The organism is Pseudomonas sp. H26/SER47-MNA-CIBAN-0231 (assembly GCF_040310465.1).
Lineage (GTDB): Bacteria > Pseudomonadota > Gammaproteobacteria > Pseudomonadales > Pseudomonadaceae > Aquipseudomonas > Aquipseudomonas atacamensis.
Genome location: NZ_JBEOPW010000002.1, coordinates 230,687 through 288,357, shown reverse-complemented (window position 1 = coordinate 288,357; position 57,671 = coordinate 230,687). Strand labels below are relative to the sequence as shown.

Genomic DNA, 57,671 nt, shown 5'->3' with positions numbered 1-57,671 from the left:
GGCAATGCCGACAGCTGCGCCTGGGTCAGGTTGGCGAGGTTGAAATCCGAAGGAGTCACGCCACCTGCCCCGCTCGCGCAGCAATGTTCGATCAGGCGTTGCAGTTCGCGGCGATAGGCCTCGGCCAACGCCTCGATGGTCTCGGCGCGGTACATGCCGCTGCCGAAGGTCCAGGTCAGTTCCAGCTCACCGCCGAGAACCTGTCCGTCGACGCTCAGCCAATTGCCCAGCGGCGCTTGCCCATCCTGATTGGCGCCGGTGCTGTCAGCGCTTGGCAGGAACAACGCGCCTTGCTCGGCACTGAACGCGCCGTCGAACTGACCGAGGTAATTGAAGGTCACCCGTGGTTGCGCCAGCGTCTGCAACTCGGCTGCACGCGTGAGGTAACGCAGCACGCCATAACCGATGCCTTTGCCCGGCACGGCGCGCAGTTGCTCCTTGATCGCGCACAGCGACGCAGCGGGATTGGCCTGCGGAGTCAGGCGCACTGGGAACAGGCTGCTGAACCAGCCGACCGTGCGGCTCAGGTCGATGTCGTCGAACAGGTCTTCACGACCATGGCCTTCGAGCTGGATCAACACCGAAGGCTGTTCGCTCCAGTCACACAGCACCCGCGCCAAAGCCGTCAGCAACAGGTCGTTGATCTGCGTGCGATAAGCCGCCGGGGCGACTTTCAGCAGCTTGTCGGTCAATGTCTGGCTCAGGCGCGTACTGGCGCGGGCGGCCTGGGCGCGGGTCTGGCTGTCCACGGCGAAATCCCGTGGCAGTGCCGAGTCAGCCGCCAGGGTTTCGCGCCAATAATCGCGTTCGCCGGCAAGCGCTTCACTCTGCGCATAACGATGCAACTGCTCGGCCCAGTTGTGCAGCGAACTGCTCTGGCCCGGCAACACCGGCGCCGTCCCCGCCGCCAATGCCTGGTAAGCCTGCTGCAAGTCCTCAAGCAGAATGCGCCACGACACGCCGTCGACCACCAGATGATGAATCACCAGCAACAAGCGCTGCTCGGCATTCGGCAGAGTGACCAGCACCGCGCGCAGCAAATGCCCGCGTTGCAGATCGAGGCTGCGCTGCGCCGCGTCGGCCACGGCCGGCAAGGCATCAAGACTGTCCAGTTCGCGTAGCCAAAGCAGTTCGGCATCGCGCTGAGCCTGCGGCAACGCCTGCCAGCTATCGCCCGACTGCACAAAGCTCAAGGCCAAGGCCTCGTGCTGTTCGACCAACGTCGCCAGCGCCTTGCGCAAATGCACGGCGTCCAGCGCCAGGGTCGGTTGCAGCATTACCGACTGGTTCCAATGCTGGCGCTGGGCAATCGGCGTCTCGAAGAAACGCACCTGAATCGGCAGCAACGGCAACGGCCCGCGAGCCACTGGTGCCTCGACGGCAGCCGGTTTGGCTTCGATCAGTCTGGCCACGGCAGCCAATTGGCCGATGGTCTGTTTTTCGAACAACTGCTTGGGGCTGAGCTTGATGCCCTGGCGCTTGGCCCGGGCGATGATCTGCAAGCTGAGGATCGAGTCGCCACCCAGTTCGAAGAAGTTATCGCTGCTGCCGACCCGCTCGAGCTTGAGCACTTCGGCCCAGATCGCGGCGAGTTTTTCCTCGATCTCACCGACCGGCGCGATGAACTGCTGGCTGACCACGCCGGGCACTGGCAAGGCACGCTTGTCGAGCTTGCCGTTGGCAGTCAGCGGCAGCTTTTCCAGCAACAGCAACTGCGCCGGCACCATGTAATCCGGCAGCCGCGCCTGCAATTGCTCGCGCAGATCCTGCGCCTGCACCTTCGCGCCCACTGCCGGCACGCACCACGCCAGCAGTTGCAGGCGCGCCGGGTCGTCATCCAGTGACAGCGCGAGCACGGCGGCTTCGCTGACACCGTCGAGGCTGAGCAACACCCGCGCGACTTCCGCAGGCTCCACACGGTAGCCGCGCACTTTGACCTGATCGTCGGCACGACCGATGAACTCCAGCGCCTGTTCGCGATTGCGCCGGACCCGGTCGCCACTGCGGTACACCCGCGCGCCGGGGTTCCCAAACGGATCAGGCAGGAAACGCTCAGCGGTGAGCCCCGGCTGATTCAGGTAGCCAAGGGCAACGCTATCGCCACCGATGTACAACTCACCGGCAACCTGATCGGCCACCGGGTTGAGCACATCGTCGAGCACATAGACATGGGCACCGGCCAGCGCTGTGCCGATTGGAACACTGCGCGCCTGCGCGGCGAGCTCTTCGACCTCATGGGTCAGCACGCCCACGGTGGTTTCGCTCGGGCCATAGTGATTGATCAGGCGACAGCCCGGTTTAAGTTGCTGCACACGCTCGACCAGCGCCGGCGAACAGGCTTCGCCGCCGACGATCAGTGCGTGTTCCGGCAGCACATCGGCAGGCTTGGCCGCCTGCAACAGCGCGGCGAGATGCCCGGGAACGATTTTCAGCACGCCAACGCGATGACGGGCCATGTATTCGGCAAAGCGGTCCGGGTCGAAGCCGAGTTCTTCCGGCAGTACATGCAGCAGTCGGCCCGAGCACAACGCGCCGAACAGCACGGTGAAGCCAAGGTCGGCGGCGATGGTCGAGACCAGCGCCATGCTCGCCTCCGGCGCCGGCGCCAGACGTTCGAGTACGCCGCGCACATAACTACCCAGTGCGCCGTGGCTGACCAGCACGCCCTTGGGTTGCCCGGTGGAACCGGAGGTGTGAATCACGTAGGCCGGCGACTGCGCATGCAGCGTCAGCTCAGGCGCGGACGTCGGCAGCGAGTGCCATTGCCCCGGTGCAAACTCCAGACCCTGACAGCCCTCACCCGCCAGTTCGCTGAGCCGTGCGTCGCCTTCAGCGCCGATCAGCGCCCGCGCCTGCGCCTGCGCAGCACCGAGCATCTGTTGCAGGCGCGCGCTTGGCGCCTTGACGTCGAGCGGCATGTACACCGCGCCAGCCTTGAGAATCGCCAACAGGCAAGTCAGCCAGTCCAGCGAACGTTCCAGCAGCACCGCCACCGGGTCGCCGACATCGACGCCCTGCGCACGCAAATAATGGGCGAGACGATTGGCCTCCTCATCCAGCGCCTGGAAAGTCACCGTTTGCTTGAGATCCCGAGCGGCCAACGCCTGCGGCTGCCGGGCCACTTCACGCGCCCAGTGCTGCAACACCGTCAACGCCGGTTCGCGTTGGCTGGCAAGCGCAGCAGGCCGTGGCGTCGCCACCATGTGCAATGGCGCCTGCGGCGAGTCGAGCAACTGGGTAAACAGATCCAGCAACATCGGCACAAAACCGGCGACCGTTTCCGCCCGATAGAGATCGCTGGCGTAGGTCATCTGGCCGTGGATCAGCGCGCCGTCGTCGGTGATATCCAAGGCCAGATCGAAGTGCGTGCCGTCCTTGGCCAGCGGGTATTCGCTGACGGTCAGGCCGGGCAAGGCCATCGAGCGTTGTTTCTGCATGCCGACGTTCTGGTTGAACTTGGCCTGGAACAGCGGGTTGTGGCCCAGGGTGCGTTCGGCGACCAATTCGTCGACGAGTTGCTCGAACGGCAACTCCTGATGTGCCTGTGCGCCGAACGCCGCTTCACGCACCTGCGCGAGCAAATCGGCGAAACTGCCGCGCTCATCGACCTGGCAACGCAGCACCTGGGTGTTGACGAAGAAACCGATCAGTCCCTCGACTTCGGCGCGGCCACGGTTGGCATTCGGCACGCCGACACGAATGTCGCGCTCGCCGGCCAGACGCGAAAGGAACAGCGAGAACCCGGCCAGCACCAGCATGAACAGGCTGATGCCCTGGCTGCGCGCAAAAACGTTGAGCTGTTGCGACAGGTCGGTGCCGAAATCAAAGCTCAGGGTCTGTCCTGCAAAGCTTTGCGTCAGCGGTCGGGCAAAGTCCGCTGCCACTTCCAGCAGCGGATGTTCGTCGCCCAATTGCTGACGCCAGTAGTCGAGCTGGCGCTCGCCCTCGCCGGCCTCCAGCCAGCGCCGCTGCCAGATCGCATAGTCGGCGTACTGCAACGGCAGCGCCGGCAATTGCGGCTCGCGCTGCAGGCTGAACGCCTGATAGCACTGCACGAATTCCTTGACCATGACGTCCATCGACCAGCCATCGGAGACGATGTGATGCATGCTCACCACCAGCACGAACTCATCGTCGGCCAAAGCAAACAGGCTGGCGCGCAACAGCGGGCCGTGGCGCAGATCGAACGGTTGCGCGGTGACGTCTTGCACGTGTTGCGCGAGCAGTTCTTCGCGCTCTTGCGCGGCGGTACCGGTCAGATCGAAGCGTTGCAGCGCAATACTTTGCTGCTCGAGAATCAGCTGATGCGCTTGATCGCCGTCGGTGTGAAACACCGTGCGCAACACTTCATGGCGCGCCAGCAGATGGTCGAACGAGCGGCTCAGGGCCGACTCATCCAGCCGGCCTTTCAGACGCAAGCCAGCGGCCATATTGTATGCGGCGCTGTGCGGTTCCAGTTGCCACAGGAACAGCAGACGCTGCTGCGCAAACGACAGGGGAATCTGCGCACAGTCGTGGCGGCTGACCGGCAGCGGCAACAGGCTGAAATCCTTGCCCTCCTCGCGCAATTTGGCCAGAAACAGCCGACGCTGTTCCAGCGGCAGGCCGACGAACCTTTTTGCAATACGTTCCGCCATCGTGCCGCTCATACTTCTTCTCCTTGCAAAGCATTCATGAACTGATCCAGGTCGGACCAGTCGTCGTCGCCGCTCACCTCGGCCAGTTGCCCGAGCACCTCGGCCAGATCCGCCAGCAGCGGTTTTTCGAACAGGCTGCGCAGCGGCAGCACCACGCCCATCTGCTCCTTGACCCGGGCAATCACCTGCGCGGCCAGCAACGAATGGCCGCCCAGTTCAAAAAAGTGATCGTCCAGGCCCACACGCGGCACGTGCAGCACCTCGGCCCAGACCTGCGCCAGACACTGCTCGGCCGGCGATTGCGGAGCGCGGTAATCGCCCTGCAACTGCGCCGGATCCGGCGTCGGCAAGGCCTTGCGGTCGAGCTTGCCGCTCGGCGTCAGCGGCAGGTTCGCCAGCAACAGCAGATGCCCCGGCACCATGTAATCCGGCAGGCTGGCTTGCAGCGCAGCGCGGGTCTGCTGACGGAATGCCGCTTGCGTCGCCGCGCTGGCGAGCACCGCAGGTTCTGTCACCACGTAAGCGACCAGTTGCGCACCGCCGGCGAATGGCACCGCCAGCACCACTGCCTCGCGAACGCCCGGAGATTGCTGCAGGCGCGATTCGATCTCGCCCAGTTCGATGCGGAAGCCGCGAATCTTCACCTGATGATCGACCCGGCCGACATATTCCAGCGCGCCATCGCCGCGCAGCCGCGCACGGTCGCCGGTGCGGTACAGGCGCTGGCCATCGGCGAAAGGGTCGGCGATGAACCGCTCGGCGCTGAGGCTCGGCTGACGGTGATAACCGCGCGCCAGCCCCGGCCCACCGATGTACAACTCGCCCACCGCACCTTGCGGCAGCAGGTTCAGATCATCGTCGAGCACGTACAGACGCCGCGCTGCCAGTGCGTGGCCGATCGGCATGCCGCGCCACGACACGTCTTGGGCGGTCAGCGCGGTGCAGTCATGAATCGTCGAGACCACCGTGCCCTCGGTCGGGCCGTAGGTGTTGAGCAGGCGCACATGGCCGAGCCCGGCCTGTTGCCACAAGCGCAAACCGTCCACCGCCATGGCTTCGCCGCCAACGTGAATCTGCCGCAGTGCGCCGAAACTTGCCGGGGGTTTCGCCGCGTATTCCTGCACCAGCCAATACCAATAAGCCGCCGGCAGGTCGGCCAGAGTGATGCCCTGATCGTGGATGACCTGATGCAAAGTCGCGCTGTCCCACAACGGCGCGTCGCGCATGACCACGCTGGCGCCGTGGCACAGCGGTGGGAAAAACTGCTCGACGAAGCCATCAAAACTGCTGGTGGCGAATTGCAGAACCCGGTCGCCTTCGCGCAGATCGCTGTAGTCGATGGCGCGGGCGATGAACTCGCTGAGCGCGCCATGACTGACCGCCACGCCTTTCGGCCGCCCGGTGGAGCCAGAGGTGTAGATCACGTAAGCGAGGTTGTCAGCCTCGACCGTGACCGGCAGGTTGTCGCTCTGCTCGCTGTCGGGCAATTGCTCCAGACACAGGCACTCGATGCCATCCAGTGGCGGCAGCTTGGCGAGGCTTTGCTGATCACTGAGCAACAGTTGCAAACCACTGTCAGCGAGCACATGGCGCAAGCGTTCGGCCGGGGTTTGCGGATCCAGCGGTACATAGGCACCGCCAGCCTTGAGCACCGCCAGCAGCGCCACAGCCAGTTCCAGTGAACGTCCCAGCGCGACGCCGACCAGCACGTCCGGGCCGACACCCTGTGCGCGTAATTGATGGGCCAAGCGATTGCTGCGGCTGTTGAGTTCGTCGTAGCTGAATGCCGGTGCAGGGGCAGTGGCCAACAGCACCGCCGGCGCTTGCGCAGTCCGTGCGACTTGCGCTTCGAACAGGCTTTGCACGCTAGTGAAACGAGGCGCTGGCGCGGTGGCCTGGATCAACCCGTGGCGTTCGCTGTCGGCGAGCATCGCCACCTCGCCGATCAACTGCTGCGGGTCGCGGCACACCGACTGGAGAATGTTGCGCCAATGCCCGGCCAGCGCGGCGATGGTTGAGGCATCAAAAATATCCGTGGCGTAAGTGAAGGCAGCAAACAGTTGCTCGCCCTCCTCGCGGGTGTCGAGCATCAGGTCACTGGTGGCCGCGTGTTGCCGAGCGCTGCCGGCCAGTTGTTCTTCGCTCAGATAACCCACGCGCAAGCCTGAAGCGAGTTGCGCCTGGTGCAAATCGGTGACCAGCGGCTGGTGGTTGAACATCACTTGAAACAGCGGATTGTGGCTCTGGCTGCGCGCCGGTTGCAGGGCTTCGATCAAGGCGTCGAACGGCAGGTCCTGATGGGCCTGGGCGCCGAGGGCGGCCTGGCGCAGGTTCTGCAGCAACTCGGTGAACGGCGTTTGTGCGGTGACCACGCTGCGCAGGATCTGCGTGTTGACGAAGAAGCCGATCAGCCCTTCGGTTTCACTGCGGGTGCGGTTGGCAATCAGCCCGCCGACACGAATATCGGTCTGGCCGCTGTAGCGATGCAACACGGTCTTGAACGCTGCCAGCAACACCACGAACAAGGTCACGCCCTGACGCTGGGCAAGGTTTTTCAGCTCTTCGCGCAGGGCAGCGTCGATCACCGTTTCCAGGCGTGCGCCCTGATGGCTGGACTGCGCCGGATAGGCCCGATCGGTGGGCAACTCCAGCACGGGATGTTCGTCGCCCAGTTGCGTGCGCCAGTAGTCCAGTTGCCGCTCGCGCTCACCGGCCTCCAGCCAGCTGCGCTGCCACAGCGCATAGTCGCGGTAATGCACGGTCAAGGGCGCCAGCGTCGGTTCACGCCCGGCCACCAACGCGTCGTAAGTGCGCATGAATTCGTCGATCAGAATGTTCATCGACCAGCCGTCGGCGATGATGTGATGCAGGGTCAGCAGCAACACATGTTCCTGCGCGGCCAGGCGCAACAGCCGCAGACTCAGCAGCGGGCCGTTCTGCAGGTCGAAGGCCTGGGTCGCCTCGGCCATCATGTGCTGCTGAGCCAGCGGCCAGCGCTTGGCTTGGGGCAACTCGCTCAGGTCAGTCACGGGTAGTTTCAGTTGCTTAGGTTCGGCCACACGCTGGAAGGCCCGCTCGCCGTCCTGGCCGAAGGTGGTGCGCAAACATTCGTGGCGCGCCGCCAAACGGCTGAAGGCTTGCTCCAATGCTTCGACTTGCAGATCGCCATCCAGACGCACCGCCATCGGCAGGTTGTAGGCTGCGCTGCTCGACTCCAGTTGCCAGAGAAACCACATGCGCTGCTGCGCGTAAGACAGGCCATCACGCTCGGCGATGCCGTCGCAGGCGGTAATGGGCAGCTGCGCAAAATCGATGCCCTCGCGGGCCATGCCGGCGAGGAACAGACGGCGTTTGTCCTGGGGCAATTCGATAAAGCGGCGGGCTAGTTTCTGTGCGTCTGCGGCATTCATGCGTGGAGTCCTTGCTGATCGGCGGCGTGACCTGGAGACCCGGTCGTATCAACAAGAACGAATGGCCCGCGCAATGATTTAGCGCGCCAGCGGCAATCACGGCCCGACGGTACAAAGGCCAGACAGACAAATGCCGAAGCCGGTACAGGCCCGGATTCGGCATTTGAGTTGAAGGGGTGCGAACAGGTCAGCGCACGTCCTGCGAATGCCCCTCGGCCATCGCCACGATGACTTTGCGCGGCCCTTCGAACGGTGAGCGCGCGTGCGCCGAAAGCATGTTGTCGAGCATCAGCACATCGCCCTCCTGCCAGGGAAAACTGATCGCACAGTCGTCGAGCACCGCACGAATCTGCGCCAGCACTTCGTCTTCGATCGGCGAGCCGTCGCCGTAGTAGACGTTACGTGGCAGGTCTTCTTCGTCAACGATATCGAGCAGACTTTCGCGCACGTCCGCTGGCAGGTTGGAGATGTGAAACAGGTGCGCCTGATTGAACCAGACGTGGTCGCCGGTCACCGGGTGCACCGCCACCGCCTGACAGGTCTGCCGCGTGCGCAGCTCACCGTCGTCCTTCCATTCGCAGACAATGCCGTGGGCCTTGCAGTAGGCCTCGACGACTTCACGGTCTTCGGTGTTGAACACGTCTTCCCACGCCACATCGAGGCCATTGCCGAAGTTGCGCACGTACATCAGGCCTTTGCTGACGAACCGCTCGCGGATCGCCACGGGGATGCGCCGGTACACTTCGCGGCTGTCGGCAATCGGCGTCTCGCCGCCGGACCTGGCGGCGATCATGCTGTAGAACCAGATCTTCATCGGCCAGTCGCGGGAATAGGCCTGTTCGTTGTGCAGCGGAATGCTCTGGTGCGCCGGGTATTCGGTGGAGGTGTACACGCCTTGGGTGACGTTGGTACGCGGCGTCGAGCCGAACTCGTAGTTCAGCAGCGGATGGCCGAAATTCGCGGCGAACTGGCGGAACTGCTCGGCGCCATCGAGGCGAAAACCGCGAAATAGCACGCCACCGTCGCGCAGCAAATGCTCGTCGACCAAGGCCTTCAATTCATCGAATACCGCCAACAGATCGGTGTCGGCATCGCCCGCCTCGACCAACAGCGGCAAACGTCCGCGCTGCGGCAGCAACGGCCGCACGGAAAACCCCAGAGCAACAGCCATGACTGGCCTCCTGAAAATGATAGATGAGGCGCGTCTCAGAACGCCGGTTGCACGGCCTGCGCAAGGCGTCGGTGATGCACTTCCAGATGGCTCTTGATCGTGCGAATGACCCGCGCTTCATGTTCATGAATGAAGAAATGCCCGCCGGTCATCATATCCACCGAGAAACTGCCCAGGGTCTCCTTGCTCCAGCCGATCAGCTGTTCGGTGGTGGCGCGGTCTTCCTTGCCACCGAGCACGTGCACCGGGCAATTGAGCGGGGGCCGCTCGGCAGGCGTAAAGCGGCCGCACATCATGAAATCGGCGCGCAGCACCGGCAGGGTCAGGCTCATCAATTCCTCATTGGCGAGGATTTCTTCGCTGGTGCCCTGAAAGGTGCGCAACTGTTCGATGAGCTCTGCATCGCTGCGCGGTTCGGCAAAGCCGCGGTCGTAATCGCTACGCATGGACGGTGCGGCGGTGCCGGAGGCGAACAGCGCCAGCGGCTCCGGCACACCCGACTCGCGAAAGGCATGGGCCAGTTCGCAGGCGAGCAACGCACCGAGGCTATGCCCGAACAACGCATAAGGGCCTTGCAGCCCCGGCTTGTGCTCGCGCGCCAGTTGCCGCGCCAGTGCGCGCATGTCGGTTTGCAGGGGCTCATCGAACCGCGCGCCACGCCCCGGCAGTTCCACCGGTTGCAATTGCAGCCACGTTGGCAGTTGACGCCGCCAGCGGCTGTAAACCATGGCGCTGGCGCCCGAATAGGGCAGGCACAGCAATGTCAGCTTGGTCACCGCGCTTTCCTTGAAAAATGTGTCTGCAAGAAAGACGGATCACTGGCCGGACAAATTAGTCGCCCGGCCGCTAAATTCCGCCGCCAGCCGCTCGTTGCCTGTTCAGGAAAAAAACAACAATCGCGAGGGAATCACCGTGGACCTGCAGAGCATTCTGGGCAAGTTGTTCGCCAACGCCGGCGCGGTCGGCATCGAGGGGGTTTTCCAGTTCATTTTCAGCGCGCAACAGGCGTACTGGTATGACATCAAGTCCAGCCGGCGCACGGAAGCCGGGCGCCACCCGCGTCCGGACGTGACCATCGAAGTCGCTGAAAAGGATTTTCTCGGGATCATGGCCGGCGTGGTCAACGTCGAGGAACTGTTCGCCAGCGGGCGCCTGAAGATCGGCGGCAACATGGGCCTGGCGACGATGTTGCCGCAAATTATCGACCACGCCCGCCAGGGTGGCGGCACGGTGGAAAAGGTCGACATGAACAAGCGCTACCCGACGCCACCGCGCTTCAGCGAAAAGCTCACTGCCGCGCTGCCTCGCCAGACCAGCGTCGAACGTCGCACACGCGCCGAGTTGAGCCGGCACGAATTCGAAACCCGGTATCTGCCCAACGGCATTCCGTTGGTGATCAGCAATGCCCTGCACGACTGGCCACTGTTCAGCCTGAGCCGCGAGGAGTCGCTGGTGCATTTCGCCGAACTGCAGGGCATCACCCGTCATGGCGATTACGTGAAGAAGACCTTTTCCACCGAGCGTGATTTCCGCTCGACCTCGATGGCCGAGTTCATCGCCTCACTGGACAGCCCGGCAGTCAAAGGCGCGGACGGCGAGCCGCCGGCGTACATGGGCAACAACATCCTGCCCGCGCAGTTGTTGCAGCAGATCCAGTACCCGCCCTACTTCGACACGTCGCTGTTCATTCCGCCACGTATCTGGATCGGCCCCAAGGGCACGCTGACGCCATTGCACCGCGATGATACCGACAACCTCTTCGCCCAGGTTTGGGGGCAGAAAAAATTCACCCTTGCCGCGCCGCATCACCGCGAGGCACTGGGCACCTGGTCGACCGCGCCCAAGGGTGGCCTGGATGGCTGCGATTTCAACCCCGATGCGCCGGACTATGAACGCTTCCCGGCAGCGCGGGAGGTGGCGTTTTTGCAGGTGACACTGGAGGCTGGGGATCTGCTGTTCCTGCCCGAGGGCTGGTTCCATCAGGTGGAGTCGGTGTCGACGTCGCTATCCGTCAACTTCTGGGTCAACTCAGGACGCGGCTGGTAACCCCATTTCCTGTAGGAGCGTAGGAGCTGACGAGTGCAACGAGGCTGCGATCTTTTGATCTTGATCTTGATCTTCAAAATCCAAAGTCAAAGTCAAAGTCAAAGTCAAAGTCAAAGTCAAAGTCAAAGTCAAAAGATCGCAGCCTCGTTGCACTCGTCAGCTCCTACAACAGGATTTTTATTTCAAGTGACGGAAACTTTGAAACGCGGAAATCAGCACCACCGCCCCCGCCGCAATCGCCAGCCAGAATCCGCTGCGCGCGCCAAACGCATCGACCAGCGCGCCGGAACCGGCGGCGCCGATCGCCACGCCGATGCTCAGTCCGGTCACCAGCCAGGTCAGGCCTTCGGTCAGTTTGGCCGGCGGCACGATGCGTTCGATCAACGCCATTGCCACAATCAGCGTCGGCGAAAAGAACAGCCCGGCGATAAATACCGCGATCGACAAGCCAAGGATGTTGCTCGCCAAAAGCAGCGGCAGCGTGGTCACCGCCGTCGCCACGCCGCCGTAGAGAAACAGGCGCGGCAATGGCAGTTTCGAACGCATCGCACCGAAGGCGATGCCGGCCAGGCATGAGCCGATCGCGTACACCGACAAAACAATACTCGCCGCTGCCGGCTGGCCCTGATGTTGAGCGAAAGCGACGCTGACCACATCGATGACTCCGACGATCACGCCCATCGCCAGCATCAACGCCAGCAGCCATTGCACGTCGGTCGAGCGAATGATCGAGCCCTGATGCTGCGACTCCTGCGCGTGCACCGGTGGTTCGGTGCTGCGCTGGGCGACAAACGCCGTCACGCCGATGGCCAGGGCCAACAGCGCCGCCAGCGGCCCGGCCTCGGGAAACACCGCGACCGACAGGCCCACCGACAGCGGCGGCCCGACGATAAAACACACTTCGTCAAGCACCGACTCCAGCGCATACGCCGTCTGCAATTGCGGCTGGCCACGATAGATCTCGGTCCAGCGCGCCCGCACCATCGCCGACATGCTCGGCATGCACCCGGCCAGCGCGGCGAAGACGAACAACGTCCAGTCCGGCGCCTGCACACGCGTGCACAGCAGCAACATCAATAACCCGCCGCCACCGGTCAGCGCTGCGATCGGCAGCACCCGCCCCTGCCCGTAACGGTCCACCAACCGCGATACCTGCGGCGCGCAAAACGCCGTGGCCAAGGCAAACGTCGCCGCCACCGCACCCGCCAGCGCATAACCGCCGTTCAACTGCGCAAGCATGGTGATCAGGCCGATGCCGGTCATGGAAATCGGCATGCGCGCCAGCATCCCGGCCAGCACAAACGCACGGGCACCGGGGGCGGTGAACAATTCGCGATAGGGGTTTGCCATCGATTGCAGCCTCATCAGGGGCGGCCAAGTTGCCATAGCCTTGAATGCCGTGGAAGCGCGCAATTGTTAGCGGTCTGTGAAGGCCCCTTCGCTCGCACATTCGAAATGCCGTCCCCTGTGGGAGCGAGCCTGCTCGCGAAGGGGCCAGCGCAATCACCGCTTCCAGCAAATGAACTCTCAGCGTCTGCCATCAGTCAGCTACTTAAGTCTCTGGAACCAAGGCGCGAATCGTCATGCAGATTTCCCTCGCTCATCAGGTGGCGCTGGTCACGGGCGCCAGCTCCGGCATCGGCCATGCCGCCGCCAAGGCACTCGCTGCGGCCGGCGCTGCGGTCGTGATCAACTACAACAGCAGCGCCGAACCCGCCGAAGAACTGGCTGCACAGATCAACGCCGAAGGCGGCAAGGCCCTCGCCATCGGCGCGGATGTTTCAAAAGAAGAAGATGTCGAGCGGCTGTTCGCCGAGACCGTCGAAGCCTTCGGCTCGCTGGATATTCTGGTGGCCAATTCCGGCCTGCAAAAAGACGCTGCCGCCGTGGACATGACGCTCGACGACTGGAACACGGTGATCGGCGTCAACCTCACCGGGCAGTTCCTCTGCGCACGGGCGGCGTTGCGGATTTTCCAGCGTCAGGGCTTGCGCGAAGGCGTGTCGCGCGCGGCGGGCAAGATCATTCACATGAGTTCGGTGCACCAGCGCATTCCATGGGCCGGGCATGTCAATTACGCGGCGTCCAAGGGCGGCGTCGATCAATTGATGCAGAGCCTCGCTCAGGAAGTCAGCCACCAGCGCATCCGTATCAACAGCATCGCGCCCGGTGCGATCAGCACGGCCATCAACACAGAAGCCACTGAAGGCGCGGCCGGCGACAAACTTCTTGAGCTGATTCCCTACGGGCGCATTGGCGATGTCGAGGACGTTGCCAACGCAGTGGTTTTCCTCGCTTCCGACCTGTCCGATTACATCGTCGGCACCACCCTGTTCATCGATGGCGGGATGAGCCTCTATCCGGAGTTTCGCGGCAATGGCTGAGCCTGAAATGGAACAACAAAGTCCCATCGGTGCCCACGGCATCATCGGCGACATGCGCAGCGCCGCACTGGTTAACGACAAGGGCAGCGTGGATTTTTTCTGCTGGCCGGAGTTCGACAGCCCGACGATCTTCTGCTCGCTGCTCGATACCCCTGAAGCAGGGATTTTCCAGCTCGCGCCAGACTTGCCGGATGCGCGCCGCGAACAGATTTACCTGCCCGACACCAACGTCTTGCAGACCCGCTGGCTGAGCGAACACGCGGTGGTGGAAATCACCGATCTGCTGCCCATCGGTGATGATGTCGACGCCCTGCCCCTGCTGATGCGCCGGGTGCGCGTGGTCAGCGGCTCGGCGACGTTCAACCTGCGTTGCGCGGTGCGCCACGACTACGGTCGCGCCGACACCCGGGCAGAGATGGACGTCAAGGACGTGACGTTCCACGCCGCTGGCCAGCCGTCGATACGCCTTGCCTCGGATCAGGCGCTGCAAATCGACGCGCAAGCCGCCGTCGCGCAGTTCACCCTCGAGCACAACGAAACCGCCGCATTCATGCTCGGCGGCAGCGACGACCCACGCTTTGCCGAAGGCGCCGCCGAATTGTGCATGCAGCGCACCCTCAAATACTGGCGGGGCTGGATCGGCCAATCCAACTATCGCGGGCGCTGGCGGGAAATGGTCAACCGCTCCGCCCTCGCCCTGAAACTGCTGACCTCACGCCGCCACGGTGCGATCCTTGCCGCCGCCACCTTCGGCCTGCCGGAAACTCCCGGCGGCGAGCGCAATTGGGACTATCGCTACACATGGATCCGCGATGCCTCGTTCACCGTTTACGCGTTCATGCGCCTGGGTTTTGTCGACGAGGCCAACCATTACATGCAGTGGCTGCGCGGACGGGTCAGCGATTGCTGCGGCAAACCGATGAAACTCAACATCCTCTATGCCATCGACGGCCAGCAGGAATTGCCGGAAACCGAACTCGCGCACCTGTCCGGTCACGGCGGCGCGCAACCGGTGCGCATCGGTAATGGCGCTTATGACCAAATCCAGCTCGACATCTTCGGTGAGCTGATGGACGCCGTGTATCTGGTCAACAAGTACGGCGACGCGATTTCCCACGAAGGCTGGCGGCACGTCGGCGAGGTGGTCGATCAGGTCTGCGAGACCTGGCAGAGCGAAGATGTCGGCATCTGGGAAATGCGCGGTGAGACCCATCACTTCCTGCACTCGCGGCTGATGTGCTGGGTGGCGCTGGACCGGGCGATCCGTCTGGCCTCCAAGCGTTCGCTGCCGGCGCCGTTCGCCCGTTGGGATAACACCCGGCAAGCGATCTACACCGACATCTGGGACAACTTCTGGAACGAAGAACGCGGGCATTTCGTTCAGTACAAGGGTGGTACCGCACTGGATGGCTCGATGCTGCTGATGCCGCTGGTGCGCTTCGTCAGCGCCAAGGATCCGCGCTGGCTGTCGACCCTCGAAGCGATCGAAAAAACCCTGGTGCGCGACGGCATGGTCTATCGCTATCGCAACGAAGACGCCAACATCGATGGCCTCAGTGGCACCGAAGGCGCGTTCGCCGCGTGTTCGTTCTGGTACGTCGAATGCCTGGCCCGCGCCGGCCAGGTGGAAAAAGCCCACCTGGAGTTCGAGCAATTGCTGCGATATGCCAACCCGCTTGGGCTGTACGCCGAAGAGTTCGACAGCCATGGCCGGCATCTGGGCAACACGCCGCAAGCGCTGACGCATCTGGCGTTGATCAGTGCAGCGAGTTTTCTCGATCGCAAATTGAGTGGCGAAAAGAGCTCCTGGCAGCCATAGCGGTGAGCGCTTTTTCGCCAGCGCTTGTCAGACCGATCTCTGATCGACAGGTATGTTTCCACAACGGGCCTGCATGCCAGACAACTGGCTCAGGCCCATATTCATGGTGAAACCTGCGCAGCGGTGACCCGCAGTCCGTTCGCAGGTCCAGAGTGTCTGAATACGATTCAAACGGAGTGGTTCGTCATGATCGAGAGCGTTCTTACCCCAACCCTGACCATTGCCTACGAACAGCACGGTCCGAACAACGGCGCCCCGGTGATTCTGCTCCACGGCTTCCCCTATTCCCCGCGCGCCTTCGACGAAGTCGCCCCGGCGCTGGCCGCGCGAGGCTACCGCGTCATCGTGCCGTACTTGCGCGGTTACGGGCCGACCCGGTTCAACAGTGCGCAAACCCTGCGCTCCGGCCAGCAAGCTGCGATGGCGCAGGACTTGCTCGATCTGATGGATGCGCTGGGTATCGAACAGGCCATGCTTTGTGGGTATGACTGGGGCGGTCGAGCGGCGTGTATTGTCGCGGCGTTGTTTCCGGCGCGAGTGCGCGGGCTGGTCAGCGGCGACGGCTACCTCGTGCAGGACATCGCCCATGCGAAACAGCCGTTGGACCCCGAAGACGAGCATCGGCTCTGGTATCAGTACTATTTCCACACGCCGCGTGGCGTCGAGGGCCTTAAGCAGAATCGCCGGGAGTTGTGTCAGCTGCTTTGGCGGCTGTGGTCGCCGACATGGGCGCGTAAGGACGAACGCTACCCGCTGACCGCTGACGCTTTTGATAATCCTGATTTTGTCGACGTGGTGATTCATTCCTATCGGCATCGCTTCGGATACGCCCCGGGCGATCCAGCGATGGAGTGGATGGAGGAAGCGCTGGCCACACAGCCGGTGATCAGCGTGCCGAGCATTTCGCTGTGCGGTGGCGATGATGGCGTCGGCCCGCCTTCGCTGATTGATGAAGATGCCGAGCATTTCAGCGGCTTCTATGAGCGGCGCGTGCTGGCGGGTGTCGGCCACAACATTCCCGAAGAAGCGCCGCAGGAAACCCTCAAGGCGATACTGGATCTGCTGCAACGCTGACCGAAAACCGCTCCCGATAAGCCTGCGGTGTCACGCCAATCGCTCGCAGAAAACTGCGCCGCAACGTCTCTTCACTGCCAAACCCGCAATTGGCGGCGATGCGTTTCACCGGCAGGCCGGTATCGCTGAGCAGTCGGCGGGCGGTTTCGACGCGGATCAATTCGATCGCCCGCGCCGGGGTCTGGCCGGTGTCGGCGCGGTAGTGGCGGATGAAGCTGCGTTCGCTCATGCCGGCCTGTTCGGCGAGGGTCGGGATGCCGAGGTCGCAGGTCAGGTTTTCGGCGATCCAGGCGTGCAGTTCATCGAAGCGGTTGCCCTGTTGTTGCAGCGCCAGCGTCACGCTGAATTGCGACTGCCCGCCCGGGCGTTTCAGGAAGACGACCAAGTGCCGGGCGACGTCGAGGGCGATGTCGCGGCCGAGGTCTTCTTCGACCATGGCCAACGCCAGATCGATGCCTGCCGTGACCCCGGCAGAAGTCCATACCGGGCCGTCGTTGATGAAAATCGGATTGGCTTCGACGCGCAGATTCGGATGCTGCGCGGCCAGTTGCTCGCAGCGCGTCCAGTGGGTGACCACGCGGCGACCATCGAGCCAGCCGCTGGCCGCGAGTAGAAAGGCCCCGGTGCATACCGAAGCCACGCGCCGGCAATGAGTGCCGTGCTCGCGCACCCAGTCGACCAGTTGCGAGTCTTCGGCGGCGGGATAAATGCCCCAGCCACCGGCGATGATCAGGGTGTCGCTGGGCGTTTGTGGCAACGGCTCGGCGAGCACCGCCAACCCCGCCGATGACATCACCGCCCCGCCGCCGCTGGCGATCACGCTCGGCGCATAGGGCGTCGGCAAACCGCGCTGGCGGGCCAGATCGTTGGCCGAGGCGAACACCTGCAACGGCCCGGTGACATCGAGAATCTGCATATTGGCAAACGCGAGGACGTGAATGGCTTTGGGCATTTGGCGTAATTCGTGGGGTGATTGGCGTATGCGCCAGAACCTACGCGCCTACAGTGCAGTCGTCCACTTCTTTCAACGGAGCAAGAACGATGACGCTGCAGATCGGTTTTCTGTTATTCCCGCAGGTCCAGCAACTCGACCTCACCGGCCCTTATGACGTACTCGCCTCGTTGCCCGGCGTGCAGGTGCACCTGATCTGGAAGGACCTGATGCCGGTGACGGCCAGCACCGGCCTGCTGCTGAAACCGACTACGACCTTTGAGGATTGCCCGGATCTGGACGTAATCTGCGTGCCCGGCGGCAGTGGTGTCGGACCGTTGATGGAAGACCAGCAGACCCTGGACTTCATCAAGCGCCAGGCCGCCCAGGCACGTTACGTAACCTCGGTGTGCACCGGCTCGCTGGTGCTCGGCGCTGCTGGTCTACTGAAGGGCAAGCGCGCGACTACGCACTGGGCCTATCACGAGTTGCTGCCGACGCTGGGCGCGGTTGCGGTGAAGGATCGGGTGGTACGCGACGGCAATCTGTTTACCGGTGGCGGAATTACCGCTGGCATCGATTTCGCCTTGGTGCTGGCGGCGGAACTGGTCGATGCCGACACGGCGCAACTGGTGCAGTTGCAACTGGAATATGCCCCGGCACCGCCGTTCAACGCTGGGAGCCCGGACGTGGCGCCGAGCGCGGTGGTCGATGAGGCGCGGTTGCGCGCGGCGCCTTCGTTGAAGTTGCGTACCGAGATTACCGAGCGCGCGGCGGCCAAACTGGGCCTGCGCTGATATCCCAGCCAATCACAACCCTTGTATGAGCTGCCGCAGGCTGCGATCTTTTGACCTGATCGTTCCCACGCTCTGCGTGGGAATGCAGCCGGGGACGCTCCGCGTCCCACAGGCTCAAGATCGCAGCCTTCGGCAGCTCCTACACGTCGATCCCAAGTTATTCGTCGCGCTTCTCACTCTCCTTCACTTGTCCCACTTCCCTCGCCCGTGTAGAAAGCCCCTTCCAGAAATCTCGCACAAGGACTTTCCATGAAGGCGCTGCCCTGGCTTTATCTCGCGCTGCTCGGCCTCGGTTATGGATTGGCCCTGAGTTACGGCCAGCTCGGTTGGCTGGCGTTGATCTCCGTAGGGCTTTTGCTGTTCGCCGCATTCGCCGTGCGTCAGCAAGAGGTGCCGGTCGCGCGTTGGCTCGGCCATGGCCTGTTCATCGTTCTGGCCGTGGCACTGGCGATGCACTGGCTGCCGGGCTTCGCCAACGGCCGAGTAATCAATCCGCAACGGTTCACTGACAACGCCGTGCCGTTCGCGATGTACCTCAATCTCGACAAACCGCTGGTGGGCTTCTGGCTGCTGCTGGTCTGTCCATGGATCGTCGCGCGGCGTTCGTTGCGCCTGACGGTCTATGCCACCGCCCTCGCCCTGACGCTGTGCGTGATTCTCGCCCTCGGCGGCGCATTGTTGCTCGGCGTAATCGCCTGGGCGCCGAAGTGGCCGGATCAGGCCTGGCTGTGGGTGCTGAACAATCTGCTGCTGGTGACGCTGGTCGAGGAAGCGCTGTTTCGCGGCTATATACAGGGCGGGCTGAGCCGTCGCTTCAAGCACCTGCCCTACGGCGACAACCTCGCGCTGCTGTTGGCCTCGCTGCTGTTTGGGCTGGTGCATGCGGGTGCTGGCTGGACCTGGGTGTTGCTGGCGGGACTGGCCGGGGTCGGCTATGGTCTGGCCTACCGTTTCGGCGGACTGGGCGCGGCGATCGCCACCCATTTCGGCCTGAACCTGTTGCACTTCGGCCTGTTCACCTATCCGATGCTGGCCAGTTGACGCAAGCGCGGTTTTGCGACGGCGTACTTAAATCTGAAAAAAAACTTCAATAAAAACCTGTCGGCGCCGACAACCATTCAAAGCCTTGCGGATTGAAAAACCATGCGTAACAACCAGCCCATTACACAACGCGAGCGGACCTTTCCAGCTCAGCAACGGTTGATTTCCACCACCGATGCCAAGGGCGTGATCACCTACTGCAACGACGACTTTGTCGAGATCAGCGGGTTTTCGCGGGAGGAACTGATCCGGGCGCCGCACAATCTGGTCCGTCACCCTGACGTGCCGTCGGCGGTGTTCTCGCACATGTGGGGCACACTGAAACAAGGCTTGCCATGGATGGGCATCGTCAAGAATCGCTGCAAATCCGGTGACCACTATTGGGTTAACGCCTATGTAACACCGGTGTTCGAAGGCAATCAGGTGATCGGTTACGAGTCGGTGCGCGTCAAGCCCACCGCCGAACAGATCCGCCGCGCCGAAGCGCTCTACCAACGCATCAACCAGGGCAAGTCGGCGATTCCTTCGACGGACAAATGGCTGCCGCTCCTGCAGGACTGGCTGCCGTTCATTCTGGTCAGCCAGCTGAGCTTCATGATCGGCGCGACGCTGAACTCGCATTGGGGCTTCGCTCTCGCCGCCGGTCTCTCGGTGCCGCTGGGCCTGATGGGCCTGCAGTGGCAGCAACGCGGGCTCAAGCGCCTGCTGCGCCTGGCCGAACAGACCACCTCCGACCCGCTGATCGCGCAGATGTACACCGACAGCCGTGGCGCGCAGGCGCGTCTGGAAATGTCGATCCTCAGCCAGGAAGCACGCCTGAAAACCTGCCTGACCCGCTTGCAGGACACCGCCGAGCACTTGACCGATCAGGCCAAGCAGTCCGACGCCCTGGCGCACAACAGCTCGACCGGTCTGGAACGCCAGCGCGTGGAAACCGAACAGGTCGCCACCGCCGTCAACCAGATGGCCGCCACCACCCAGGAAGTCGCCAGCCACGTACAGCGCACCGCTGACGCCACCCAGGAAGCCAACCGCCTGACCGGCCGCGGCCGCGACATCGCCGGCGAAACCCGCGAAGCGATCCAGCGCCTGTCGGTGGTCGTCGGCGAAACCGGCCTGACCGTGACGCAACTGGCCAAGGACAGCGACGAAATCGGCGGCGTGGTCGACGTGATCAAAGGCATCGCCGACCAGACCAACCTGCTCGCCCTCAACGCCGCCATCGAGGCTGCGCGTGCCGGCGAAATGGGCCGAGGTTTTGCGGTCGTGGCTGACGAAGTCCGTCAACTGGCGCAACGCACCAGCGAATCCACCGGGCAGATCCATGCCCTGATCGCCAAGTTGCAACAGACCGCCTCCAGCGCCGTGCAGACCATGGAAGCCGGCCATCGCCAGGCTGAAGAAGGCGTGGCGCGGGTACTGGAAGCGGATCAGGCCCTGGTCGGCATCAGCGAAGCCGTGGCCAACATCACCGACATGACAACGCAGATTGCTGCTGCGACCGAGGAGCAAAGTGCGGTGGCTGAAGAGATCAGCCGTAACATCAGCAATATCTCGGAACTGGCGGATCAGACCTCGGAACAGGCGCATAACTCGGCGTTGCTGAGTGAAGAGCTGACGAAGACGGCAAACACCCAGTATTCGTTGGTGGCGCGGTTTAACCGCTGATTGGATGGCTGGAATGAAAAAACCCGGATGGCGTGAGCTTTCCGGGTTTTTTGTTGCTTGCTGAAAATGACGGTGTCCGGTAGAGCGCTTTCGCGAGCGGGCTCGCTCCCACATTGGATGAGGTACAGCCGTGAGGAATTGGTCGGCTCGAAGACCGCCATCGCGAACAGGCTCACTCCTAAATTGGATCTGCGGTGATCACAGATTACGTGCCCGACACCAATCCCCTGTGGGAGCGAGCCTGCTCGCGAAGAGGCCATAAAAGCCAGCGAAATTACTGAGGCAACTTCAGCTTATCCAGCAGTCGATTGACCAACAGTTCGTTGAGCATGATCACCTGTTGCAGCGCCAGCAGTGGTTTGCGTTCCGGGCCGCCTATCGAGTTGGCGATGTTACCGGCCATGGCATGGGCGTATGAAAGCGACTCGCAGGCCTCGACCAACAGGGTTTCGTCATCCAGCGTGGGGTCCACGACATAGATCGGGCGATATTTTGGAGAGCTTGGTGGAGCGGCCAGATCTTCGGGTTTGAGGTAGTAATCGAGGGCGCGGTCGGTGGCTTCCTGGATTTTTTGCGGGTCGAGGGCGCGGTCGTGGGGGGGTGGCGGGTTGGGGGTTACTTTGAACATGGGCGTACTCCGGTTTCGAATATTGGGAGCCAACACCCTCGCTACCAAACGAAGGGTGGTGGCCATACGCAGGTTGGTAGACCGGTCGAAACAGGAAACCCGGCGCTCACAAAGGAGCCCCACGCATGCCCACCATAAAAGTCGAGCCCCGCAACGGGACTGCATACGGTGACGCTATACAACGGTTTCGACGCGGGCTACCAAACCCCATCACTGTTTTTCAGTGACAAACAAACGATATAGCCCGGCGCCTAGCCGCGTAAGCCGGCGGATTCTGGCGTAGGCGTAGGCAATAGCGCAAGAAGTTGTAGCCGGGATGGCGTAACGGATCGTGTAGTTTAAACGTGGCTATTTGATGATGTTTAAGTGCAGGGATTGCCTCTGACAGGCAGGTGGTTTGAGGTCGTCTGGAAGGGAGCTTTCGCGAGCAGGCTCGCTCCCACATTTGGATCGGGTACATCAGTGGGGGATTGGTCGACTTGGAGGCTGCCATCGCTGGCAAGCCAGCTCCCACAGGGATTGAGTCCGGCCGGTAGATAGTGGTCGGCTGTCAGGCCGCCTTCGCGAGCAAGCTCGCTCCCACAGAAAAGCAAAACAGCGCAGCTGCCCGCGGCAAAGCCGCACCACTCAACAATGAGCGTTAGCTCGAGTGCTCTCCCACAGGGATTGAGTCCGGCCGGTGGATAATGGTCGGCTGTCATGCCGCCTTCGCGAGCAAGCTCGCTCCCACAGAAAAGCAAAGCAGCGCAGCTGCCCGCGGCGAAGCCGCCCCACTCAACAATGAGCGCAAGCTCGAGTACCGCTTTTGATCTTGATCCACCGGCGACGTCGGAAGGCTGAGTGGAGGGATTGATCCGGGGGTGGGAGCGTAGCGACCGTCTGGCGCAGCCAGACACAGCGGAAGGAGGTGCAGCGGAGCAAACCGGAGCCGCTGCGCCCGGATCAGTCCCGGAGCGAAGGAACCCGAGCCTGCGAGGGCCGAACGTAGGAGCTAGCGTTTTTTGCTTACTTTTTTAGGCGCTTGTAAAAAAGTAAGTCGCCGTCAGGCGAAACCGCCAGCCGCAGCTCCCGAAGCAACGGATATGCCCCCAAGAGCAAGATCAAAAGCTAACCCCCTCACCCCAACCCTCCCGAAACGTCGGACCGCCCCCAAGGGGGCGAGGGGGAAAGGGAGCCGATCTCCATGGAAAACAGAATCTCGGTCAACCCTTGAGAAACCCGGATACTTTCTGCGCGGCGTTAGCCAAATGCTGTTCATGCGTAAACCCGGAAACCTTCAGCGGCTTTAAATCATGATCCCCCGCCACCAACCAAAACACCTCAATCCCCGGCGCTAACGAATACCCCTCAACCGCCTCGCGATTCCCCAGAGCATCCCGCTCCCCCTGCACAATCAACGTCCGCGTGCGCAACGAAGCCAAATGCTCAACCCGAGGCTTCTCCGGCTTCCCCACCGCATAAAACGGATACCCCAGACATACCAACGCATCCACCCCCAGCTCATCCGCCACCAGACTCGCCATCCGCCCGCCCATCGACTTGCCGCCAACAGCCAAAACCCCAGCGACATGACGCCGCACAACCGCAAACACCTCCCGCCAGCAATCCTGCAACTTGCCAGCAGGATTCGGCGGCCGCTTCACCCCATCCACCCGCCGCTGCGCCATATACGGAAACTCAAACCGCAACACGTTGACCCCAAGCCCGGCAAGGCGCCCAGCCATGTCGTTCATCCACTCGCTATCCATCGGCGCCCCCGCCCCGTGGGCCAGAATCAGCGTTGCTGAAGCCTCACCAACAGCGGCATCCCACAACCATCCATGATCGAGCACACACTGCGCCCATTGATCCCCGTCAATACTGGCCTTGTGCTGTTTGTCCATGCTTGCCTCGCTTTTAGTCTGCCTATAACTCCAGGCGAAGGATTCGCGCCGTTTGCGCGCTCACTTCGGCTGAACCGTGGATGGGGAACCATGAACACTTCTATCAGTACCGCCTACAACTACAAGGTGGTCCGCCAATTCGCCATTATGACGGTGGTGTGGGGCATCGTCGGCATGGGCCTCGGGGTTTTTCTCGCGGCGCAATTGGTCTGGCCGGAACTCAACTTCAATTTGCCCTGGACCAGTTTCGGCCGTCTGCGCCCGCTGCACACCAACGCGGTGATCTTCGCCTTCGGTGGCTGCGCGCTTTTCGCCAGCTCTTTCTATTCGGTGCAACGCACCTGCCAGACGCAATTGTTCGCGCCGAAAATCGCCGCGTTCTGCTTCTGGGGCTGGCAACTGGTGATCCTGCTGGCGGCGATCAGCCTGCCGCTGGGTTACACCAGTTCCAAGGAATACGCCGAGCTGGAATGGCCGATCGACATCCTGATCACCATCGTCTGGGTCGCCTACGCGATCGTGTTCTTCGGCACGATCATGCAGCGCAAGACCAAGCACATCTATGTGGGCAACTGGTTCTTCGGCGCGTTCATCATCACCGTGGCGATCCTCCACATCGTCAACAACCTCGAGTTGCCGGTGAGTTTCACCAAGTCCTACTCGGTGTACGCCGGTGCAACCGACGCCATGGTGCAATGGTGGTATGGCCACAACGCTGTGGGCTTTTTCCTCACCGCCGGCTTCCTCGGCATGATGTATTACTTCGTGCCGAAACAGGCCGAGCGTCCGGTGTATTCCTATCGCCTGTCGATCGTGCACTTTTGGGCCTTGATCACCCTGTACATCTGGGCCGGCCCGCACCACTTGCACTACACCGCGCTGCCGGACTGGGCGCAATCGCTGGGCATGGTGATGTCGCTGATCCTGCTGGCACCGAGCTGGGGCGGCATGATCAACGGCATGATGACCCTCTCGGGCGCCTGGCATAAGTTGCGCAGCGACCCGATCCTGCGTTTCCTCGTGGTGTCGCTGGCGTTCTACGGCATGTCGACCTTCGAAGGTCCGATGATGGCGATCAAGACGGTAAACGCCCTCTCCCACTACACCGACTGGACCATCGGCCACGTACACGCCGGCGCCCTCGGCTGGGTGGCGATGATTTCGATCGGCGCGCTGTACCACATGATCCCGAAAATCTTCGGCAAGGCGCAGATGCACAGCGTTGGCCTGATCAACGCGCATTTCTGGCTGGCGACCATCGGCACCGTGCTCTACATCGCCTCGATGTGGGTCAACGGCATCGCCCAGGGCCTGATGTGGCGCGCAGTGAACGAGGACGGCACGCTGACCTACTCCTTCGTCGAAACCCTGGTGGCCAGCCATCCGGGCTTTGTCGTGCGGCTGATCGGCGGGGCGATTTTCTTAAGCGGCATGTTGCTGATGGCTTACAACACCTGGCGCACCGTGCGGGCCTCGCAGCCTGCTGATGTCGTCGCTGCCGCGCAGATGGCCTGAGGAGTCCGCCATGAAACACGAAACGATTGAAAAGAACGTCGGCCTGCTGATGCTGCTGATGGTGTTCGCCGTGAGCATCGGCGGCCTGACCCAGATCGTCCCGCTGTTCTTCCAGGACGTCACCAACAAACCGGTGGAAGGCATGAAGCCCTACACCGCGCTGCAACTGGAAGGTCGCGACATCTACATCCGCGAAGGCTGCGTCGGTTGCCACTCGCAGATGATCCGCCCGTTCCGCGCCGAAACCGAACGCTACGGGCACTACTCGGTTGCGGGCGAAAGCGTTTGGGATCACCCGTTCCTGTGGGGCTCGAAACGTACCGGTCCGGACCTCGCCCGGGTCGGCGCGCGTTACTCGGATGACTGGCACCGCGCGCACTTGTACAACCCGCGCAACGTTGTGCCGGAATCAAAGATGCCGGCCTATCCGTGGCTGGTCACCCAAGCGGTCGACAGCAGCCACACCGAAACCAAGCTGAAAACCATGCGCACCCTCGGCGTGCCGTACACCGACGACGACATCAGCGGCGCGGTCGCCAGCCTCAAGGGCAAGACCGAAATGGACGCCCTCGTTTCCTATCTGCAAGTGCTCGGCACTGCGATCAAGAGCAAGAGGTGAGCCATGGTCATTGAAATGAGTGCAGGCCTGATCCGCGGCCTCGGCACGGTCGTGGTGTTCGTCGCCTTCGTCGGTTTGACCTTGTGGGTATTCAACCGCAAGCGCACGCCGGAATTCGCCGAAGCGCGCCTGCTGCCGTTCGCCGACGAACCACTACCCGAAACAATTTCAGCCCCTGAAACAAGGAGTACCCGGCCATGACCACCTTCTGGAGTACGTGGATCTGCGTACTGACCATTGGCAGCCTGATCGGCCTGACCTGGCTGCTGATCGGCACCCGTCGGGGCGAGACCAAGGGCAGCGTCGACCAGACCATGGGCCACAGCTTCGACGGCATCGAGGAATACGACAACCCGCTGCCGCAGTGGTGGTTCATGCTGTTCGCCGGCACGCTGGTGTTCTCGGTGGGCTATCTGATTCTGTATCCGGGCCTGGGCAACTGGAAAGGCATCCTGCCCGGTTACGAGGATGGCTGGACCGGCGTGCATGAGTGGGAAAAGGAAATGAACAAGGCGGACGCCCGGTTCGGGCCGATCTTCGCCAAATTCGCCGCCATGCCCCTGGAAGAAGTGGCCAAGGATCCGCAGGCGCTGAAAATGGGCGGTCGTCTGTTCGCCTCCAATTGCTCGGTGTGCCACGGCTCGGATGCCAAGGGCGCGTTCGGCTTCCCTAACCTTGCTGACAGCGACTGGCGCTGGGGCGGCGATGCCGAGACGATCAAGACCACCATCATGGGTGGGCGGATGGCGGCAATGCCGGCCTGGGGCGAAGTGCTCGGTGAGGCCGGGGTGAAAAACGTTGCCGCTTATGTGCGCCACGAACTGGCCGGCCTGCCGCTACCTGCCGACAGCAAGGCGGATCTGCAAGCCGGGCAGCAAGCCTTCAGCACCACTTGCGTGGCTTGCCACGGCGCAACTGGCCAAGGCACCCCTGCCATGGGCGCACCGAATCTTACTCACCCGGCCGGCTTCATTTATGGCACCAGCCTGACCCAACTGGAACAGACCATTCGCCATGGTCGTCAGGGGCATATGCCAGCGCAGAACGAATTGCTGGGCAACGATAAAGTGCAATTGCTTGCCGCTTATGTGTACAGCCTGAGCAACGGATTGAACACAGAAAAACTGATAACTGAAGACAACAAGAAATAGCGATTGCGCACACCACTGCCGCAGCTTTCTCGCTGCGGCAGTTTCCCGCCCCTTTGCGACGCATTGTCGCACCCCTCGGATCCTCTCCTTTCGGAACCCCGGATTCGGGTCTACGCTTCATCGAAGCGGACCGGCTGAAGTCGGTTTCCAGATCAATCCCGAACGATGCGCGCCGTGAACCGGCTGATGGATTCGCCGCAAACGCAGGTAGATAACGGCTGTTGCGCCGGTTGCCCGCAATTCCCCGATCACGACCCGTGAACGGGCACCGTTGATGGCGATCCGGATTGCGGGCTTTTTACGCGCACTGCGACATTTTGTCAGAGGCCATTTTTGACCCTACGCGGCGCATGGAAAGGCCGCAGAATCAGCGTTGGAAAGCATTGACCCAGGTCATGGCGCGTTGCAATGACCCCCTGCTTTATACATACTTGCGGCCGATTTTATCCCTATAAAAATACCCAAACCGTGGAACCTTAGAATGAGCACAGCAATCAGTCCGACTGCTTATAACTATAAGGTAGTCCGCCAGTTCGCCATCATGACGGTGGTCTGGGGGATCCTTGGCATGGGGCTCGGTGTCTTCATTGCCTCGCAACTGGTCTGGCCGGAACTGAACTTCGGTCTGCCGTGGACGAGCTTTGGACGCCTGCGCCCGTTGCACACAAACCTGGTGATTTTCGCCTTCGGCGGTTGTGCACTGTTTGCCACTTCCTACTATGTCGTGCAGCGAACCTGCCAGACGCGACTGATTTCCGACAGCCTCGCGGCCTTCACCTTCTGGGGCTGGCAAGCGGTCATCGTCGGCGCAATCATTACCTTGCCGCTGGGTTACACCACCACCAAGGAATACGCCGAACTGGAATGGCCGATCGCGATTCTGCTGGCGATTGTCTGGGTCACTTACGGTCTGGTGTTCTTCGGCACCATCACCAAGCGCAAAACCAAGCACATCTACGTCGGCAACTGGTTCTACGGCGCGTTCATTGTCGTCACCGCGATGCTGCACATCGTCAACCACATGTCGCTGCCGGTCAGCCTGTTCAAGTCGTATTCGGCCTACTCCGGTGCCACTGACGCGATGATCCAGTGGTGGTACGGCCACAACGCGGTGGGTTTCTTCCTGACCACCGGTTTCCTCGGGATGATGTACTACTTCGTGCCGAAACAGGCCGAACGCCCGATCTACTCCTATCGTCTGTCGATCGTGCACTTCTGGGCGCTGATCACCCTGTATATCTGGGCCGGCCCGCACCACCTGCACTACACCGCCCTGCCGGACTGGGCACAATCGCTGGGCATGGCGATGTCGATCATCCTCCTGGCGCCAAGCTGGGGCGGCATGATCAACGGCATGATGACCCTGTCGGGCGCCTGGCATAAGTTGCGCACCGACCCGATCCTACGCTTCCTCGTGGTATCGCTGGCGTTCTACGGCATGTCGACCTTCGAAGGGCCGATGATGGCGATCAAGACCGTCAACTCGCTCTCGCACTACACCGACTGGACCATCGGCCACGTACACGCCGGCGCCCTCGGTTGGGTAGCAATGATCTCGATCGGCGCGATCTACCACATGATCCCGAAACTGTTCGGCCGGGCGCAGATGCACAGCACCGGGCTGATCAATGCGCACTTCTGGCTCGCCACTATCGGCACCGTGCTCTACATCGCGTCGATGTGGGTCAACGGCATCACCCAGGGCCTGATGTGGCGTGCAATCAACGATGACGGCACCCTCACCTACTCGTTCGTCGAAGCGCTGCAGGCCAGCCACCCGGGCTTCATCGTCCGCGCGCTGGGCGGTGCTTTCTTTGCCAGCGGCATGCTGCTGATGGCTTACAACGTGTACCGCACCGTACGTGCGTCGGATCCGGTTGAAGCCGAAGCCGCCGCCAAGATTGCCGTCGTTGGAGCTCACTGATGAAGCATGAAGCTGTCGAGAAGAATATTGGCCTGCTGGCCTTCTTCATGGTCATCGCCGTCAGCGTCGGTGGCCTGACCCAAATTGTTCCGCTGTTCTTCCAGGACGTCACCAACAAGCCGGTCGAGGGCATGAAGCCGCGCTCGGCGCTGGAACTGGAAGGCCGCGACGTGTACATCGCCAACGGTTGTGTCGGCTGCCACTCGCAGATGATCCGCCCGTTCCGCGCTGAAACCGAACGCTATGGCCACTATTCGGTTGCCGGTGAAAGCGTCTGGGACCACCCGTTCCTGTGGGGTTCCAAACGTACCGGTCCGGACCTGGCCCGTGTGGGCGGTCGTTACTCCGATGACTGGCAACGTGCGCACTTGTACAACCCGCGCAACGTGGTCCCCGAGTCGAAAATGCCGGCTTACCCGTTCCTCGTGGAAAACAAGCTCGACGGCAAGGAAACCGCGAAAAAAATGGAAGTCTTGCGCACCCTCGGCGTGCCTTACACCGACGAAGACATCGCCGGTGCACAGGATGCCGTGAAGGGCAAAACCGAAATGGACGCGCTGGTGGCCTATCTGCAAGGCCTGGGCACCATCATCAAAAGCAAACGGTGAATCTGATGGATATCGGGATGATTCGAGGCCTGGGCACCGTGGTCGTGATGGTGGCTTTCATCGGTCTGGCCTTGTGGGTGTTCAGCCCCAAGCGCAAGTCGGAATTTGAAGACGCGACCATGCTGCCTTTTGCCGATGATCCCGAAGCCATCAAGCACGTCGAGCAAGCTTCTAGGAGTAACAAAGAATGACTACATTCTGGAGTCTGTACGTCACAGTCCTCAGTCTCGGTACGATCTTCGCCTTGACCTGGCTGCTACTGTCGACCCGCAAGGGCCAGCGCAGCGAACAGACGGACGAGACGGTCGGCCACTCCTTCGACGGGATCGAGGAGTACGACAACCCGCTGCCGAAATGGTGGTTCATGCTGTTCGTCGGCACCATCATTTTTGCCCTGGGTTATCTGGTGCTGTACCCGGGCCTGGGCAACTGGAAAGGTCTGCTGCCGGGCTACAACTATCTGGATACCGAGAAGCAGACCGCTTTCGCCAACGGCCAGACCGGCTGGACCGGCGTCCACGAATGGGAAAAGGAAATGGCCCGTTCGGACGCTCGCTTCGGTCCGATCTTCGCCAAGTTCGCGGCGATGCCGATCGAAGAAGTTGCCAAGGATCCGCAAGCACTGAAAATGGGCGGCCGTCTGTTCGCGTCCAACTGCTCGGTGTGCCACGGTTCCGACGCCAAGGGTGCCTATGGCTTCCCTAACCTGACCGACGCCGACTGGCGCTGGGGCGGTGAGCCGGAAACCATCAAGACCACCATCATGGGCGGTCGCCACGCGGTGATGCCGGCGTGGGCTGAAGTGATCGGCGAGCAAGGCGTGGCCGATGTGGCTGCCTACGTGGTCACCAACCTCGATGGCCGTAAATTGCCGGAAGGCACCAAGGCCGACCCGGCCAACGGTCAGAAACTCTTCGCCGCCAACTGCGTCGCCTGCCACGGCCCTGCCGGTAAAGGCACCCCGGCCATGGGCGCGCCTGACCTGACACACCCGGGCGCATTCATCTACGGCTCGAGCTTCGCGCAACTGCAGCAGACCATCCGCTACGGCCGTCAGGGCCAGATGCCGGCGCAGGAACAACTGCAGGGCAACGACAAGGTGCACCTGCTGGCGGCGTATGTTTACAGCCTGTCCCATGGTGAAAAAGCGCCGGAGGCAAAGGCTGAGTAAAGCCAACGCTTGAAGCAAAAAAGGCCCCGCCAATGAGAATTGGCGGGGCCTTTTTGCATCCTGGCATTCATGACTCGAAACGGTTGCTCAATGGATCTGAGCTGATAAACACGGTGCCCTTATGAAAATGACAAACCGATCGTCCTCGACCCGCCTTTCCGATTGCAGGGGAAATCTCAAGGTAGTAACGTTCCTACATCAGAATTTCTGGAGGCCAAACATGATGGCCATCACCACTATTTCAAGCCGCGAGTTCAACCAGGACACCAGTGCAGCCAAAAAAGCCACGCATCAAGGTCCAGTGATCATTACTGACCGAGGCAGGCCTGCCCACGTGTTGCTCAGCATCGAGGAGTACCAGAAACTGACGGGTTGCCAGACCAGCATCGTTGAGCTACTGGCGATGCCGGATGCGCTTGAAATCGAATTCGAACCCGAGCGCGCCGTCATCACTCCTCGCAGCGTGGACCTTTCCTGATGTTTCTGCTGGATACCAATGTAGTTTCCGAGTTGCGGAAGAACCAAGCCGACAGGCATGTGGTGAAATGGGCAAACAGCATTTCCCCAGCCAGCCTGTATCTATCCGCAATCACTGTGCTGGAACTGGAAACGGGCGTCCTGCGTATCGAACGTCGTGACCCTTCACAAGGCCCACTGCTGCGCAACTGGCTGGAACATCACGTCAAACCGGCGTTCTCTGGCAGAATCCTGCCGGTCGATAGCAGCGTCGCCATCCGGTGCGCACGATTGCACGTTCCCGACCGCAGCAATGAATGCGACGCCTTGATCGCCGCCACCGCGCTTGTACACGGGCTTACGCTGGTAACTCGCAACATTGCGGACTTCCAACACAGCGGCGTCAAACTGATCAACCCATGGATCGCTGCCAACACCTGATTGATGAATACCCCGCCCTATCAGCGGCGGGGCTTTTGTCAGGGGCGTTGGGCGAAGACTGAATGCACCACAGTGGTGTCGATCAACGTTCGATTGCGCCATTGGTTGTTCTTCACCAGGTACACCTGGAGTTGCTTGCGATCCTCAGTGAAACTGGCAATCAGATAGGTTTGCTGAGAGGTACTGCCACTCAGGTACATGGGCACGTTACCTTGTTGATAGGCATCACCTCCGTCCTCGTGCAAATGGCCGGCAAAAATCGCCGTCACTCGATATTTGTTAACCATGTCGTAGAAGCGTTTCTGTTGCGCCTGGGTTCCCATGTGGTTCAACGGTTTATGCATGTTGATGATGATGGCGTAGCCCGACGCTCGCGCCAGCCTGAGATCCGTCTCGAGCCAGTCCAGTGCATCGTTGATTTCGAACGTCGTCGGATTCAATGGATGAGCAATCCGGGCGGTATAGGTCGGTTCGTTGTTGAGCTGAACCATATGCACTTCGCCGATATTTTTCGAATAGGCGAGACTGCCCGAATAGGTCTTGCTCAGAAAGCCACTGGTAATCTTCAGATCGAAGTTATCGACCTTACCTTCATGATGCTCTTTGAACTCGACGATACTTCCTGCCGCACAGCTATTGCTAAAGCAATCATCGACATTGTTTTCATAGTCGTGATTACCAAGCCCGTAGAGATATTCGCCCTTGAAATGTTTATCCAGCAGATCCTTCATGAACGAGCGCTGCCAGCCATGCCCGAATGCGGTTATATCACCATTGATCATCAAGGGAACCTGCGCTTGAGAGCCGTGCAGATTTCTGAATTCGGCAATGCTCGCAAGTTGGGTTTCCACCAGCCATTTCGAGCGCTCCTTGAATTCGGAATCGGATTCGGGTATGCGGCGATCGGTCTTGTCCGTCCACGGATATTGAGTATCCGAAGCAAACACCATGTGTTTCGGCATGTCAGTAGTGGCCTGAGCGGTAATAGCCGAAGCTAACATCCAGGCACCCACAAAGATGCTCTTGAGATTATTCAAATTCATGCTTTAAATTCCATTTAAGTTAACTATCAATACGCAAAAGAATTTCGCGAGAGCAAAACTTAGGCGAACACAGCTAAAACTTCAAAGCATTCATAAACAACAATCAAGTTTATATGTTTCAGACCCAACAACTTGCAACAGGCAGCCAATTCAATCTATGGCTCTTGTAGCCGAAGTGGCAACGACGGACGGTTTGTCGTTCAACTTGCGACATCGACGGTTGTTGCTTGAACAAGCGATTGAAAAGATGAACTAGCCGCTTCGGCAAAACCGTCCATACTCAACAAGTCAATTGATCTGCGTCAGGCTTTTGCGCAATCGCTACACCATCCGCATTTTTTACCCAACGCGACCAAAGGTCGCACCCTTGAGCCAGAGCGGCAGGCGTATCATCACGCTACTGCAACAGCCCTTTTTGACTTCGGTTGGCACGTATCGACCGAGGCATTTTTCCACTGCCGTGGGATGCAATGATGAGCAATCAGATTCCGGTAAACGACGTCACGCCGCCGAGCAAGAACGCGAACAACAGCGTCGACCTTTATGCCTCACGAGAAAAAATCTACACCCGTGCCTTCACCGGCCTGTTCCGCAATCTGCGGATGCTCGGCGGTGCGGCGTTGTTTCTGCTGTATTTCGGCACGGTGTGGCTGAACTGGGGCGGTCATCAGGCGGTGTGGTGGAACCTGCCCGAGCGCAAGTTCTTCATTTTCGGCGCGACCTTCTGGCCACAGGATTTCATCCTGCTCTCGGGCCTGTTGATCATTGCCGCGTTCGGCCTGTTCTTCATCACTGTCTATGCCGGGCGCGTCTGGTGCGGTTATACCTGCCCGCAGAGCGTGTGGACGTGGATTTTCATGTGGTGCGAAAAGGTCACCGAAGGCGACCGCAACCAGCGCATAAAGCTCGACAAGGCGCCGATGAGCGCCAACAAATTCCTGCGCAAACTGGCCAAGCATTCGCTGTGGCTGCTGATCGGTTTTGTCACCGGCATGACCTTTGTCGGCTACTTTTCGCCGATCCGCGAACTGGTCATCGAGTTCTTCACCGGTCAGGCTGATGGCTGGTCGTATTTCTGGGTCGGTTTTTTCACCCTCGCCACGTACGGCAATGCCGGTTGGTTGCGTGAGCAGGTGTGCATCTACATGTGCCCGTATGCGCGCTTCCAGAGCGTGATGTTCGACAAGGACACGCTGATCGTTTCCTACGATCCGCGCCGTGGCGAAAGCCGTGGGCCGCGCAAGAAAGGCATCGACTACAAGGCGCTGGGGCTGGGCGATTGCATCGACTGCACGATGTGCGTGCAGGTCTGCCCGACCGGTATCGACATCCGCGATGGCCTGCAGATCGAGTGCATCGGCTGCGCTGCGTGCATCGACGCTTGCGACAGCATCATGGACAAGATGGATTACCCGCGCGGGCTGATCAGCTACACCACCGAGCACAACCTCTCCGGGCAGAAAACCCATAAACTGCGTCCGCGCCTGATCGGTTACGCCGTGGTGCTGCTGGCGATGATCAGCCTGTTGGTCGCTGCGTTCTTCATGCGTTCGCTGGTCGGCTTCGACGTCAGCAAAGACCGCGTGCTGTACCGCGAAAACGCCGAAGGCCGGATCGAAAACGTCTACAGCCTGAAGATCATGAACAAGGATCAGCGCGACCACACTTACCTGCTGCAAGCCGAGGGCCTGCCGGACCTGCGCCTGCAAGGCAAGCGCGAGATCAAGGTGGCCGCCGGCGATATCGTCAGCATGCCGGTCGAGTTGTCGAGCGCACCGGAACAACTGCCATCGAGCACCAACGAGGTGAAATTCATCCTCAAGGACGCCGATGACAACAGCGTCCACGTTGAAGCCAAGAGCCGATTCATCGGCCCACAAATCCGTTGAGAGAATTTTGAACATGCCCGCTGCAAACGCCGCAAGTCCCTGGTACAAGCACCTCTGGCCGTGGATCATCATCGCGATTCTGGCCTGCTCGGTGGCCTTGACCCTGTCGATGGTGACCATCGCGGTGAACAACCCGGACAATCTGGTCAACGACAACTATTACGAAGCGGGCAAAGGCATCAACCGTTCACTGGATCGCGAGCTGCTGGCGCAAACCCTGAAGCTGCGTGCAGCGGTGCATCTGGATGACGTGACCGGGGAAGTCGATCTGCGCTTGAACGGTGACAGCCAGCCGCAAACCCTGGAACTGAACCTGATCTCGCCGACCCAGCCGGAGAAGGATCGCAAGATTGTTTTGACCCGCAGTGGCAGCGAGAGCGGGCGCTACATCGGCCAGTTAAGCGACAAGGTTGAAGGGCGACGGTTTGTCGAGTTGCTTGGCAGCCAGGATGAGCACGTGTGGCGCATGTTTGAAGAAGAACTGGTCAGCCATGACAAGGAACTGCTGCTGGGTGACGAGCCATTGCAGGGTGCGGAAGACCTGAAAAAATAAGCCTTTTACTCTGATCGTTCCCACGCTCTGCGTGGGAACGCAGCCAGGGACGCTCCGCGTCCCAGCCGAAGCGGACGCGGAGCGTCCGGGGAGGCATTCCCACGCGGAGCGTGGGAACGATCATCGGAACGCGCACCATGACCAGCCCAACCCCCTGCTACCACTGCGCCCTGCCCGTCCCGTCCGGCAGCCGCTTCACCGCCGTCGTCCTCGGGCAGGCCCGGGAGTTCTGCTGCCCGGGCTGCCAGGCGGTGGCCGAAGCCATTGTCGCCGGGGGGCTGGAAAGTTATTACCAGCATCGCAGCGAAGCGTCGGCCAATCCCGAAGCGCTGCCGGTGCAACTGAGCGATGAACTGGCGCTGTACGACCGCGCCGACGTGCAGCAACCCTTCGTGCGCCACGAAGGCGATCTGGCCGAAACCACCCTGTTGATGGAAGGCATCAGTTGCGCCGCCTGCGGCTGGCTGATCGAGAAACACCTGCGCACCCTGCCCGCCGTCGCCGAAGCGCGGTTGAACCTGTCCAACCATCGCCTGCACGTACGCTGGGCCGATGCACAACTGCCGCTGAGCCAGATCCTCGCCGAGCTGCGCCACATTGGTTACGCTGCTCACCCCTATCAGGCCGACCGCGCCAGCGAACAACTGGCCAGCGAGAATCGCCTGGCCCTGCGCCAGCTCGGCGTCGCCGGTCTGCTGTGGTTTCAGGCGATGATGGCGACCATGGCCACCTGGCCGGAATTCAACATCGACCTCAGTCCCGAGCTGCACACGATCCTGCGCTGGGTCGCGCTGTTTCTCACCACACCCATCGTGTTCTACAGCTGCGCGCCGTTCTTCAAAGGCGCGATGCGCGATTTGCGTACGCGCCACCTGACCATGGACGTTTCTGTTTCACTGGCGATCGGCAGCGCTTACATCGCCGGGATCTGGACATCGATCACCGGGGTCGGCGAGCTGTACTTCGATGCGGTCGGCATGTTCGCGCTGTTTTTGCTCGCCGGGCGTTATCTGGAACGCCGCGCCCGCGAACGCACCGCTGCCGCCACTGCGCAACTGGTCAACCTGTTGCCGGCCTCGTGCCTGCGCCTGGATAGCGATGGCCAGAGCGAACGCATCCTGCTCAGCGAGTTGCGCGTGGGCGAGCGGATACTGGTGCAGCCGGGCTCGATTCTGCCGGCCGACGGCAAGATCATCGATGGCCAGTCGAGCATCGACGAATCGCTGCTGACCGGCGAATACCTGCCACAGCCGCGCACGCTCGGTGATGCGGTCACTGCGGGCACGCTCAACGTCGAAGGCGCATTGACCGTCGAAGTGCAGGCGCTGGGACAGGACACGCGTCTCTCCGCGATCGTGCGCCTTCTCGATCGCGCTCAGGCGGAGAAACCGCGTCTGGCGGAAATCGCCGACCGCGCCGCGCAATGGTTTTTGCTGTTGTCGCTGATCGCGGCGGCAGTGATCGGCCTGCTGTGGTGGCAGCTGGACTCAGCGCGGGCGTTCTGGATCGTTCTCGCCATGCTGGTGGCGACCTGTCCGTGCGCGCTGTCGCTGGCGACGCCGACCGCCCTCACCGCCGCCACCGGCACCCTGCACAAACTCGGCCTGCTGCTGACCCGCGGTCATGTGCTGGAAGGCTTGAACCAGATCGACACGGTGATCTTCGACAAGACCGGCACGCTCACCGAAGGCCGGCTGGTGCTGCGCTCGATTCGCCCGCTCGGCGCGCTCGACAGCGAGCAATGCCTGAGCCTTGCCGCTGCGCTGGAAAACCGCTCGGAACACCCGATCGCCCGCGCTTTCGGGCGTGCGCCGCTGGCCGCTGAGGACGTACACAGCACACCGGGGCTGGGCCTGGAAGGCGTGGTCGGTGAGCAACGCTTGCGCATCGGTCAGGCCGAATTTGCCTGCGCCCTGAGCGGCGCGGCACTGCCGTCAATGCCTGATGAAGCCGGACAATGGTTGCTGCTCGCCGACACGCACGGACCGCTGGCGTGGCTGGTGCTCGATGATCGCCTGCGTGACGACGCTCCCGCCCTGCTCGCGGCTTGCAAAGCGCGGGGCTGGCGCACCTTGCTGTTGTCCGGCGACAGTTCGCCGATGGTCGCCAGTGTCGCCGCCGAACTGGGCATCGACGAGGCCCGTGGCGGCTTGCGCCCCGATGACAAACTGCAAGTGCTGCAACAACTGCACAAGGAAGGGCGCAAGGTGCTAATGCTCGGTGACGGCGTCAACGACGTGCCGGTGCTGGCTGCGGCCGATATCAGCGTGGCCATGGGCTCGGCCACCGACCTGGCGAAAACCAGCGCCGATGCAGTGTTGCTGTCCAATCGCCTCGACGCCTTGGTACAGGCCTTCGCGCTGGCGCGACGCACGCGCCGGGTAATCATCGAAAACCTGCTGTGGGCAGCGCTGTACAATGGCCTCATGTTGCCGTTCGCCGCCCTCGGCTGGATCACTCCGGTGTGGGCGGCGGTCGGCATGTCGATCAGTTCGCTGACCGTGGTGCTCAACGCCCTGCGCCTGACTCGTCTGCCGAGCGCGCCGGCCGCCGGCAGCCCGACCCAAACCCGCCCGCTGCCGGCCTGAGCCGCGCGGGCCTGGAGTTACCGATGCCAGCTCTCTACGTGATGATTCCCGCTGCCTTGCTCATCGTCGCCATCGCCGTGTACATCTTCTTCTGGGCGGTGGACAGCGGTCAGTACGACGACCTCGACGGCCCGGCGCACAGCATCCTTTTTGACGATCAGGACCCCAACCACACCGCTGCGGTGGACGAAGCCAACGCTGGCAAACCGGACGACAAGGCGCCACCCCATGCTTGAACTGGCGCCGCTGCTGGTCTCGGCGCTGATCCTCGGCCTGCTTGGTGGCGGCCATTGTCTGGGCATGTGCGGCGGTCTGATGGGCGCGCTGACCCTGGCGATTCCCAAGGAGCAGCGCAGCCGGCGCTTTCGTCTGTTGCTGGCGTATAACCTCGGGCGGATTCTCAGTTACGCCACGGCGGGACTGCTCATCGGCCTGGCCGGCTGGGCAGTCGCCAACAGCCCGGCGGCGCTGTTCATGCGCGTACTGGCCGGGTTGCTGCTGATCGCCATGGGCTTGTACCTCGCCGGTTGGTGGAGCGGGCTCACCCGTATCGAAGCGCTCGGGCGTGGCTTATGGCGTTTTATTCAACCGGTGGCGAATCGCTTGCTGCCGGTTTCCAGCCTGCCGCGTGCCTTGCTGCTCGGTGCGCTGTGGGGCTGGCTGCCGTGCGGGCTGGTTTACAGCACCTTGCTGTGGAGCGCGAGTCAGGGCAATGCTCTGGACAGTGCATTGCTGATGCTCGCTTTCGGCCTCGGCACCTGGCCGGTGCTGCTGGCCACTGGGCTGGCGGCTGAACGGGTGACGGCGATCTTGCGCAAACGCAGCGTGCGCATGGCGGGGGGCTTGCTGGTGATTCTGTTTGGCTTATGGACCCTTCCCGGCCCGCATCAGCATTGGCTTATGGGCCATTAAATGTGTGGGGCGGCCTTCGCGAGCAGGCTCGCTCCCACGGGTCTTGAGTACGCTGCAAATCCAATGTGGGAGCGAGCCTGCTCGCGATGACGCCCGCATGAACAACGCAAATCCCCGCCGTTGATGCAAATCAAGATGCCCTGTAACGCCCTCCCCTAGACTCGCCACACTGCCAGCCTATCCGGGGGAATGCCCGCATGCTCGACGCCATTCGTTGGGACTCTGATCTGATCCGCCGCTACGATCTGGCGGGGCCACGCTACACCTCGTACCCGACCGCCGTGCAATTTCACGGTCAGGTCGGCACTTTCGACCTGTTCCACGCCCTGCGCGACAGCCGCAAGGCGCAGCGGCCGCTGTCGCTGTACGTGCATGTGCCGTTCTGCGCGAACATTTGTTACTACTGCGCTTGCAACAAGGTCATCACCAAGGATCGCGGCCGTGCGCAACCGTATCTGCAACGGCTTGAGCAGGAAATCCAGTTGGTCGCCTGCCACCTCGACCCGGCGCAAACCGTCGAGCAACTGCATTTCGGTGGCGGCACACCGACCTTTCTCAGCCACGACGAGTTGCGCCAGCTGATGGCGCACCTGCGCAAGCATTTCAATTTGCTCAACGATGATTCGGGCGATTACGGCATTGAAATCGACCCGCGCGAGGCTGACTGGTCAACCATGGGCCTGCTGCGCGAACTGGGTTTCAACCGGGTCAGCATTGGCCTGCAGGATCTTGACCCGGCGGTGCAGCGCGCAGTCAATCGCCTGCAAAGCCTGGAAGAAACCCGCGCGGTGATCGATGCGGCGCGAACCCTGCAATTTCGTTCGATCAATATCGATCTGATTTATGGCCTGCCCAAGCAGACACCCGACAATTTCGCCCGCACCGTCGAGGAAGTGATCAGCCTGCAACCGGATCGTCTTTCGGTTTTCAACTACGCACACCTGCCAGAACGCTTCATGCCGCAACGGCGGATCAACAGTAGCGACTTGCCGAGCCCGGCGCACAAACTGGAAATGCTCCAGCGCACCATCGAGCAACTGACCGCTGCCGGCTACCGTTACATCGGCATGGACCACTTCGCCCTGCCTGATGACGAACTGGCCATCGCTCAGGAAGAGCAGACTCTGCAACGCAATTTCCAGGGTTACACCACCCACGGCCATTGCGACCTGATTGGTCTGGGCGTGTCGGCGATCAGCCAGATCGGCGATCTGTACTGCCAGAACAGCAGCGACCTCACGGCCTATCAGAACAGCCTGGCCAGCGCGCAGCTGGCGACCAGTCGCGGCCTGGTGTGCAACGCTGACGACCGCTTGCGCCGCGCAGTGATTCAGCAACTGATCTGCAATTTCAAACTTGAATTCGCCGAGATCGAGCAGCAGTTCAACATCGATTTTCAAGGCTACTTCGGCGCGCTGTGGCCGCAGTTGCAAGGCATGGCCGAGGATGGCCTGATCAGGCTTGAGCGCGAGCACATCGAGGTGCTGCCGGCGGGTCGATTGCTGGTTCGCTCGGTGTGCATGGTTTTCGATGCGTACCTGGAGCAGCAGAACCGCCAGCGTTTCTCGCGAGTGATTTAAGGCTTGGTCAGCAACGAGCCGACCTTGAGGTTCTGATCAGGGTTGAGCGCCGACTGGTTCATGACTTTCGACAAGGAAAGGTTGGCGGTGATCAGGCCGCTGTTGAGGGCGGCTATGGCGCCCCGTAATGCGGCGAGCTTGTTGATCTTTTCCTCGTTGGAGAGGGTTCTGTCTGACATGACCGCCGCCATGCGCGCTTTTTTCTCGATGATTTCTTTTTGGATCTTGCGAATCATCTTCAGCAACTGCTGGATGTTCTCCGGCAAGCCACTGTTGTCGATGTCACTGTTTTCGCCGCCGACAGCGGCGGATTTGGCGATGGCCGCGCCGGACAGCGACACTTTGACGCCCTCGACCAAGGTCGGGGTTGCCGTATTCGACAAGGCGTCGTCGCGGTCGATTGCAGCGTCGGGAGCGGTTACCTCCGGCGAAGCAGCAATGCCGCTGCTACCGGGGCTTAGCGTGCCAATGGCGGTCATCGGGGCCTTCCTTGGATGAGTACTGATAGTGGGTTATCGGCCGGCGGTGCTGCGGCTTTATGTCTGTAGGACAACGCCGCCGCGTGCTGGCCTGAATGTCCTCCCGTGGGTTACCCTTACGGCTTATGTGTGTTTTCCCACAAGGATTGAAGAAATGTCCGAGCCAGTCAAACTGCGCGCTCACAACCAGGCCCACTGCAAGGATTGCAGCCTGGCCCCGCTCTGCCTGCCACTTTCTCTGAATCTGGAAGACATGGATGCGCTCGACGAAATCGTTAAACGCGGCCGCCCGCTGAAGAAGGGCGAGTTCCTGTTCCGCCAGGGCGACACCTTTGATTCCGTTTATGCAGTCCGCTCCGGCGCGCTGAAGACCTTCAGCCTGAGCGATGCCGGCGAAGAGCAACTGACCGGCTTCCACCTGCCAAGCGAACTGGTTGGCCTGTCGGGCATGGACACCGAAAAACACCCGGTCTCGGCCCAGGCGCTGGAAACCACTTCGGTCTGCGAGATTCCCTTCGAACGCCTCGACGAACTCGCGCTGCAATTACCACAACTGCGCCGCCAGTTGATGCGGGTGATGAGCCGCGAGATTCGTGACGACCAGCAAATGATGCTGCTGCTGTCGAAGAAGACCGCCGACGAGCGCATCGCCACTTTTCTGGTCAACCTGTCGGCCCGCTTCCGCGCTCGCGGCTTCTCGGCCAACCAGTTCCGCCTGAGCATGTCGCGCAATGAAATCGGCAATTACCTGGGCCTGGCGGTGGAAACCGTGTCGCGGGTGTTCACCCGTTTCCAGCAGAACGAGCTGATCGCCGCCGAGGGCAAAGAGATTCACATCCTCGACCCGATCCAGCTGTGTGCGCTGGCCGGCGGCTCGATCGAAGGCTGATCACGACCCGCGGTTGAGCGAATCGTTTCAGCCGCGGGTATACTGCGCCGTTTGCAGCCCTGCCAGGACACCCCGATGGTCTTCGACTCCTTCGACATCAAATCCCTGATCCGCCCCGTGATCGACTTCCCGAAACCGGGCGTGATCTTTCGCGACATCACCCCGCTGTTCCAGTCGCCGACGGCCCTGCGCCTGGTGATGGACAGCTTCGCCCACCGCTACGTCGAAGCCGACTTCACCCACATTGGCGCAATGGATGCCCGTGGTTTTCTGATCGGTTCGGTACTGGCCTATCAGTTGAACAAGCCGCTGGTGCTATTCCGCAAGCAAGGCAAACTGCCGGCGGACGTGCTCGCCGAAGGTTATGCGACCGAATACGGCGAAGCGTTCCTGGAAGTGCACGCCGACAGCCTGTGTGAAGGCGATTCGGTGGTGATGTTCGATGACCTGATCGCCACCGGCGGCACGCTGATCGCAGCGGCCAACCTGATTCGCCGCATGGGCGCGCGGGTGCATGAAGCGGCGGCGATCATTGACCTGCCAGAGCTGCAAGGTTCGCAGCGCTTGCAGGATATGGGCATCCCGACGTTCTGCCTGACGCAGTTTGCTTTGACCGATAAATAAGCAGCGTCTGACAGGCAGCTTTCGCGAGCAGGCTCGCTCCCACAGGGCAATGCATTACAACTGTGGGAGCGAGCCTGGTCGCGAAGGGGCCGGCAGCTACACCGCAAGATTTAAAGCCCCATCTGCTTGCTGATGATTTCGTTCATCACTTCCCGCGTCCCGCCGCCAATCGACAGAATGCGGTTATCCCGATACAGCCGCTCCACCAGGCTTTCACGCATGTAACCGAGCCCGCCAAGAATCTGCACGGCTTCGGTGGTGATCCGGTCCGAGGTGTCGGTGGCGAAGTTCTTCGCCATGGAAATCTCCTTGATCACACTCTGCCCCGCCGCCATTTTCGCCGCTTGCCGGTAAGTGAACTCCCGCGACACTTCCAGCGCCGTGGCCATTTCGGCGAGGCGATGCTTGATCACCTGAAACTTGCCGATGGGTTTGCCGAACGCCTCACGCTCGCGCGCCCACTTCAGGCTCTCCTCCAGCGCCAATTGCGCCGTCATGTTGGCCATCAGCGCCAGCGCCAGGCGTTCGCTCTGAAAATTGCCCATGATGCAGGCGAAGCCCATGTTCTCGGCGCCGATGAGGTTTCCTACAGGCACGCGGCAGTCATCGAAGAACAATTCAGCGGTGTCCGACGCCCACCAGCCCATTTTCTTCAATTGCCGACCGACACTGAAACCCGGCGTGCCCTTCTCGATCAGCAACAGGCTGATACCGCCGAACCCCGGCGCACCGGTACGCACCGCGACGGTGTAGAAATCCGCGCGCACACCGCTGGTGATGAAAGTTTTGCTGCCACTGACCCGATAGAAGTCACCATCACGCACGGCGCGGGTTTGCAGGTTGGCGACGTCGGAGCCGCCACTGGGCTCGGTCACCGCCAAGGCGCTGATCTTTTCGCCGCTGAGCACTTGGGGGACGACCCGCTCTCGCACCTCAGGCCGCGCCCATTTGACGATCGGTGGCAGACCGATATCCAGCGAACCCAGCCCCGCCACCAGGCCACCAGAGCCACAGCGCATCAGTTCTTCACTGGCGGCGACCTTGGCGAACAGATCGCCTTCATGGCTGCCGCCAAGCGCTTCGGGATAGCCGATACCGAGAATGCCCGCCGCACCGGCCTTGAGGTACAGGTCACGGGGAAAGCTTTCGGCTTCTTCCCACTGATCGATGTCCGGCAGGATCTCGCGTTCGACAAAACGTCTGACGCTGTCGCGGACCAATTGATGGCTGGGGTCGAAGTATTCCTGAAAGGCAGGCATGGGCGAGCTCCACGGAAGGGTTCGCCGACGTTAACCGAGCGCTTGCTTGGTTATCAATGAAATTGTGTGAATCAGATGGACCGCGGCGCACCATTCGCGAGCAGGCTCGCTCCCACAGGGGATTTGTGAACGACACAAAACCAATGTGGGAGCGAGCTTGCTCGCGAAGGCGTCAGTTCAGACGCCGCAAATTCAGAGGGAAATCGGTTTACGCCCGGCAAACGAATGCGCCAGCGTGCCGCCGTCGACCAGCTCCAGCTCACCGCCCAGCGGCACGCCGTGGGCAATCCGCGAGGCGACCAGGCCTTTGTGGTTGAGCAACTGCGCGATGTAGTGCGCCGTCGCCTCGCCTTCCACGGTCGGGTTGGTGGCGAGGATGACTTCGGCAAAGGTCCCCGCCTCTTCAATCCGCGCCATCAGTTGCGGAATCCCGATCGCTTCAGGCCCCAGGCCATCCAGCGGCGACAAGTGCCCCTTGAGCACGAAATAGCGGCCACGGAAGCCGGTCTGCTCCACCGCATAAACGTCCATCGGCCCTTCGACTACGCAAAGCAGCGTGTCATCGCGGCGCGGGTCGGCACATTGCGGGCAGAGGTCGTCTTCGGTCAGCGTGCGGCACTGGCGGCAATGGCCGACGCCTTCCATGGCCTGGCTCAAGGCCTGAGCCAGACGGGTGCCGCCGCTGCGATCACGTTCGAGCAACTGCAACGCCATGCGCTGAGCGGTTTTCTGACCCACGCCCGGCAAGGTGCGCAGAGCGTCGATCAGTTGGCGAATCAAAGGGCTGAAGCTCATGGGTAAACAGTCCGACTAAACAACGAGACGCGGTTTATACCCGCGCCTCTGGCCAGCGTCAAATCCTCAGTCCTGGGCGACCCGGACCACCAGTTTGCCGAAGTTGCGCCCTTCCAGCAGACCGATGAACGCCTCGGGCGCCTGCTCCAGGCCTTCGACCACGTCCTCGCGGAATTTCACCTTGCCGTCGCGTACCCACGGCACCATGTGGCTGATGAATTCCGGCTGACGATCACCGTAATCGTCGAAGACGATGAAGCCCTGAATCCGCACACGTTTGGTGAGCAAAGTGCGTTGCAGCATCGGCAAACGATCCGGGCCGGCCGGCGCCTCGGCGGCGTTGTAGCCGGCGATCAGGCCGCACAACGGGATGCGCGCCTTGGGATTGAGCAATGGCATGACGGCATCGAAGACATGGCCGCCGACGTTCTCGTAATAGATGTCGATGCCGTTGGGACAGGCCTTGGCCAGTTGCTCGGCGAAGTCATCGGCCTTGTGGTCGATGCAGGCATCAAAACCCAGCTCCTCGACCACGTATTTGCACTTCTCGGCACCACCGGCCACGCCGACCGCGCGCAGGCCTTTGATCTTCGCCACTTGCCCGACCACCGAGCCGACGGCACCGGACGCCGCAGCCACTACCAGGGTTTCGCCCTCTTTCGGCTGGCCGATGTCCATCAGGCCCATGTAGGCGGTCATGCCCGGCATGCCCAGCACCCCGAGGGCCATCGACGGGCTCGGCAGGCCGGCCGGGATCGGCATGATGTTACGGCCGTCGCTGATGCTGTGGCTCTGCCAACCGGTGGCGCCAACCACCAGATCACCTACGTGGAATTTCGGATGATTGGACTGCTCGACCCGGCTGACCGCACCACCGGTCATGACTTCGCCGATTTGCACTGGCGCAGCGTAGGACGGTGCGTCGCTCATACGTCCGCGCATGTACGGGTCAAGCGACAGGTACAGGGTTTTCAGCAATACCTGACCGTCCTGCAGGTCCGGCAGCGCCTCGCGCTCGAGACGGAAATTCTCCGGGGTCGGCGCGCCGCTCGGGCGCGAGGCGAGGACGAAGCGTTGATTGAGGGTGAGAGGGTCGGACATGTCAGCGTCTCCTGTGAATGGGGAATTCGGTATATAGGGAGCAGACCTTGGTAGCGGTGGTGTGTTCGATGTTTCTGCAGTTTTGCCCGAGGCTCGCTCCCACTGATCGTTCCCACGCTCTGCGTGGGAATGCAGCCCGGGACGCTCCGCGTCCCAATCGCAAGCTGGAACGCGGAGCGTCCCCAGAGGCATTCCCACGCAGAGCGCAGGAACGATCCGCGCCGCGCAGAAACAAAAATGCCAGGCACGACGCCTGGCATTTTGTGTAGCTCATCTGCCGCCCAAAGGCGAATCAGAATGGCAGTTTCATACCCGCTGGCAGGTTCATGCCGGCGGTCATGCTGCCCATTTTTTCCTGGCTGTTGGCTTCGATCTTGCGCACGGCGTCGTTGACGGCGGCAGCGACCACGGCTTCCAGCATCTCTTTGTCGTCTTCGCTCAGGCCTTCGACCAGGCTTGGGTCGATGCTCACGCTTTTAACGTCGTGACGACCGGTCATCACCACGGTGACCATGTCGCCGCCGGCCTTGCCGGTGACTTCGGCGTTGGCCAGTTCTTCCTGCATCTTGGCCATTTTTTCCTGCATCTGCTGCGCCTGCTTCATCAGGCCGGCCATGCCACCTTTCATCATGGGAATCACCTCAAACGTACTTGGATAAAACAGCGCCCGGCCATCTTGGCCGAGCACCTTCAGTTATTAGCCTTGGGTGACCAAGGCGTCGACAGGTTCAATAGTATCGCTTCGCACCACCGCGCCGAACTGCTGAACCATCTGCTGGATGAACGGATCACCGTGGATCGATTCCTCCGCCTCACGCTGGCGATTGGCGCGGCGGCGCGAGGCGGCCTGGGCCGGGGTTTCCTGCTCAGGCTTGATCAGCTCGATGGTCAGCGTCAGCGTGCGCCCGTGGAACTGGTTCAACGCGTCGTTGAGACGACGCTGTTGCGTGGCGTTGAACAGGGCGCTGTGGGCCGGGTCAAGGTGCATCAGCCAGTGGTCGCCGTCGACCGCAATCAACGTGCAGTTGGCGGCGATGCTGCCGGTCATGCCGGAAATCGGCAGTTTCGGGAACAGCTCCAGCCATTGCAGGGCCAGACCGGTGGCCGGTGCGGCGGCAGGTTCCGGCTCGGGCTCAGGCTCCGGATCGGCGGCGTGTTCGCTGGCCAGTTCGTCGAGGTAGCTGTAGGCCGAATCCATATCCGGCTCGATGTAGTCTTCATCCAGCGGCGGTTCGTCGTCCATGTCCATGCCCGGCGTAGCGGCATCGACGTCGGCGACGGACGGCTCGGGAATCGGCGCGGCGGCCCACTCCGGCGCATCCGGCACCACGCTGTCCGGGGTCGGCAGCGGCATCGGCGGCAGCTCGGGCTGCTCGCCAGCGGTTTCCAGCACTGGTTCGACGGCGGGTTGCTGAACGGGCGCAGGCTCGGCCTCGGCTTCCACCGGGTCGTTCCACGGCAGATCGACCGCGGCTTCGACGGCAACTGGCTCAGGCTCCGGTTGTGCTTCGACAACCGCAGCCAAAGGTTCTGGCTCGGCAACCGGCGCCGCTACCGGTGCGGGCGCAGGTGTGGGCGCAACAGCCGCAGCGACCACCGGCGCAGGCTTCGGCGCGGCAGCCACTGAGTTCGCGGAATCAACTGTGGCCTGGCTGATCCCCACTGGCTTTAGCGGTTGCCTCGGTGCGTCCGCCGTATCCGCCGGGCGGAACGCGAGCATCCGCAGCAAGACCATCTCGAAACCGCCGCGCGGGTCCGGCGCCAGCGGCAAATCGCGGCGACCAATCAGGCCCATCTGGTAATAGAACTGCACGTCTTCGGCCGGCAACGCCTGGGCCAGGGCTAATACGCGATCACGGTCGCCGTGGCCATTGTCGACGCCTTCAGGCAGCGCCTGAGCGATGGCCACGCGGTGCAGCACGTTAAGAATTTCCGAGAGCACGCCGTTCCAGTCCGGACCTTGCTCGGCCAAGTGACGCACGGCTTCGAGCAGCGCCTTGGCATCGCCTTCGATCAGCGCATGCAGCACGTCATAGACCTGACCGTGATCCAGCGTGCCGAGCATGGCCCGCACGTCGGTCGCGAGGACCTTGCCTTCACCGAACGCGATGGCCTGATCGGTCAGGCTCATGGCGTCACGCATCGAGCCATCAGCAGCGCGGCCGAGCAGCCACAGTGCATCGTCTTCGAACGGCACGTTTTCTGCGGTCAGCACGTGGGTCAAATGCTCGACCACACGCTCGGGCGTCATGTTCTTCAGGGAGAATTGCAGGCAGCGCGAAAGAATCGTTGCTGGAAGTTTCTGCGGATCGGTGGTCGCCAGGATGAACTTGACGTAGGGCGGCGGCTCTTCGAGGGTTTTCAACAGCGCATTGAAGGAATGGCTGGAAAGCATGTGCACTTCGTCGATCAGGTAGACCTTGAAGCGCCCACGGCTTGGCGCGTACTGCACGTTATCGAGCAGTTCGCGGGTGTCTTCGACCTTGGTGCGGCTGGCGGCGTCGATCTCGATCAGGTCGACAAAACGGCCTTCATCGATCTCGCGGCACACCGAACACTCGCCGCAGGGACTGGAGGTGATACCTGTCTCGCAGTTCAGGCACTTGGCAATAATCCGCGCGATGGTGGTCTTGCCGACCCCGCGCGTCCCGGTGAACAGGTAGGCGTGGTGCAGCCGTTGGCTGTCCAAGGCATTGATCAGAGCCTTGAGCACATGGGTCTGGCCGACCATTTCGCGGAACGAGCGTGGACGCCATTTACGTGCAAGAACCTGATAACTCATCGAAAACCGTCGCAGCGAAGGAAGCAGAAGCGGCTAATGCTAGCGGAGCAAGGGCAAAATTGCATCCGGTGTCCTCGTCTAATATGGCTAAGCTGCATCAGCAGAGGCTTTTATCAGCTCGGGATGGGGAATTACCGGAGCGTCTATGCGGTGGGCCGTGGCGGCATTGCTGGGTATCAGCCTCAACGCGATGGCAGCGCAAGCGCCGTTGCGCTTCGCCGTGCCGGACAGTTGGGCGATGCCGATGGTGCAACTGCAAGGCGGCAGACCGACCCAGGGCATCCTGCATGACGTCCTGCTCAGCCTGGCGACCCAGGTCGGCGCGCCAGCGCAATTCGTCGTCCTGCCGCGCGCGCGGGTACAGAGCGCCATGGAGCACGGCGACATCGACGTGCGCTGCTATGCCGCACAGTCGTGGCTGCCGAATCAGTCCGGCGATTACATCTGGAGCGTGCCATTGTGGTTCCAGCGCGACCTGCTGGTCAGCCGCAAGGAGCAACCGGCGCAGATCGATCCCGCCCAACTGCCGCGCCAGGCCATCGGCACCGTCCTCGGTTACAGCTACCCTACCCTGCAACCGCTGTTCGACGCCGACCAGTTGCAACGCGAAGACGCGCGCAATCAGGAACAGGTACTGGAAAAGCTCCTAGCCGGGCGATATCGCTATGCGGTGAGCAATCAGTGGACGCTGGACTGGATCAATCAGCGCCTGCTGCCGGAGCAGCAGCTGCAAGGGGTCGCGGTGCTGCAAGAACAGAATATCGGCTGCTATGTGAGGAACGACCCGAACGTGCCGGTGCAGCGGATCCTGCGCACGTTGCTGCGGATGAAAATGTCCGGCGAGATCGACGACATAATCCGGTTGTACACCGGCGCCTCTTCAACCACACCCTAACCGCCTGTGGGAGCGAGCCTGCTCGCGAAAGCGGTATGTCAGGCGACACAGCTGTTGAACACGCCGACGCCTTCGCGAGCAGGCTCGCTCCCACAGGGTTGGCCGGGTCAATAGCCGTGCGATTCGCGGAATTTCGGCTCACGGCTGTGGTGATAATCGATCCACTCGACCACGTCGTAAGGCAGATAGAGCTGCTGCCGGGCACGGGACACGGCGATGTACACGGCGCAGATGCGCTGATCGAACTCGTAGGCATCCTTGAATTTCTCGTTACTGAGCAACGTCCGGGTCAACAGCACGCGCCTGAACTCCATGCCGCCAGCCCGCTCGGCCATCATCAACAGACAGGCCTTGCCCGGCTCGATGATCTTTTGGCTCAGTCGCGTCAGGTCGGCAATCATGAAGCCGTTTTGCAGTTGCGCTTCGATCCACAAAAACGCCTCGTCGAAACGGTTGGCCTCACGCACCATCTGCCAATCAGCCATGTCGCTGAAATACGGGTGCGGTCCTTTCTCGCTGGACCCGGCGTTATAGAAATCACGACGGAACAGCTCAATGGCGGTGGTCATGAAATGCTTGATGTCGTCCTGCGCTTCCCGGTCGGGGAAACTGAAGGCGCAACTGGAGTCGTGCAGATGGATGGCCCACATCATCGTGTCCCACGGTGAAGCGGTCAGCACCACGCAACCTTCGGGCGGCACGAAGGCTTGCGGGTAGTACTCGATATCGACGTCGGCGTGACGAGCGCCTTCGAACGGCACTTTGCTCTTGTGCGTATGGCGCGAGATCAGCGGATTGACCAGGCGCTCGACATTGCGCCCCGAGCGCACCGAATAGCAGATATCGCTCTGACGAACTTCACGCTTGCGCTTGGGCGCCTCGCCCGTGGCCTGCTGATACTCATCGCCGAGGGTGATCAGCACCTGCTGCCCGCGCTCGATGATTTGCAGCAGCGACGCCGGCACATCCTGGCTTTCGTCGATGATCACATGGGTGTAGCGCGGCGGGACGCGGCAACCGGCGAGACTGGCGCGTTTGATCATGAGCAACGTGGGAAAACCGCTCTGGCTGGCCCAGGCCGGATTGGCTTCCAGATACACCCACAGGCGACTGGAGTATTCCAGCAGCGCCTGCGAGTCAGCGCCGGTCAAGGGCTGCTGAAAATGCGGCAGGTGCCTGGCGGACAGCGTGTGATCTCTTGAGGTGCAGTACAGCTTGAGCACGCGCAGACAAACCTCGAGGGTGCCCGGCCCGTCGTGGTGGCGAAAGCCGAAGATATTCAGCTCCTGCGCCAGCGCCTGCTTGCTCGGGAGACGCGCCTGCGCTCTGGCCATAGGCAACCGGGGACCGAGCAGCTGAGCCTGGGCGAAATCGAAAAAGGTCTGGCCAATTTCCGTGTCGTGGACCTGAACGATGTGCTTGCGCAGCGTCGCCAGTTTCGCCGGGGTGCGCGCCAGTACCAGAGTGCGTTTCGAGCGCAGGCACTCGATCAGCGCGCTGAGCATGTAGCTCTTGCCGATGCCGGCATAACCCTGCACGTGCAGGTCTTCGTCGAGGTTGGCTCGGAAGGTTCGCAGCAGTTTGTCCTGCGCCGCGCTTAACCAGTGCTCCCGCTCGCGGGGGGTGACCATCTGCTGGCGGAACGGGTTGTTCTGTTGCTGGTGGCGGACTTTGTAGTCCACATCCCATTGCCCGCCGGGCAACAGAAATGCCTGCGCGGCGACTTCATCGGCCATGAGAAAGCGCAAGTTCAGACCTTTGAGCGCATTGAGGCCGAAATACAATTTGCGCGAATCGAACAGACGCCGCGCCTCTGCAAGCAGTCCTGCCGATCCGGTGCGCCGAGAGGTGACAGACCAGTCAATGAGTCTGGCGAGGATCTTCTCCGCTGCGCTGGCGCTCAAATCCTGTTCCGTGGCCTGGGCGAGGTTTTGGATGACCAGCACTGCCGCCAGTTCCGGGTCGCTCAGGCTGGCGAGTGTCGCGTCACCCTCGGGCTGCAATAGCGCCGTACACGCATCATGGGTGATGGGCAGAAATACCGGGGTGGCCAAATCAAAATGTTCCGGGTGCATACAACCTCGCCGCCTGGGCTTTAATACAACACCAGATCAGTCCTGGTCATTCTCGTCGTGCATTTCATGGGACTGCGGCAAGTTTCCCTCACTGCCGGACTCGGGGCTGATCCGCAGCTCGAAGGAGTAACTGCCGAGCGTGCCGGACATGCCGCGTCGTTCATCGCCGCTGGCCACCGCCCCCGCATCGATCTGCGCCTGCACTTCGTAGAGCGCCATTTCCAGCAGTTTGCGCAGGTGTTCAGGGTTTTGCGCGCTGGCGTGCAGTTGCAGGTCGTACTGGCCGGCCACCGATTCAGCGAGGGCCGGCTGGTCCTGCACCGCGAGCGGCTGCGCAGTTTCTTCAGCCGCATTGAACACGGTCGAAGCCGCCAGAATCGCAGCGTGCTCCTCATCCATCAGGTCAAGTACTCGCGACAGCTCCAGCGTGCGTTCGGGCTGATCCTGCATCTGCGTTTTGACTTCCAGACGCCGCATCTGCCATTCGCGCAGTTTTTCACGAGTCAGATCGTCGATTTCACCCACTTGCCTTACCTCTCAATGCTAAGCGAGGGAGTATGCCACTGTTCGCTGTCGACAGCCGCACGGGCACCGGGACGCTGCGCGGCTGATCCGCACGTTTCCGATGGCGGGTCAACGCCACTAGCCAAATCGCAGGCATAAAAAAACCGCAGTGGGCGAAACCCATGCAGTTCTCTTTGAATTCTCGGTAGGTTCGTTAAGGTGGTGCCCCCACCAGCCACACCCCGGCACACAATGTTCCCGCTGTGGCTGCTTCCTTCCGGATCTGACCAGGTTCACGGGTAATCGTTGCGGGGGGACCGATGGGGTCACCATAACGACGCTTGCCTGTCGGCGAGCCGCGCCATTGTACCTGTCTGAGATGAACTTACAACCGTTGGTTGCAGATAAAAAACCTGAACGGCTTCAAGGACATAAACATCACGGCCTGCGACACCTACAAGGCCAGCACCTCATCCGCCCTGCCGCCCGCCTGCTGGATCACCAGATGAATGAAGTGCAACTTGGCGATCGCCGCCGCCGGCAGTACGAACGGGTAGAAATCCGGCTGGCCCATGCTGCGCGACAGTTCGTTGAGCATGCCGGCCAGTTCGATCCACGCATTGACGAACGACAGGAATGCCGTGCCGCCGGGGTGCTCCGGATCGTACAGGGTGCTGGTGGGAAATGGCTGATAGTCGAAGTCCATTTCCCGCGCGCTCATGCCGAAGCCCAGCGCCGTGTCGACCGCATCCATCATGTGCAGGTAATGCGCCCAGGTTTCCGCCCAGTCTTCCCACGGGTGCATGGTCGCGTAGGCACTGACGTAGTGCTGCGGCCAGTCCAGCGGCGCGCCTTGCTGGTAATGCCGGTCCAGCGCCTCGGCGTAACTGGCGCGCTCGTCGCCGAACAGATTGCGGAACGCGTCCAGCCAAGGGCCGTTGGCGATGAGGCGATCCCAGTAGTAGTGGCCGACCTCATGGCGAAAATGCCCGAGCAGCGTGCGGTAAGGTTCGTGCATCGCCGCCCTGACCTGCTCACGGTGAGCGTCGTCGGCCTCTTTGATATCGAGGGTGATAAGGCCATTGGCGTGGCCGGTCATCGGCGCGTTGCCTTCCAGGTCGACACCGATGAAGTCGAACGCCAGCCCGGTTTCTTCATCGGTGATTTTCGGGATGACCGGCAAGCCGAGGGTGATCAGTTGCGCGACCAGTCGACGCTTGGCGATTTCGACCTTGCGCCAGCGTTCGGGATTTTCCGCGACGGACAAGTCGGGAATGGTGCGATTGAGGCTGCAAGCGATGCACAAGGTGTCGTGATCATTGGCCGGCAGCAGCCAATTGCACGCGGCGGGCATGTCGAGGTTGGCGCAGCGGCGGAACAGTCCGGCGTCGGGATCGGCGTCGAGCGTCCAGGTGCCTTCTTCCGGCCCCGGCTGCAGCGAGGTCAGGCGACTTTCTTCAGGTTGATAGCCGAGCAAGGCGTTACAGGCCAGGCACTGACTGTTGCGAAAGAACAGCGACTGGCCGCAACGGCACGGCCAGACTTTGCTGTTGCGCGAGGATCCGGCCACGAACGGCGCGATGATGCGGGAACTGAGCTGCTCGAAAAAACGGTGCATGGCGATCTCTCCCTGGGACTGGCCAAGACTAGATCATCCTGAAGACAACATCGTTCCCACCCATAACCGCGCGCTCGGGTGATGGCACCAGTGTGGTGAGGGGATTTATCCCCGCTGGGTTGCGAAGCGACCCCCAAAACCATACAACGCGGTTAATCAGGTATACCGAGTCGTATGGTTTTGCGACGACGGTGTCGCCGAACGGGGATAAATCCCCTCGCCACAGGTGTCCATCCGGAGAGGGATAAATCCCCTCGCCACAGGTGTCCATCCGGACAGGGGTAAATCCCCTCACCACAGGGGTTCATCCGGTCAGACAGGGACGCCGTGGCTTTTGAGGAAGGCGATAAACGCTTCTTCGTCCATGACCTTCACCCCCAGTTCGTTGGCCTTGGTCAGTTTCGAGCCGGCACCCGGGCCTGCGACCACGCAATGGGTTTTCGCCGACACCGAACCGGCGACCTTGGCACCCAGGCTTTCCAGATGATCCTTGGCCACATCCCGGCTCATCAACTCGACCTTGCCGGTCAGCACCCAGGTTTCGCCGGACAGCGGCAGACCTTCGACAACTTTTTTCTCGCTCTGCCAATGCATTCCGAAATCGCGCAGCTGCTGCTCGGACCGCTCGGCCAGTTGCCGATGCTCAGGCGAGACGAAGAACTCGCGCACCGAGTTGGCCTGCTTCTCGGGCAATGCCTGGCGCATGTCCAGCCAGTCAGCGTTCATCACCGCTTCCAGCGAACCGAAGCGATCGGCGAGTTTCTGCGCACCACCGGGGCCGACGAAGGGAATATGCAGTTTGTCGAGCAAGCCGCCCAGGGTGGTACTGGCGGCGAATTCGGCGCCCAACTCGCCTTGATCCTGAATCTGCAAACCATGGCCGAGCAATTCGCTGATGACCTGCTGGTTGTGCGCATCCTCAAAGAAACTGTGGATCTCGTGCGCCACTTCCAGGCCGACATCCGGCAGGTAGGTCAGCACATGCGGTAAGGCCTGTTGCACGCGCTCCAGCGAACCCAGCGAGCGCGCCAGCACCTTCGCTGTCTCTTCGCCGACATCGGGAATGCCGAGGGCGTAGATGAAACGTGCCAGGCTCGGTTGCTTGCTGTCTTCGATGGCTTTGAGAAGCTTGTTGCTCGATACCTCGGCGAAGCCTTCCAGATCGACGATGTCGTCGAACTTCAGCGCATACAGATCGGCCGGCGAACTGACCAGACCTTCGTCGACCAGTTGCTCGACGCTCTTGTCGCCCAAGCCTTCGATGTCCATGGCCCGGCGCGAGACGAAGTGAATGATCGCCTGCTTCAATTGCGCGCCACAGGCCAGTCGGCCGACGCAGCGATACACCGCACCTTCGCTGAAGGTTTCCTTGCCCTTGCTGCGCTTGACCAGTTGCGTGCGCTCAACGTGGGAGCCGCACACCGGGCAGCTTTCAGGAATGGCCACCGGGCGCGCGTCATCGGGGCGACGCTCGATGACTACCTGCACCACTTGCGGAATCACATCACCGGCGCGGCGAATGATCACCGTGTCGCCGATCATCAGGCCCAGCCGCGCGACTTCGTCCATGTTGTGCAACGTGGCGTTGGCCACGGTGACGCCGGCGACCTTCACCGGTTTCAGACGCGCCACCGGAGTCACCGCACCGGTGCGGCCGACCTGGAACTCCACGTCGAGCAGCTCGGTAAGTTCTTCCATCGCCGGGAATTTGTGTGCGATCGCCCAGCGCGGCTCGCGCGCACGAAAGCCCAGTTCACGCTGGTCGGCGATGCTGTTGACCTTGAACACCACGCCATCGATTTCATAGGCCAGCGAGTTACGGCGCTCGCCGATGTCGCGGTAATACTCCAGGCACTCATCAATGCCCTTGGCCAGCTTCAGTTCGTGACTGATCGGCATGCCCCACTTCTGCAACTGCTTGAGGTTACCGATGTGGGTGTCGGCGATATCGTGAGACACCTGACCGATGCCATAGCAGCAGAATTCCAGCGGACGATTGGCGGTAATCTTCGAATCGAGCTGGCGCAGGCTGCCTGCTGCCGCGTTGCGCGGGTTGGCGAAGGTCTTGCCGCCGATTTCCAGTTGCGAAGCATTGAGGCGCTCGAAACCGGCCTTGGACATGAACACTTCACCGCGCACTTCCAGCGTCGCCGGCCAGCCTTCGCCGTGCAACTTCAGCGGAATATTGCGCACGGTGCGCACGTTGACGCTGATGTCTTCGCCCGTAGTGCCATCGCCCCGGGTGGCGCCGCGCACCAGCAGACCGTCCTGATACAGCAGGCTGACCGCCAGGCCATCGAGCTTCGGCTCGCAGCTGTATTCCACCGCCGCGCCGCCACCAAACAGATCGCCGGCCGGCACGTCGAGGCCTTCGTTGACGCGGCGATCGAACTCGCGCATGTCGGATTCTTCGAAAGCGTTGCCGAGGCTGAGCATCGGAATTTCGTGACGCACCTGAGTGAACGCGGTCAACGCCATGCTGCCGACGCGCTGGGTCGGCGAGTCGCTGGTGATCAGCTCCGGGTTGGCCGCTTCCAGCGCCTTGAGCTCGTGGAACAAGCGGTCGTACTCGGCATCGGGAATGCTCGGCTCGTCGAGAACGTGATAACGATAGTTGTGCTGATCCAGCTCAGCGCGCAGCTCTAGAATGCGGGTTTTGGCGGCGGTCATGGGTGTTCTCTCATAAAGCAAAAGAGCAGCCGAGGCTGCTCAATTATTTTGCCGATCGTCTTGTTAAACAGGAACGACCTTTTGTATCAACGCTTCTGGGTCAAAGCGCGGCGTTCGAATTCGACGATGCGCTGACGGTAGTGTTCGATCGTCTGCGCGGTCAGCACGCTGCGCTGATCGTCTTTCAGTTCGCCGTTCAGTTCCTGGGACAGCTTGCGGGCTGCCGCGACCATCACGTCGAAAGCCTGCTTCGGATGACGCGGGCCTGGCAGACCGAGGAAGAAGCTCACCGCCGGGGTGCTGAAATGGTCGATGTCGTCCAGATCAAAAATGCCCGGCTTGACAGCGTTGGCCATGGAGAACAGTACTTCGCCGTTGCCGGCCATGCTTTCGTGGCGGTGGAAAATGTCCATCTCGCCGAAACGCAGACCGCTTTCGAGAATGTTCTGCAGCAGCGCCGGGCCTTTGAAGCCGGCCGGGTCGCGGCAGATCACGCTGATCACCAGGACTTCTTCGGCTTGTGGCTGATCTTTTTCCGCCACGGCCGCTGCAGGCTTGCTGTCTTCGGCGAAATCGTCATCGCGGCTGCTGAAGCTCGGGCCGCCGTCCAGATCGAGGTCGAGGTTCAAGTCGCCCTGCGCCGGGCCGTTGCTGCCGCGCTTGCCACGTTTCGAAGCGGATTCACGCGGCTCGCGGGCTTCGCGGTTGGGCATGCTCACCGACGGCAGATCGTGCTCGTCCAGTTGCGGCTCTTTGTGCGTGTCCAGGACGCGGGCCGGGCCCAACAGCTCGGCGCTGGTGTCCTCGTCCGGCAGATTGGACAGGCTCCGGTCGAGACGGAATTTCAGCTTTCCCTTGCCGCCGCGCATACGGCGCCAGCCATCGAAAAGAATACCGGCTATCACAATGATGCCGATGACGATCAGCCACTCGCGCAGACCGATTTCCATGTAATCCCGTGCCTCTATAAAAAATGCTGAAAAATAAGGGGTTTACACTGCGTAAACCGCTTTAAAACGTGGCGCCAACTCTATGTTCTGACAGGCGTTTTGCCCACGTATACGAAAAATTGACATTAAACTAGCACGACCAAAGACAACTTTACACCGTCTGTCTCATTTGGCTTGCGCGAATATGTCGATTGGCCATTCAGCCGGTGTCAGTAAAAAGTCCTACAGACCTCCAAAACTATTCCGACACCACACCGACTCAGGCATCCACCATCGCCATCGCCTCCTCGACATCCACCGCCACCAGTCGCGAACAGCCCGGTTCATGCATCGTCACACCCATCAACTGCTCGGCCATTTCCATGGCGATCTTGTTGTGGGTGATGTAGATGAACTGCACGGTCTGCGACATCTCTTTGACCAGGCGTGCGTAGCGTCCAACGTTAGCGTCATCCAGTGGCGCGTCAACCTCATCGAGCATGCAGAACGGCGCCGGGTTCAACTTGAAGATGGCAAAAACCAGGGCCAGTGCAGTCAGGGCTTTTTCGCCGCCGGAGAGCAAATGGATGGTGCTGTTCTTCTTCCCGGGCGGCTGCGCCATGATCGTCACCCCTGTATCGAGTAGATCTTCGCCCGTCAGTTCCAAATACGCGCGCCCGCCACCGAAAACTTTCGGGAAAAGTGCCTGCAAACCACCGTTGATCTGATCAAAGGTATCTTTGAAACGGTTGCGGGTTTCCTTATCGATTTTGCGGATGACGTTTTCCAGGGTCTCCAGCGCCTCGACCAGATCGGCGTCCTGCGCATCCAGATAACGTTTACGCTCCGATTGTTGCGTGTATTCATCGATGGCCGCGAGGTTGATCGCACCCAGGCGCTGAATCCGAGCGTTGATGCGTTCGAGTTCTTCTTCGGCTTCGCGTTCACTGGCTTGTGCGGTCAATGTGGCGAGCACGCCGTTGAGATCGTAGCCATCTTCGAGCAATTGATCCTGCAAAGCCTTGCGCCGTACGGTCAGCGCCTGCCATTCCATGCGTTGCTGTTCGAGCTGGCCGCGAATCAACTGCGATTGCTGCTCGGCCTGGGTGCGG

The 57,671-nt window shown here is 61.5% G+C and carries 47 protein-coding genes and 1 other RNA gene (2 of these 48 running past the window's edge); 26 read left to right on the top strand and 22 right to left on the bottom strand.

Annotation, left to right across the window (positions count from 1 at the left end):
* From AAEZ10_RS04140 to AAEZ10_RS04125, 4 genes are all read right to left on the bottom strand, one after another.
* Positions 1-4,649, bottom strand: partial view of a non-ribosomal peptide synthetase gene (locus AAEZ10_RS04140; RefSeq protein ID WP_350567876.1) — the 5' portion only. Its footprint begins 3,178 nt before the window's first position; only the first 4,649 of its 7,827 coding nucleotides appear in the window; the start codon lies at positions 4,647-4,649; its stop codon lies off the left edge, out of view.
* Positions 4,646-8,047: a non-ribosomal peptide synthetase gene (locus AAEZ10_RS04135; RefSeq protein WP_350567873.1), complete on the bottom strand. Its 3,402-nt coding sequence runs from the start codon at positions 8,045-8,047 to the stop codon at positions 4,646-4,648. Before AAEZ10_RS04135 ends, AAEZ10_RS04140 begins: the two co-directional genes overlap by 4 nt.
* Positions 8,048-8,234: 187 nt before the next feature.
* Positions 8,235-9,218, bottom strand: coding sequence for a TauD/TfdA family dioxygenase (locus AAEZ10_RS04130; protein ID WP_016773893.1), 984 nt, complete (start codon positions 9,216-9,218; stop codon positions 8,235-8,237).
* A 35-nt stretch (positions 9,219-9,253) separates the two neighbouring features.
* A complete protein-coding gene (locus AAEZ10_RS04125; protein WP_350567869.1) occupies positions 9,254-9,994 on the bottom strand; it encodes a thioesterase II family protein in 741 nt (246 codons plus the stop codon).
* A gap of 136 nt (positions 9,995-10,130) precedes the next feature.
* Here AAEZ10_RS04125 and AAEZ10_RS04120 point away from each other — a divergent pair, with 136 nt between their 5' ends.
* On the top strand, positions 10,131-11,264 hold the full coding sequence (locus tag AAEZ10_RS04120; RefSeq protein ID WP_350567866.1) for a cupin-like domain-containing protein: 1,134 nt from the start codon (positions 10,131-10,133) through the stop codon (positions 11,262-11,264).
* A 177-nt stretch (positions 11,265-11,441) separates the two neighbouring features.
* Here the strand turns inward: AAEZ10_RS04120 and AAEZ10_RS04115 are convergent, their stop codons facing one another.
* Positions 11,442-12,614 carry an MFS transporter gene (locus tag AAEZ10_RS04115; protein ID WP_073474040.1) on the bottom strand — a complete coding sequence of 391 codons (1,173 nt, stop codon included), beginning with the start codon at positions 12,612-12,614 and terminating at the stop codon, positions 11,442-11,444.
* Positions 12,615-12,847: 233 nt separating this feature from the next.
* Between AAEZ10_RS04115 and AAEZ10_RS04110 the strand changes: the two genes are divergently transcribed.
* The 3 genes from AAEZ10_RS04110 (at position 12,848) to AAEZ10_RS04100 (ending at position 16,541) form a co-directional block, all read left to right on the top strand.
* Positions 12,848-13,648, top strand: coding sequence for a glucose 1-dehydrogenase (locus tag AAEZ10_RS04110; RefSeq protein WP_122751537.1), 801 nt, complete (start codon positions 12,848-12,850; stop codon positions 13,646-13,648).
* A complete protein-coding gene (locus AAEZ10_RS04105) occupies positions 13,641-15,467 on the top strand; it encodes a glycoside hydrolase family 15 protein (RefSeq protein ID WP_243241758.1) in 1,827 nt (608 codons plus the stop codon). Before AAEZ10_RS04110 ends, AAEZ10_RS04105 begins: the two co-directional genes overlap by 8 nt.
* Before the next feature lie 186 nt (positions 15,468-15,653).
* The gene (locus AAEZ10_RS04100; RefSeq protein WP_350567861.1) at positions 15,654-16,541 is read left to right on the top strand and encodes an alpha/beta fold hydrolase; all 888 of its coding nucleotides are present in this window, start codon (positions 15,654-15,656) and stop codon (positions 16,539-16,541) included.
* Here the strand turns inward: AAEZ10_RS04100 and AAEZ10_RS04095 are convergent.
* Positions 16,510-17,493: a GlxA family transcriptional regulator gene (locus AAEZ10_RS04095; protein ID WP_350567858.1), complete on the bottom strand. Its 984-nt coding sequence runs from the start codon at positions 17,491-17,493 to the stop codon at positions 16,510-16,512. The genes AAEZ10_RS04100 and AAEZ10_RS04095 overlap by 32 nt on opposite strands.
* A gap of 89 nt (positions 17,494-17,582) precedes the next feature.
* Between AAEZ10_RS04095 and inhA the strand changes: the two genes are divergently transcribed.
* The 3 genes from inhA (at position 17,583) to AAEZ10_RS04080 (ending at position 20,978) form a co-directional block, all read left to right on the top strand.
* A complete protein-coding gene (gene inhA, locus AAEZ10_RS04090; protein WP_151551170.1) occupies positions 17,583-18,269 on the top strand; it encodes an isonitrile hydratase in 687 nt (228 codons plus the stop codon).
* 249 nt (positions 18,270-18,518) lie between these two features.
* Entirely contained in the window at positions 18,519-19,310 is a 792-nt protein-coding gene (locus AAEZ10_RS04085) for a CPBP family intramembrane glutamic endopeptidase (RefSeq protein ID WP_350567854.1), read from the top strand.
* 102 nt (positions 19,311-19,412) lie between these two features.
* A complete protein-coding gene (locus AAEZ10_RS04080) occupies positions 19,413-20,978 on the top strand; it encodes a methyl-accepting chemotaxis protein (RefSeq protein WP_073474028.1) in 1,566 nt (521 codons plus the stop codon).
* Between the two features lie 274 nt (positions 20,979-21,252).
* Here the strand turns inward: AAEZ10_RS04080 and AAEZ10_RS04075 are convergent, their stop codons facing one another.
* A complete protein-coding gene (locus AAEZ10_RS04075; protein WP_041479078.1) occupies positions 21,253-21,606 on the bottom strand; it encodes a DUF6124 family protein in 354 nt (117 codons plus the stop codon).
* A gap of 1,202 nt (positions 21,607-22,808) precedes the next feature.
* Positions 22,809-23,489 (bottom strand): alpha/beta family hydrolase, encoded by a 681-nt coding sequence (locus AAEZ10_RS04070; protein ID WP_350567849.1) that lies wholly within the window; start codon positions 23,487-23,489, stop codon positions 22,809-22,811.
* 90 nt (positions 23,490-23,579) lie between these two features.
* Here AAEZ10_RS04070 and ccoN (AAEZ10_RS04065) point away from each other — a divergent pair, with 90 nt between their 5' ends.
* The 10 genes from ccoN (AAEZ10_RS04065) (at position 23,580) to AAEZ10_RS04020 (ending at position 31,374) form a co-directional block, all read left to right on the top strand.
* Positions 23,580-25,004: a cytochrome-c oxidase, cbb3-type subunit I gene (ccoN, locus tag AAEZ10_RS04065; RefSeq protein ID WP_073474024.1), complete on the top strand. Its 1,425-nt coding sequence runs from the start codon at positions 23,580-23,582 to the stop codon at positions 25,002-25,004.
* Between the two features lie 10 nt (positions 25,005-25,014).
* Positions 25,015-25,623: a cytochrome-c oxidase, cbb3-type subunit II gene (ccoO, locus tag AAEZ10_RS04060; protein ID WP_003223389.1), complete on the top strand. Its 609-nt coding sequence runs from the start codon at positions 25,015-25,017 to the stop codon at positions 25,621-25,623.
* 3 nt (positions 25,624-25,626) lie between these two features.
* Positions 25,627-25,824, top strand: a complete 198-nt coding sequence (locus AAEZ10_RS04055; RefSeq protein WP_016773878.1) for a cbb3-type cytochrome oxidase subunit 3 — start codon at positions 25,627-25,629, stop codon at positions 25,822-25,824.
* The gene (gene ccoP, locus AAEZ10_RS04050; RefSeq protein ID WP_071171609.1) at positions 25,821-26,774 is read left to right on the top strand and encodes a cytochrome-c oxidase, cbb3-type subunit III; all 954 of its coding nucleotides are present in this window, start codon (positions 25,821-25,823) and stop codon (positions 26,772-26,774) included. Before AAEZ10_RS04055 ends, ccoP (AAEZ10_RS04050) begins: the two co-directional genes overlap by 4 nt.
* Positions 26,775-27,255: 481 nt before the next feature.
* Positions 27,256-28,698 (top strand): cytochrome-c oxidase, cbb3-type subunit I, encoded by a 1,443-nt coding sequence (gene ccoN, locus AAEZ10_RS04045; RefSeq protein WP_024012334.1) that lies wholly within the window; start codon positions 27,256-27,258, stop codon positions 28,696-28,698.
* Positions 28,698-29,306: a cytochrome-c oxidase, cbb3-type subunit II gene (ccoO, locus tag AAEZ10_RS04040; protein WP_007917161.1), complete on the top strand. Its 609-nt coding sequence runs from the start codon at positions 28,698-28,700 to the stop codon at positions 29,304-29,306. Before ccoN (AAEZ10_RS04045) ends, ccoO (AAEZ10_RS04040) begins: the two co-directional genes overlap by 1 nt.
* Positions 29,307-29,311: 5 nt before the next feature.
* The gene (locus tag AAEZ10_RS04035) at positions 29,312-29,497 is read left to right on the top strand and encodes a cbb3-type cytochrome oxidase subunit 3 (RefSeq protein WP_126361818.1); all 186 of its coding nucleotides are present in this window, start codon (positions 29,312-29,314) and stop codon (positions 29,495-29,497) included.
* Positions 29,494-30,477, top strand: coding sequence for a cytochrome-c oxidase, cbb3-type subunit III (gene ccoP / locus AAEZ10_RS04030; RefSeq protein ID WP_071171608.1), 984 nt, complete (start codon positions 29,494-29,496; stop codon positions 30,475-30,477). Before AAEZ10_RS04035 ends, ccoP (AAEZ10_RS04030) begins: the two co-directional genes overlap by 4 nt.
* 223 nt (positions 30,478-30,700) lie before the next feature.
* Positions 30,701-30,955, top strand: a complete 255-nt coding sequence (locus AAEZ10_RS04025) for a type II toxin-antitoxin system Phd/YefM family antitoxin (RefSeq protein ID WP_038861980.1) — start codon at positions 30,701-30,703, stop codon at positions 30,953-30,955.
* Complete coding sequence (locus tag AAEZ10_RS04020; protein WP_350567841.1) at positions 30,955-31,374, top strand: type II toxin-antitoxin system VapC family toxin; 420 nt, start codon at positions 30,955-30,957, stop codon at positions 31,372-31,374. The genes AAEZ10_RS04025 and AAEZ10_RS04020 overlap by 1 nt, the downstream gene beginning before the upstream one ends.
* A 38-nt stretch (positions 31,375-31,412) precedes the next feature.
* Here the strand turns inward: AAEZ10_RS04020 and AAEZ10_RS04015 are convergent, their stop codons facing one another.
* Positions 31,413-32,417, bottom strand: a complete 1,005-nt coding sequence (locus AAEZ10_RS04015; protein WP_502947668.1) for a metallophosphoesterase family protein — start codon at positions 32,415-32,417, stop codon at positions 31,413-31,415.
* A gap of 473 nt (positions 32,418-32,890) precedes the next feature.
* Between AAEZ10_RS04015 and ccoG the strand changes: the two genes are divergently transcribed.
* The 6 genes from ccoG to hemN all read left to right on the top strand — a co-directional run bounded on the left by ccoG (position 32,891) and on the right by hemN (position 39,939).
* Complete coding sequence (ccoG, locus tag AAEZ10_RS04010; RefSeq protein WP_350567838.1) at positions 32,891-34,306, top strand: cytochrome c oxidase accessory protein CcoG; 1,416 nt, start codon at positions 32,891-32,893, stop codon at positions 34,304-34,306.
* A gap of 13 nt (positions 34,307-34,319) precedes the next feature.
* The gene (locus AAEZ10_RS04005) at positions 34,320-34,859 is read left to right on the top strand and encodes a FixH family protein (protein WP_056784237.1); all 540 of its coding nucleotides are present in this window, start codon (positions 34,320-34,322) and stop codon (positions 34,857-34,859) included.
* Positions 34,860-34,996: 137 nt separating this feature from the next.
* Entirely contained in the window at positions 34,997-37,447 is a 2,451-nt protein-coding gene (locus AAEZ10_RS04000; RefSeq protein WP_350567835.1) for a heavy metal translocating P-type ATPase, read from the top strand.
* A gap of 23 nt (positions 37,448-37,470) precedes the next feature.
* The gene (ccoS, locus tag AAEZ10_RS03995; protein WP_039763029.1) at positions 37,471-37,683 is read left to right on the top strand and encodes a cbb3-type cytochrome oxidase assembly protein CcoS; all 213 of its coding nucleotides are present in this window, start codon (positions 37,471-37,473) and stop codon (positions 37,681-37,683) included.
* Complete coding sequence (locus AAEZ10_RS03990; RefSeq protein ID WP_041479091.1) at positions 37,676-38,359, top strand: sulfite exporter TauE/SafE family protein; 684 nt, start codon at positions 37,676-37,678, stop codon at positions 38,357-38,359. Before ccoS ends, AAEZ10_RS03990 begins: the two co-directional genes overlap by 8 nt.
* Before the next feature lie 197 nt (positions 38,360-38,556).
* Entirely contained in the window at positions 38,557-39,939 is a 1,383-nt protein-coding gene (hemN, locus tag AAEZ10_RS03985) for an oxygen-independent coproporphyrinogen III oxidase (RefSeq protein WP_350567830.1), read from the top strand.
* Here the strand turns inward: hemN and AAEZ10_RS03980 are convergent.
* Positions 39,936-40,418 carry a hypothetical protein gene (locus tag AAEZ10_RS03980; protein ID WP_350567827.1) on the bottom strand — a complete coding sequence of 161 codons (483 nt, stop codon included), beginning with the start codon at positions 40,416-40,418 and terminating at the stop codon, positions 39,936-39,938. The genes hemN and AAEZ10_RS03980 overlap by 4 nt on opposite strands.
* 154 nt (positions 40,419-40,572) lie before the next feature.
* Between AAEZ10_RS03980 and fnr the strand changes: the two genes are divergently transcribed.
* Both fnr and AAEZ10_RS03970 read left to right on the top strand, forming a co-directional pair.
* Entirely contained in the window at positions 40,573-41,307 is a 735-nt protein-coding gene (fnr, locus tag AAEZ10_RS03975; RefSeq protein ID WP_016773865.1) for a fumarate/nitrate reduction transcriptional regulator Fnr, read from the top strand.
* A 75-nt stretch (positions 41,308-41,382) separates the two neighbouring features.
* Positions 41,383-41,931: an adenine phosphoribosyltransferase gene (locus AAEZ10_RS03970; RefSeq protein ID WP_024012326.1), complete on the top strand. Its 549-nt coding sequence runs from the start codon at positions 41,383-41,385 to the stop codon at positions 41,929-41,931.
* Positions 41,932-42,041: 110 nt separating this feature from the next.
* Here the strand turns inward: AAEZ10_RS03970 and AAEZ10_RS03965 are convergent, their stop codons facing one another.
* The 5 genes from AAEZ10_RS03965 to dnaX form a co-directional block, all read right to left on the bottom strand.
* Positions 42,042-43,190 carry an acyl-CoA dehydrogenase family protein gene (locus AAEZ10_RS03965; protein WP_350567823.1) on the bottom strand — a complete coding sequence of 383 codons (1,149 nt, stop codon included), beginning with the start codon at positions 43,188-43,190 and terminating at the stop codon, positions 42,042-42,044.
* Between the two features lie 192 nt (positions 43,191-43,382).
* Positions 43,383-43,985: a recombination mediator RecR gene (gene recR, locus AAEZ10_RS03960; RefSeq protein ID WP_110646920.1), complete on the bottom strand. Its 603-nt coding sequence runs from the start codon at positions 43,983-43,985 to the stop codon at positions 43,383-43,385.
* A 66-nt stretch (positions 43,986-44,051) separates the two neighbouring features.
* Positions 44,052-45,086, bottom strand: coding sequence for an NADPH-dependent curcumin/dihydrocurcumin reductase (gene curA / locus AAEZ10_RS03955; protein ID WP_350567819.1), 1,035 nt, complete (start codon positions 45,084-45,086; stop codon positions 44,052-44,054).
* Positions 45,087-45,378: 292 nt separating this feature from the next.
* The gene (locus tag AAEZ10_RS03950) at positions 45,379-45,717 is read right to left on the bottom strand and encodes a YbaB/EbfC family nucleoid-associated protein (protein ID WP_003223337.1); all 339 of its coding nucleotides are present in this window, start codon (positions 45,715-45,717) and stop codon (positions 45,379-45,381) included.
* Positions 45,718-45,783: 66 nt separating this feature from the next.
* Positions 45,784-47,868, bottom strand: coding sequence for a DNA polymerase III subunit gamma/tau (gene dnaX, locus AAEZ10_RS03945; protein ID WP_350567815.1), 2,085 nt, complete (start codon positions 47,866-47,868; stop codon positions 45,784-45,786).
* 145 nt (positions 47,869-48,013) lie between these two features.
* Here dnaX and AAEZ10_RS03940 point away from each other — a divergent pair, with 145 nt between their 5' ends.
* Positions 48,014-48,763: a substrate-binding periplasmic protein gene (locus AAEZ10_RS03940; RefSeq protein ID WP_350567812.1), complete on the top strand. Its 750-nt coding sequence runs from the start codon at positions 48,014-48,016 to the stop codon at positions 48,761-48,763.
* Positions 48,764-48,870: 107 nt separating this feature from the next.
* Here the strand turns inward: AAEZ10_RS03940 and AAEZ10_RS03935 are convergent, their stop codons facing one another.
* From AAEZ10_RS03935 to smc, 7 genes are all read right to left on the bottom strand, one after another.
* Positions 48,871-50,838, bottom strand: coding sequence for a hypothetical protein (locus AAEZ10_RS03935; RefSeq protein WP_350567809.1), 1,968 nt, complete (start codon positions 50,836-50,838; stop codon positions 48,871-48,873).
* Positions 50,839-50,874: 36 nt separating this feature from the next.
* Positions 50,875-51,363: a hypothetical protein gene (locus tag AAEZ10_RS03930; RefSeq protein WP_350567806.1), complete on the bottom strand. Its 489-nt coding sequence runs from the start codon at positions 51,361-51,363 to the stop codon at positions 50,875-50,877.
* Positions 51,364-51,568: 205 nt separating this feature from the next.
* An RNA gene (gene ffs / locus AAEZ10_RS03925) (signal recognition particle sRNA small type) lies at positions 51,569-51,665 on the bottom strand.
* A gap of 131 nt (positions 51,666-51,796) precedes the next feature.
* Entirely contained in the window at positions 51,797-52,960 is a 1,164-nt protein-coding gene (locus AAEZ10_RS03920) for a zinc-binding metallopeptidase family protein (protein WP_071171597.1), read from the bottom strand.
* A gap of 312 nt (positions 52,961-53,272) precedes the next feature.
* Positions 53,273-55,630, bottom strand: a complete 2,358-nt coding sequence (gene ligA, locus AAEZ10_RS03915; RefSeq protein WP_350567803.1) for an NAD-dependent DNA ligase LigA — start codon at positions 55,628-55,630, stop codon at positions 53,273-53,275.
* 86 nt (positions 55,631-55,716) lie between these two features.
* Positions 55,717-56,580, bottom strand: coding sequence for a cell division protein ZipA (zipA, locus tag AAEZ10_RS03910; RefSeq protein ID WP_350567800.1), 864 nt, complete (start codon positions 56,578-56,580; stop codon positions 55,717-55,719).
* A 259-nt stretch (positions 56,581-56,839) separates the two neighbouring features.
* On the bottom strand, positions 56,840-57,671 hold the end of the coding sequence (gene smc / locus AAEZ10_RS03905; RefSeq protein WP_350567797.1) for a chromosome segregation protein SMC. 2,657 nt of this gene lie beyond the right edge of the window; 832 of the gene's 3,489 nt are visible here — the last part of the coding sequence; its start codon lies off the right edge, out of view — the gene reads right to left on this strand; it ends in the stop codon at positions 56,840-56,842.

Coding starts and splice junctions, on each gene's coding strand:
- AAEZ10_RS03940 (WP_350567812.1), top strand. CDS start 48,014: ATGCGGTGGGCCGTGGCGGCATTGCTGGGTATCAGCCTCAACGCGATG.
- inhA (WP_151551170.1), top strand. CDS start 17,583: ATGACGCTGCAGATCGGTTTTCTGTTATTCCCGCAGGTCCAGCAACTC.
- AAEZ10_RS04110 (WP_122751537.1), top strand. CDS start 12,848: ATGCAGATTTCCCTCGCTCATCAGGTGGCGCTGGTCACGGGCGCCAGC.
- recR (WP_110646920.1), bottom strand. CDS start 43,985: ATGAGCTTCAGCCCTTTGATTCGCCAACTGATCGACGCTCTGCGCACC.
- AAEZ10_RS04070 (WP_350567849.1), bottom strand. CDS start 23,489: ATGGACAAACAGCACAAGGCCAGTATTGACGGGGATCAATGGGCGCAG.
- fnr (WP_016773865.1), top strand. CDS start 40,573: ATGTCCGAGCCAGTCAAACTGCGCGCTCACAACCAGGCCCACTGCAAG.
- AAEZ10_RS04130 (WP_016773893.1), bottom strand. CDS start 9,218: ATGGCTGTTGCTCTGGGGTTTTCCGTGCGGCCGTTGCTGCCGCAGCGC.
- ccoS (WP_039763029.1), top strand. CDS start 37,471: ATGCCAGCTCTCTACGTGATGATTCCCGCTGCCTTGCTCATCGTCGCC.
- AAEZ10_RS04055 (WP_016773878.1), top strand. CDS start 25,627: ATGGTCATTGAAATGAGTGCAGGCCTGATCCGCGGCCTCGGCACGGTC.
- ccoP (WP_071171609.1), top strand. CDS start 25,821: ATGACCACCTTCTGGAGTACGTGGATCTGCGTACTGACCATTGGCAGC.
- AAEZ10_RS04080 (WP_073474028.1), top strand. CDS start 19,413: ATGCGTAACAACCAGCCCATTACACAACGCGAGCGGACCTTTCCAGCT.
- AAEZ10_RS04095 (WP_350567858.1), bottom strand. CDS start 17,493: ATGCCCAAAGCCATTCACGTCCTCGCGTTTGCCAATATGCAGATTCTC.
- AAEZ10_RS03990 (WP_041479091.1), top strand. CDS start 37,676: ATGCTTGAACTGGCGCCGCTGCTGGTCTCGGCGCTGATCCTCGGCCTG.
- ccoN (WP_073474024.1), top strand. CDS start 23,580: ATGAACACTTCTATCAGTACCGCCTACAACTACAAGGTGGTCCGCCAA.
- AAEZ10_RS04020 (WP_350567841.1), top strand. CDS start 30,955: ATGTTTCTGCTGGATACCAATGTAGTTTCCGAGTTGCGGAAGAACCAA.
- ccoN (WP_024012334.1), top strand. CDS start 27,256: ATGAGCACAGCAATCAGTCCGACTGCTTATAACTATAAGGTAGTCCGC.
- AAEZ10_RS03980 (WP_350567827.1), bottom strand. CDS start 40,418: ATGACCGCCATTGGCACGCTAAGCCCCGGTAGCAGCGGCATTGCTGCT.
- AAEZ10_RS03920 (WP_071171597.1), bottom strand. CDS start 52,960: ATGCACCGTTTTTTCGAGCAGCTCAGTTCCCGCATCATCGCGCCGTTC.
- AAEZ10_RS03970 (WP_024012326.1), top strand. CDS start 41,383: ATGGTCTTCGACTCCTTCGACATCAAATCCCTGATCCGCCCCGTGATC.
- AAEZ10_RS04035 (WP_126361818.1), top strand. CDS start 29,312: ATGGATATCGGGATGATTCGAGGCCTGGGCACCGTGGTCGTGATGGTG.
- AAEZ10_RS04135 (WP_350567873.1), bottom strand. CDS start 8,047: ATGAATGCCGCAGACGCACAGAAACTAGCCCGCCGCTTTATCGAATTG.
- AAEZ10_RS04025 (WP_038861980.1), top strand. CDS start 30,701: ATGGCCATCACCACTATTTCAAGCCGCGAGTTCAACCAGGACACCAGT.
- ccoO (WP_007917161.1), top strand. CDS start 28,698: ATGAAGCATGAAGCTGTCGAGAAGAATATTGGCCTGCTGGCCTTCTTC.
- AAEZ10_RS04100 (WP_350567861.1), top strand. CDS start 15,654: ATGATCGAGAGCGTTCTTACCCCAACCCTGACCATTGCCTACGAACAG.
- AAEZ10_RS03950 (WP_003223337.1), bottom strand. CDS start 45,717: ATGATGAAAGGTGGCATGGCCGGCCTGATGAAGCAGGCGCAGCAGATG.
- AAEZ10_RS04005 (WP_056784237.1), top strand. CDS start 34,320: ATGCCCGCTGCAAACGCCGCAAGTCCCTGGTACAAGCACCTCTGGCCG.
- AAEZ10_RS04115 (WP_073474040.1), bottom strand. CDS start 12,614: ATGGCAAACCCCTATCGCGAATTGTTCACCGCCCCCGGTGCCCGTGCG.
- dnaX (WP_350567815.1), bottom strand. CDS start 47,868: ATGAGTTATCAGGTTCTTGCACGTAAATGGCGTCCACGCTCGTTCCGC.
- ccoO (WP_003223389.1), top strand. CDS start 25,015: ATGAAACACGAAACGATTGAAAAGAACGTCGGCCTGCTGATGCTGCTG.
- AAEZ10_RS04075 (WP_041479078.1), bottom strand. CDS start 21,606: ATGTTCAAAGTAACCCCCAACCCGCCACCCCCCCACGACCGCGCCCTC.
- AAEZ10_RS04015 (WP_502947668.1), bottom strand. CDS start 32,417: ATGAATTTGAATAATCTCAAGAGCATCTTTGTGGGTGCCTGGATGTTA.
- ligA (WP_350567803.1), bottom strand. CDS start 55,630: ATGACCGCCGCCAAAACCCGCATTCTAGAGCTGCGCGCTGAGCTGGAT.
- AAEZ10_RS04085 (WP_350567854.1), top strand. CDS start 18,519: ATGAAGGCGCTGCCCTGGCTTTATCTCGCGCTGCTCGGCCTCGGTTAT.
- AAEZ10_RS03935 (WP_350567809.1), bottom strand. CDS start 50,838: ATGCACCCGGAACATTTTGATTTGGCCACCCCGGTATTTCTGCCCATC.
- ccoP (WP_071171608.1), top strand. CDS start 29,494: ATGACTACATTCTGGAGTCTGTACGTCACAGTCCTCAGTCTCGGTACG.
- hemN (WP_350567830.1), top strand. CDS start 38,557: ATGCTCGACGCCATTCGTTGGGACTCTGATCTGATCCGCCGCTACGAT.
- curA (WP_350567819.1), bottom strand. CDS start 45,086: ATGTCCGACCCTCTCACCCTCAATCAACGCTTCGTCCTCGCCTCGCGC.
- AAEZ10_RS04105 (WP_243241758.1), top strand. CDS start 13,641: ATGGCTGAGCCTGAAATGGAACAACAAAGTCCCATCGGTGCCCACGGC.
- AAEZ10_RS04000 (WP_350567835.1), top strand. CDS start 34,997: ATGACCAGCCCAACCCCCTGCTACCACTGCGCCCTGCCCGTCCCGTCC.
- zipA (WP_350567800.1), bottom strand. CDS start 56,580: ATGGAAATCGGTCTGCGCGAGTGGCTGATCGTCATCGGCATCATTGTG.
- ccoG (WP_350567838.1), top strand. CDS start 32,891: ATGAGCAATCAGATTCCGGTAAACGACGTCACGCCGCCGAGCAAGAAC.
- AAEZ10_RS03965 (WP_350567823.1), bottom strand. CDS start 43,190: ATGCCTGCCTTTCAGGAATACTTCGACCCCAGCCATCAATTGGTCCGC.